The sequence below is a fragment of the uncultured Photobacterium sp. genome (genome assembly GCF_947039875.1).
Lineage (GTDB): Bacteria > Pseudomonadota > Gammaproteobacteria > Enterobacterales > Vibrionaceae > Photobacterium.
The window spans coordinates 1-57671 of the sequence record NZ_CAMRAN010000017.1; the positions used below are offsets into that span (position 1 = coordinate 1).

Annotated in this window: 50 protein-coding genes (1 of these 50 running past the window's edge); 38 read left to right on the forward strand and 12 right to left on the reverse strand. The window is 41.2% G+C overall.

Features of this window, described 5'->3' with window-relative positions; all coding sequences use genetic code 11:
* Positions 1 to 26: 26 nt before the first annotated feature.
* Positions 27 to 3041, reverse strand: coding sequence for a formate dehydrogenase-N subunit alpha (gene fdnG, locus Q0V26_RS07905; protein WP_297480318.1), 3015 nt, complete (start codon positions 3039 to 3041; stop codon positions 27 to 29).
* A gap of 959 nt (positions 3042 to 4000) precedes the next feature.
* On the opposite strand from fdnG, the gene mepA reads away from it, so the two are divergent.
* Complete coding sequence (gene mepA / locus Q0V26_RS07910; protein ID WP_297480321.1) at positions 4001 to 4783, forward strand: penicillin-insensitive murein endopeptidase; 783 nt, start codon at positions 4001 to 4003, stop codon at positions 4781 to 4783.
* A 91-nt stretch (positions 4784 to 4874) separates the two neighbouring features.
* Here the strand turns inward: mepA and Q0V26_RS07915 are convergent, their stop codons facing one another.
* On the reverse strand, positions 4875 to 5129 hold the full coding sequence (locus Q0V26_RS07915; protein WP_045043384.1) for a YfhL family 4Fe-4S dicluster ferredoxin: 255 nt from the start codon (positions 5127 to 5129) through the stop codon (positions 4875 to 4877).
* Between the two features lie 5 nt (positions 5130 to 5134).
* On the reverse strand, positions 5135 to 6523 hold the full coding sequence (gene yegQ, locus Q0V26_RS07920; RefSeq protein WP_080158949.1) for a tRNA 5-hydroxyuridine modification protein YegQ: 1389 nt from the start codon (positions 6521 to 6523) through the stop codon (positions 5135 to 5137).
* Between the two features lie 320 nt (positions 6524 to 6843).
* On the opposite strand from yegQ, the gene Q0V26_RS07925 reads away from it, so the two are divergent.
* Complete coding sequence (locus tag Q0V26_RS07925; RefSeq protein ID WP_297480330.1) at positions 6844 to 8301, forward strand: permease; 1458 nt, start codon at positions 6844 to 6846, stop codon at positions 8299 to 8301.
* A gap of 134 nt (positions 8302 to 8435) precedes the next feature.
* On the opposite strand, the gene rdgC is transcribed toward Q0V26_RS07925, so the two are convergent.
* Together rdgC and Q0V26_RS07935 are read right to left on the reverse strand one after the other, a co-directional pair.
* Positions 8436 to 9347, reverse strand: coding sequence for a recombination-associated protein RdgC (gene rdgC / locus Q0V26_RS07930; protein WP_199190773.1), 912 nt, complete (start codon positions 9345 to 9347; stop codon positions 8436 to 8438).
* Positions 9348 to 9473: 126 nt separating this feature from the next.
* Positions 9474 to 9959: a VOC family protein gene (locus tag Q0V26_RS07935; protein WP_297480333.1), complete on the reverse strand. Its 486-nt coding sequence runs from the start codon at positions 9957 to 9959 to the stop codon at positions 9474 to 9476.
* 208 nt (positions 9960 to 10167) lie between these two features.
* Here Q0V26_RS07935 and Q0V26_RS07940 point away from each other — a divergent pair, with 208 nt between their 5' ends.
* From Q0V26_RS07940 to Q0V26_RS07960, 5 genes are all read left to right on the forward strand, one after another.
* Complete coding sequence (locus Q0V26_RS07940; RefSeq protein WP_297480335.1) at positions 10168 to 11400, forward strand: exonuclease SbcCD subunit D C-terminal domain-containing protein; 1233 nt, start codon at positions 10168 to 10170, stop codon at positions 11398 to 11400.
* A gap of 17 nt (positions 11401 to 11417) precedes the next feature.
* Positions 11418 to 15215 (forward strand): AAA family ATPase, encoded by a 3798-nt coding sequence (locus tag Q0V26_RS07945; RefSeq protein ID WP_297480339.1) that lies wholly within the window; start codon positions 11418 to 11420, stop codon positions 15213 to 15215.
* A gap of 191 nt (positions 15216 to 15406) precedes the next feature.
* Complete coding sequence (phoB, locus tag Q0V26_RS07950; protein ID WP_065192588.1) at positions 15407 to 16096, forward strand: phosphate regulon transcriptional regulator PhoB; 690 nt, start codon at positions 15407 to 15409, stop codon at positions 16094 to 16096.
* A gap of 152 nt (positions 16097 to 16248) precedes the next feature.
* The gene (phoR, locus tag Q0V26_RS07955; protein ID WP_297480345.1) at positions 16249 to 17580 is read left to right on the forward strand and encodes a phosphate regulon sensor histidine kinase PhoR; all 1332 of its coding nucleotides are present in this window, start codon (positions 16249 to 16251) and stop codon (positions 17578 to 17580) included.
* 40 nt (positions 17581 to 17620) lie between these two features.
* The gene (locus tag Q0V26_RS07960; protein WP_297480457.1) at positions 17621 to 18607 is read left to right on the forward strand and encodes a phosphate ABC transporter substrate-binding protein; all 987 of its coding nucleotides are present in this window, start codon (positions 17621 to 17623) and stop codon (positions 18605 to 18607) included.
* Positions 18608 to 18789: 182 nt separating this feature from the next.
* Here Q0V26_RS07960 and Q0V26_RS07965 read toward each other — a convergent pair whose 3' ends face one another.
* The 3 genes from Q0V26_RS07965 to Q0V26_RS07975 all read right to left on the reverse strand — a co-directional run bounded on the left by Q0V26_RS07965 (position 18790) and on the right by Q0V26_RS07975 (position 20468).
* Positions 18790 to 19059 (reverse strand): hypothetical protein, encoded by a 270-nt coding sequence (locus Q0V26_RS07965; protein WP_297480347.1) that lies wholly within the window; start codon positions 19057 to 19059, stop codon positions 18790 to 18792.
* A gap of 62 nt (positions 19060 to 19121) precedes the next feature.
* On the reverse strand, positions 19122 to 19430 hold the full coding sequence (locus Q0V26_RS07970) for a hypothetical protein (RefSeq protein WP_297480349.1): 309 nt from the start codon (positions 19428 to 19430) through the stop codon (positions 19122 to 19124).
* A 531-nt stretch (positions 19431 to 19961) separates the two neighbouring features.
* Positions 19962 to 20468 (reverse strand): ACT domain-containing protein, encoded by a 507-nt coding sequence (locus Q0V26_RS07975; protein WP_080158934.1) that lies wholly within the window; start codon positions 20466 to 20468, stop codon positions 19962 to 19964.
* A gap of 175 nt (positions 20469 to 20643) precedes the next feature.
* Between Q0V26_RS07975 and Q0V26_RS07980 the strand changes: the two genes are divergently transcribed.
* The 4 genes from Q0V26_RS07980 to phoU are packed head-to-tail and all read left to right on the forward strand — an operon-like array spanning position 20644 to position 26109.
* Positions 20644 to 22872, forward strand: a complete 2229-nt coding sequence (locus Q0V26_RS07980) for an ABC transporter permease subunit (protein ID WP_297480351.1) — start codon at positions 20644 to 20646, stop codon at positions 22870 to 22872.
* Between the two features lie 14 nt (positions 22873 to 22886).
* Positions 22887 to 24524, forward strand: coding sequence for a phosphate ABC transporter permease PstA (gene pstA / locus Q0V26_RS07985; RefSeq protein ID WP_297480354.1), 1638 nt, complete (start codon positions 22887 to 22889; stop codon positions 24522 to 24524).
* A gap of 29 nt (positions 24525 to 24553) precedes the next feature.
* A complete protein-coding gene (gene pstB / locus Q0V26_RS07990; RefSeq protein WP_080158931.1) occupies positions 24554 to 25390 on the forward strand; it encodes a phosphate ABC transporter ATP-binding protein PstB in 837 nt (278 codons plus the stop codon).
* An 11-nt stretch (positions 25391 to 25401) separates the two neighbouring features.
* Positions 25402 to 26109, forward strand: coding sequence for a phosphate signaling complex protein PhoU (phoU, locus tag Q0V26_RS07995; protein ID WP_297480357.1), 708 nt, complete (start codon positions 25402 to 25404; stop codon positions 26107 to 26109).
* 121 nt (positions 26110 to 26230) lie between these two features.
* On the opposite strand, the gene Q0V26_RS08000 is transcribed toward phoU, so the two are convergent.
* Together Q0V26_RS08000 and Q0V26_RS08005 are read right to left on the reverse strand one after the other, a co-directional pair.
* Positions 26231 to 26971, reverse strand: coding sequence for a copper homeostasis protein CutC (locus Q0V26_RS08000; RefSeq protein WP_297480361.1), 741 nt, complete (start codon positions 26969 to 26971; stop codon positions 26231 to 26233).
* A gap of 238 nt (positions 26972 to 27209) precedes the next feature.
* Positions 27210 to 27818, reverse strand: a complete 609-nt coding sequence (locus Q0V26_RS08005) for a peroxiredoxin C (protein WP_080175768.1) — start codon at positions 27816 to 27818, stop codon at positions 27210 to 27212.
* 131 nt (positions 27819 to 27949) lie between these two features.
* On the opposite strand from Q0V26_RS08005, the gene Q0V26_RS08010 reads away from it, so the two are divergent.
* From Q0V26_RS08010 to aceA, 3 genes are all read left to right on the forward strand, one after another.
* The gene (locus Q0V26_RS08010) at positions 27950 to 28852 is read left to right on the forward strand and encodes a hydrogen peroxide-inducible genes activator (RefSeq protein ID WP_297480365.1); all 903 of its coding nucleotides are present in this window, start codon (positions 27950 to 27952) and stop codon (positions 28850 to 28852) included.
* A gap of 690 nt (positions 28853 to 29542) precedes the next feature.
* On the forward strand, positions 29543 to 31156 hold the full coding sequence (aceB, locus tag Q0V26_RS08015; protein ID WP_297480367.1) for a malate synthase A: 1614 nt from the start codon (positions 29543 to 29545) through the stop codon (positions 31154 to 31156).
* Between the two features lie 37 nt (positions 31157 to 31193).
* Positions 31194 to 32501, forward strand: coding sequence for an isocitrate lyase (gene aceA / locus Q0V26_RS08020; protein ID WP_080158926.1), 1308 nt, complete (start codon positions 31194 to 31196; stop codon positions 32499 to 32501).
* 69 nt (positions 32502 to 32570) lie between these two features.
* Here aceA and Q0V26_RS08025 read toward each other — a convergent pair whose 3' ends face one another.
* Entirely contained in the window at positions 32571 to 33053 is a 483-nt protein-coding gene (locus Q0V26_RS08025) for a CBS domain-containing protein (protein WP_080158925.1), read from the reverse strand.
* A 273-nt stretch (positions 33054 to 33326) separates the two neighbouring features.
* Between Q0V26_RS08025 and queA the strand changes: the two genes are divergently transcribed.
* From queA to secF, 5 genes are all read left to right on the forward strand, one after another.
* Entirely contained in the window at positions 33327 to 34379 is a 1053-nt protein-coding gene (queA, locus tag Q0V26_RS08030) for a tRNA preQ1(34) S-adenosylmethionine ribosyltransferase-isomerase QueA (protein ID WP_297480371.1), read from the forward strand.
* Positions 34380 to 34675: 296 nt separating this feature from the next.
* Complete coding sequence (gene tgt, locus Q0V26_RS08035; RefSeq protein ID WP_080158923.1) at positions 34676 to 35803, forward strand: tRNA guanosine(34) transglycosylase Tgt; 1128 nt, start codon at positions 34676 to 34678, stop codon at positions 35801 to 35803.
* A gap of 26 nt (positions 35804 to 35829) precedes the next feature.
* Positions 35830 to 36168, forward strand: coding sequence for a preprotein translocase subunit YajC (yajC, locus tag Q0V26_RS08040; RefSeq protein WP_080158922.1), 339 nt, complete (start codon positions 35830 to 35832; stop codon positions 36166 to 36168).
* Between the two features lie 37 nt (positions 36169 to 36205).
* Positions 36206 to 38059, forward strand: a complete 1854-nt coding sequence (gene secD / locus Q0V26_RS08045; RefSeq protein ID WP_297480375.1) for a protein translocase subunit SecD — start codon at positions 36206 to 36208, stop codon at positions 38057 to 38059.
* Between the two features lie 12 nt (positions 38060 to 38071).
* Positions 38072 to 39019: a protein translocase subunit SecF gene (gene secF / locus Q0V26_RS08050; protein ID WP_297480378.1), complete on the forward strand. Its 948-nt coding sequence runs from the start codon at positions 38072 to 38074 to the stop codon at positions 39017 to 39019.
* Positions 39020 to 39377: 358 nt separating this feature from the next.
* Here secF and suhB read toward each other — a convergent pair whose 3' ends face one another.
* Positions 39378 to 40178, reverse strand: a complete 801-nt coding sequence (gene suhB, locus Q0V26_RS08055) for an inositol-1-monophosphatase (protein WP_297480381.1) — start codon at positions 40176 to 40178, stop codon at positions 39378 to 39380.
* A gap of 245 nt (positions 40179 to 40423) precedes the next feature.
* Between suhB and trmJ the strand changes: the two genes are divergently transcribed.
* The 19 genes from trmJ to bamB all read left to right on the forward strand — a co-directional run.
* Complete coding sequence (gene trmJ, locus Q0V26_RS08060) at positions 40424 to 41164, forward strand: tRNA (cytosine(32)/uridine(32)-2'-O)-methyltransferase TrmJ (RefSeq protein ID WP_297480384.1); 741 nt, start codon at positions 40424 to 40426, stop codon at positions 41162 to 41164.
* Between the two features lie 110 nt (positions 41165 to 41274).
* Positions 41275 to 41790 (forward strand): Fe-S cluster assembly transcriptional regulator IscR, encoded by a 516-nt coding sequence (iscR, locus tag Q0V26_RS08065; RefSeq protein ID WP_297480386.1) that lies wholly within the window; start codon positions 41275 to 41277, stop codon positions 41788 to 41790.
* A gap of 31 nt (positions 41791 to 41821) precedes the next feature.
* Positions 41822 to 43036 carry an IscS subfamily cysteine desulfurase gene (locus tag Q0V26_RS08070; protein WP_297480389.1) on the forward strand — a complete coding sequence of 405 codons (1215 nt, stop codon included), beginning with the start codon at positions 41822 to 41824 and terminating at the stop codon, positions 43034 to 43036.
* A gap of 33 nt (positions 43037 to 43069) precedes the next feature.
* On the forward strand, positions 43070 to 43456 hold the full coding sequence (gene iscU / locus Q0V26_RS08075) for a Fe-S cluster assembly scaffold IscU (protein ID WP_045030777.1): 387 nt from the start codon (positions 43070 to 43072) through the stop codon (positions 43454 to 43456).
* A 17-nt stretch (positions 43457 to 43473) separates the two neighbouring features.
* A complete protein-coding gene (gene iscA / locus Q0V26_RS08080; RefSeq protein WP_080158916.1) occupies positions 43474 to 43797 on the forward strand; it encodes an iron-sulfur cluster assembly protein IscA in 324 nt (107 codons plus the stop codon).
* Between the two features lie 88 nt (positions 43798 to 43885).
* Positions 43886 to 44401: a co-chaperone HscB gene (gene hscB, locus Q0V26_RS08085; protein ID WP_297480403.1), complete on the forward strand. Its 516-nt coding sequence runs from the start codon at positions 43886 to 43888 to the stop codon at positions 44399 to 44401.
* A gap of 32 nt (positions 44402 to 44433) precedes the next feature.
* A complete protein-coding gene (hscA, locus tag Q0V26_RS08090) occupies positions 44434 to 46287 on the forward strand; it encodes a Fe-S protein assembly chaperone HscA (RefSeq protein WP_297480406.1) in 1854 nt (617 codons plus the stop codon).
* A gap of 2 nt (positions 46288 to 46289) precedes the next feature.
* Positions 46290 to 46628, forward strand: a complete 339-nt coding sequence (fdx, locus tag Q0V26_RS08095) for an ISC system 2Fe-2S type ferredoxin (protein WP_297480409.1) — start codon at positions 46290 to 46292, stop codon at positions 46626 to 46628.
* 125 nt (positions 46629 to 46753) lie between these two features.
* The gene (gene iscX, locus Q0V26_RS08100) at positions 46754 to 46951 is read left to right on the forward strand and encodes a Fe-S cluster assembly protein IscX (RefSeq protein ID WP_297480412.1); all 198 of its coding nucleotides are present in this window, start codon (positions 46754 to 46756) and stop codon (positions 46949 to 46951) included.
* Between the two features lie 145 nt (positions 46952 to 47096).
* Positions 47097 to 48380, forward strand: a complete 1284-nt coding sequence (gene pepB, locus Q0V26_RS08105) for an aminopeptidase PepB (protein ID WP_297480415.1) — start codon at positions 47097 to 47099, stop codon at positions 48378 to 48380.
* A 130-nt stretch (positions 48381 to 48510) separates the two neighbouring features.
* On the forward strand, positions 48511 to 49788 hold the full coding sequence (gene pepB / locus Q0V26_RS08110) for an aminopeptidase PepB (protein ID WP_297480418.1): 1278 nt from the start codon (positions 48511 to 48513) through the stop codon (positions 49786 to 49788).
* 78 nt (positions 49789 to 49866) lie between these two features.
* The gene (ndk, locus tag Q0V26_RS08115) at positions 49867 to 50298 is read left to right on the forward strand and encodes a nucleoside-diphosphate kinase (RefSeq protein WP_080158910.1); all 432 of its coding nucleotides are present in this window, start codon (positions 49867 to 49869) and stop codon (positions 50296 to 50298) included.
* 245 nt (positions 50299 to 50543) lie between these two features.
* On the forward strand, positions 50544 to 51665 hold the full coding sequence (locus Q0V26_RS08120; protein WP_297480422.1) for a bifunctional tRNA (adenosine(37)-C2)-methyltransferase TrmG/ribosomal RNA large subunit methyltransferase RlmN: 1122 nt from the start codon (positions 50544 to 50546) through the stop codon (positions 51663 to 51665).
* A 58-nt stretch (positions 51666 to 51723) separates the two neighbouring features.
* A complete protein-coding gene (gene pilW, locus Q0V26_RS08125; RefSeq protein WP_297480424.1) occupies positions 51724 to 52482 on the forward strand; it encodes a type IV pilus biogenesis/stability protein PilW in 759 nt (252 codons plus the stop codon).
* A complete protein-coding gene (rodZ, locus tag Q0V26_RS08130) occupies positions 52472 to 53428 on the forward strand; it encodes a cytoskeleton protein RodZ (protein ID WP_297480426.1) in 957 nt (318 codons plus the stop codon). Before pilW ends, rodZ begins: the two co-directional genes overlap by 11 nt.
* A 17-nt stretch (positions 53429 to 53445) precedes the next feature.
* A complete protein-coding gene (gene ispG, locus Q0V26_RS08135) occupies positions 53446 to 54558 on the forward strand; it encodes a flavodoxin-dependent (E)-4-hydroxy-3-methylbut-2-enyl-diphosphate synthase (protein WP_297480430.1) in 1113 nt (370 codons plus the stop codon).
* A 103-nt stretch (positions 54559 to 54661) separates the two neighbouring features.
* A complete protein-coding gene (gene hisS, locus Q0V26_RS08140; RefSeq protein ID WP_297480433.1) occupies positions 54662 to 55930 on the forward strand; it encodes a histidine--tRNA ligase in 1269 nt (422 codons plus the stop codon).
* A gap of 13 nt (positions 55931 to 55943) precedes the next feature.
* Positions 55944 to 56555, forward strand: a complete 612-nt coding sequence (locus Q0V26_RS08145; RefSeq protein WP_297480436.1) for a YfgM family protein — start codon at positions 55944 to 55946, stop codon at positions 56553 to 56555.
* A gap of 10 nt (positions 56556 to 56565) precedes the next feature.
* Positions 56566 to 57671, forward strand: partial view of an outer membrane protein assembly factor BamB gene (gene bamB, locus Q0V26_RS08150; RefSeq protein WP_297480439.1) — the 5' portion only. The gene runs 58 nt beyond the window's last position; the window shows 1106 of its 1164 coding nt (coding positions 1-1106); it begins with the start codon at positions 56566 to 56568; its stop codon lies beyond the right edge, outside the window.

The window sequence follows — 57671 nt, forward strand, 5'->3', positions numbered from 1 at the left end:
ATATTCTGTGATTCCATACCCATGGCTTACTTCACCTTCTCTACGTTAACCAAAAATGCTTTGTATTCCGGTGTTTGTGAGTTAGCGTCACCCACACATGGCGATAACGTATTCGCAAGGTAACCCGGCTTAGTATCGCCTTCGTAGCCCCAGTGAATAGGAATACCGACAGTGTGAACTGCTTGGCCGTTAACATGCAGTGGTGTAATACGCTTAGATACATAAGCTTTAGCAACAATAGCGCCACGCTTAGAGGTTACACGCACCATATCAGCATTGTTAATGCCACGCTCTTTCGCTAAACCTTCACCAATTTCGACAAATTGTTCTGGTTGTAATACCGCGTTGAAATGAGAGTGACTGGTCCAAGTATGGAAGTGTTCAGTCAGGCGATAAGTGGTACCCACAAATGGATAATCCGCTTTAGTACCTAATTGTGCTGCATCATCTTTGAATAAACGTGCCGCTGGGTTTGAAACCACATTTTTATGTAATGGGTTAGTGCCAATCGGTGTTTCAAATGGTTCGTAATGCTCAGGGAACGGACCTTCAGCCATTTTATCAAGTGCAAACAAACGGCCTACGCCTTCAGGTTGCATGATAAATGGACCCGCATTACTTGATGGTGGTAATTTAGCGTTAAAGTCAGGTACATCTGGGCCAACCCATTTGTTACCGTTCCATTCCACTAACATACGCGCTTTATTCCATGGCGTACCGTCAGGACGTGTTGATGCACGGTTGTACAATACACGACGGTTAGCCGGCCAAGACCATGCCCAGTTTGGTGCAATACCTAAGCCTGAAGGATCGCTGTTATCACGACGTGCAGTTTGGTTGCCCGCTTCAGTCCAACTACCGGTGTATAACCAACAAGCTGCATTGGTTGAACCATCCGCTTTTAGTTTACTAAAACTTGATAGTTGCTTACCGTTGGCATCTTTACCGTTAAGTTCTTGTGCTAGCTCTTTGGTATTTGGCGCCGCAGGGATCGCATAATTCCAATCAAGCGATAGGATAGGATCAGGGTATGTACCGCCTTCTTGTTGGTACATATCGCGCATCTTCAAGAAGATACCCGCTAGAATTTCAGCATCACCTTTTGCTTCTCCTGGCATATCAGCAGCTTTCCAGTGCCACTGTAACCAGCGCGCTGAACTTACGATAGTGCCATCTTCTTCAGCGAAACATGCACAAGGTAAACGGAACACTTCAGTGTCAATGCTTGCAGTATCAACTTCATTAACGTTAGGTTTATTTTGCCAGAACGTAGAGGTTTCAGTTGCAAGCGGATCAACAACCACTAAGTATTTCAACTTAGATAAAGCATCCAATGTTTTTTGCTTGTTAGACATTGATGCAACAGGGTTGAAACCTTGACAGATATAGCCATTCATTTCGCCTTTGTTCATCATTTCGAACACGCGCAACATGTCGTAGCCTTGATCCCACTTCGGCATCATATCGTAGCCAAAGTTATTCTCAGTTGTTGCACTTTTGCCGTAGAAAGACTTCAGTAATGACACGAAGAATGCTGGGTAATGCTGCCAGTAGTTGGTTTGATCTGCTTCAAGTGCCACTGGGGTGTGGTGCTTAAGGTGAGCCGCTAGATCAACATCTTTGTCTGAAGGTAGTTTTAAGTAACCCGGTAGGCTTTGTGCTAATAAACCAAGGTCAGTAATACCTTGAATATTAGAGTGACCACGCAAAGCATTAACACCGCCGCCAGCCATGCCCATATTACCTAATAGTAATTGGATCATTGCCATACAACGGATGTTTTCAGCGCCTTTAGAGTGCTGAGTCCAGCCTGTCGCATACAAGATAGTGGCAACGCGGTTATCCGCCGCTGTACTACCTAGTGCTTTACAGACGTGATCAAACATATCAATCGGTGTACCGGTGATATTAGCAACAACATCAGGCGTGTAGCGAGATACGTGATCTTTAAGTAAATTCCATACACAACGAGGATGTTGTAGTGATTCATCCTTTAATGCATAGCCTTGATCGTCAAGTTGGTAGAACCAGCTGCTACGATCATACTGACGTTTCTCAGCATCATAGCCAGAGAATAGACCATCGTGGAATGCATAGTCATCACGCACAATAAAGCTAGCGTTGGTGTATGCTTTAACATACTCATGATTCACTTGACTGCTTGCCATTAGGTAACGAATAGCACCTAAAAGGAAAGCAATATCAGCGCCCGAACGGATCGGTGCATAGTGATCAGCCACTGCTGCTGTACGCGTGAAGCGTGGATCAACCACGATAATTTCAGCGTTATTGGTCTTTTGAGCTTCAATCGCCCAGCGGAAACCTACAGGGTGTGCTTCTGCTGCGTTACCGCCCATAACAAGAATAAGGTCGGCATTTTTAATATCAACCCAGTTGTTGGTCATCGCGCCGCGGCCAAATGTTGGAGCAAGACTTGCTACCGTTGGACCGTGTCAAATACGCGCTTGAGTGTCTACAGGAACCATACCCAAACCACGAGCAAATTTCTGCGTCAACCAACCATTTTCATTACTTTCCGCTGAGGCACAAAGCATGCCTGTTGTTAGCCAGCGGTTAACCGTAGTGCCTTGTTCGTTTTTCTGAATAAGGTTTTCGTCACGGTCTTGTTTCATGAGTTTAGCGATACGGCTAAAGGCTTCGTCCCATGTTAGACGTTGCCATTTATCAGAGCCTGGAGCACGGTATTCTGGGAATTTCAAACGTTGTTCGCTGTTGACAAAACCAGCTAGGCCCGCACCTTTAGGACATAATGCACCACGGCTTACTGGATGATCGGGATCACCTTCAACGTGAAACACTTTTTGTTTAATATTACCGCCAGTAGCACCTGTGCTATACAGTAATGTGCCACAACCCACTGAACAATAAGAACACGTATTACGCGTTTCTTTGGCTGCGGTTAATTTGAATTCACGAGCTTGAGCCCATGCTTTTTGCGGAATTGTGGCAAGCGAAGCTATAGTTGTTGTTGCTACAGCCCCCGCACACAATTTAAATAATTGACGTCTACTTATATTCAATCTCAAAAGACCTTATTAGAAATAAAGAAGAGGGTGAAATCTAAGTGGTTATTATATGGGGCAATATAAAGTCGTCAAATTTTGCTATTAGAAACAAATGGATAAAAAACAAAACAATAAATTAAATAATATAAATAACTATTTAAATATCATTAATAATTAATGAAAGGTAATGATGTAAGGATTGCACTTTAAAATAAATTTATAGCTAATTATATTGTAACAATAATCATTGTCATTTGTACCTATTTTTGTTCTATTATATTTAGTCATGTTTCATTTTTAATAGTAAATATATTGATATAATGTATGACAAATAAATAACTTATTTTTAAAGTGAATTTCAGTTAAAAGAACACATATTTTGAGGCTGTGTTATATTTTTTCTTTTAGCTATATAAAGGTTGTTATAATTTATTTCCTTTAGGTTACTATTTGTTTTTAATTTAAAATCAATTCGTTATGTTTTTTTTGGTCGGTATTTTTTATCTGTTAATTAACCATAAATAACAACGAAGCAATATAAAGTTAATAATATAAAAAAGATATAGGCCGCCAAATACGTTTAATTAAATGCAATCTTAAGTATCATAATTGGAAATGTAAAAGGTTATTAAATGAACAATGTTAGTTTTTTTATATTTAATAACGCAGTTTTATTTTATAAAAAATAGGGTTTGTAGTTGAAATTATGAATGTTTTTTATTTAAAAAAGTCACTAGTATTGGTCTGTTATTTTTGATTATTAAAAATAAAAAGAGAATAGTGCTATGAATATTTGAATAACTATAATTTATCAGAATATTTTAAAACTAAACAATAATAAGCTATTTAATAGATGAATTTTGCATCGCCTGAAGGTTGCGTTATCATTAGGGTAATTGAGGTCAAAAAGGAAGAATAATGTGTTCAGGATGATAATTACAGGGTTGATATTTGTTTGTATAAGTCAGAGCGTAATGGCAACACCATGGGAAAAAGTAAAAAAACCCAGTAAAGGGGATTCAAGATCGATTGGTTCATATGCCAATGGATGTCTTGCTGGTGGTGAGCGCTTACCGCTACAAGGTGATGGTTATCAGGTGATACGTTCTGAGCGTGGCCGTTATTATGGTCATCATGAAATGATTGTTTTTTTGCAGCAATTAATGAAGCAATCACAGCAACTAAAAATTGGCAATGTATTGGTGAGTGATATTGCGATGCCCCGTGGTGGTCGCTTCTCATCTGGGCATGCAAGTCATCAAACAGGCCTTGATGCTGATATTTGGTTGAGAATACCTGATAAACCATTATCACCACAGGCACTAAAAACAGTTTCAGCATTGCCGATGGTCGATGTGAAAAATTACAAGATCATTGACAAGAACTGGAGCTCAAAGCAAGCACAATTAATTCAACTTGTTGCCAGTGATGATCGCGTTGCTCGTATTTTTGTCCATCCAGTGATCAAACAACAACTATGTAAAGCAAAGTGGAAAGACCGTAATTGGCTTAGTAAAGTACGTCCTTGGTTTGGTCATTATTACCATTTCCATGTGCGCTTAAATTGCCCTGCAGGAAGTACGGCTTGTGAAACACAAGCACCACCGCCAGCAGGTGATGGTTGTGGTACTGAACTTGCTTCGTGGTCACCTAATTATAAAGCACCGGTGACGAGTGAATCAGTTAAGGCTGTTAAACCTAAGCCCAAACCTGTGAAAGTATTACCACCTATGTGTGCGATAGTATTAAAAAGTTAGGTTTTTGCTAGAACTAGTAAATGATATGACATAAAAAAGCGCCGCCCAGTTAACTGAGCGGCGCTTTTTTGATACGGTTTATTAGTGATGACTAAGCAAGACCTTGCAAGGTGACAAACTTTTCAAGTAGTTCGTCATCTGATTCGATATGTTCAGGATCAGTAATAATGCAATTGGTGATCGGACAAACTGACTGGCAGGTTGGCTTATCATAGTGCCCTTTACATTCAGTGCAGCGATCAGGATTAATTTCGTAAAATTCATCCCCCATGGTAATGGCCTCATTTGGACATTCAGGATCACACATATCACAGTTAATGCATTTAGTTGTAATGAGCAGTGCCATAATGCTTATTTACCGTCTTTAGGGGCGTGTGGGTTACGGGTATCTTCACCGTTACTTAAATTACGCATTAATAGACCAAAACTTAGGTCCATGTCTGATGGCATTGGAATAAACACAAAGTGACCATTACCTTTGGCATCATCAATCACTTCTGATTTACGGTTTTCCATGGTTTCAAGTTTGAAGACAACGTTACCTTGCGGTGTCATTACTTCAAGGCTGTCACCAACAATGAACTTGTTCTTTACTTCAACTTCAGCAAGGTCGCCACGGCGTTTACCTGTAAACTCACCAACAAATTGTTGAGTTTCTGAAATTGAGTAACCGTAATCATAATTTTGGTAAGCATCATGAGTGTGGCGACGAAGGAAACCTTCAGTGTAACCACGGTGCGCTAGGCTTTCTAATGTACCCAGTAATGAGTCATCAAATGGTTTGCCAGCAACAGCATCATCGATCGCTTTACGGTAAACTTGCGCAGTACGAGCACAGTAGTAGAACGATTTAGTACGGCCTTCAATTTTTAGTGAGTGCACACCCATTTTAGTTAGGCGCTCAACATGTTGTACTGCACGAAGATCTTTAGAGTTCATGATGTAAGTACCATGTTCATCTTCAAATGCCGCCATTTTTTCTTCAGGACGGTGAGATTCACTTAGTAGCACAACATCATCAATTGGCTTACCTAGACCTAATGTATTGTTTGGACGCTCTTCAACTTCTTGAATCTGAATTGCATCTTGAACTTCAACAATTTGACCTGAATCATTCTCAACGGCTTTTTCTACTTTGTATTCCCAACGGCATGAGTTAGTGCATGTACCTTGGTTTGGATCGCGTTTGTTGATGTAGCCAGATAATAAACAACGACCAGAATACGCCATGCAAAGTGCGCCATGAACAAAGATTTCTAGTTCAGTATCAGGGCAATGCTCACGAATTTCTTCGATTTCTTCTAATGATAGTTCACGTGAAAGAATAACACGCTCAACGCCTTGGCTTGCCCAGAATTTTACGGTTGCCCAGTTAACAGCATTTGCTTGTACTGACAGGTGAATAACAACCTCAGGAAACGCTTCACGTACCATCATGATTAGACCTGGATCTGACATGATAAGTGCATCAGGACCCATATCGACAATTGGCTTTAAATCACGAATAAAGGTTTTAAGCTTAGAGTTATGCGGTTGAATATTACAGACCACATACAGCTTTTTACCTTGTGCGTGTGCTTCATCGATACCAATTTTAAGGTTATCGTGGTTGAATTCATTATTACGAACGCGAAGGCTGTAACGTGGTTGACCTGCATAGACAGCATCTGCACCATAGGCAAAGGCATAACGCATGTTTTTAAGGCTACCGGCTGGAGATAATAATTCTGGTTTAAACATTGCTCAATTCTCTTAGATGTCTGATTCCAAATCAGCCTATAACACCTAGTGCTATAGGGAGGAGGCGAGATTCTACTTTTTTCATTCCCACATTGCCAATTTTCTTGAAAATAATGATTCTCTACGGCAATTGATCGCACCATTAACGGAAATTTAGCACTATTCTCAATAGTAATTGTTGGAGTTTAATCTGTTCGTTAATGCACTAAAATACATACTTAGTATGCATTAAATACATTAGATATATTTTAGGGCAACATGTAAGGATTGTTTGCATAATGTTGCTACTAGTTTAATCGCAATATATTAAGAAGGTATATATGATCGGGCAAGATATTGGTGGATTGGTTATCCACTTGTTTTCTACATTTGGGAATATGGTTTGGCAAATCTTTTGGCCATTAGCATTTGGTTTAATGTTGTCGTCATGGATACGTAATTTATTACCTGTTTCAAGTGTGGTTAAGCACTTAGGTAAAACGACCGTAGTGAGTCTTGGCTTTACTACCTTTTTAGGCATGGTGTCATCATCATGTTCATATGCTGCGGCGTCACTGTCTCATACTTTACTGACGAAAAAAGCGACTGTTGCTAACGCAATGGCATTTTTGGTTTCAAGTACCAACTTGATCATAGAAATGTTCATTGTCTTAGTTGCTTTGATGGGCTGGACATTTTTTTGGGGTGAGGTAATCGGTGGTTTGATTTTAATTGTAACCGCTGGGGTTTTATTTAGCCGTTTTTATCCAAAAGATGTTGAACAAGAATTGCGTCAACACCTCTTGGATGCGCAACCCCAAAAAGCAAGCTGTGGTATGGATATGTCAAAGATGAAGGCTAGCGACAGTGACTGCGGCATGGATATGTCGAAGATGAAAGCTGACGACAGTGACTGCGGCATGGACATGTCTAAGATGAAGTCTGACGACAGTAACTGCGGCATGGATATGTCGAAGATGAAAGCTGACGACAGTGACTGCGGCATGGACATGTCTAAGATGAAGTCTGACGACAGTGACTGCGGCATGGACATGTCTAAAATGAAGTCTGATGACAGTGATTGCGGCATGGATATGTCAAACATGAAGTCTGACGACAGTGACTGTGGTATGGATATGTCAAACATGAAGTCTGGCGATCATTCTGCAATGAAGATGGCTGCTGAGCCTCAATCTGCCACCATGGAAAAAATTACCAAGTCAGCGGGTTTCTTCCAAATGGATATTGCCATGATTGGTAAAGAAATCCTGATCGGGGTGGTGGTATCTTCCATTTTAATTGCATTAATGCCTCAAGATGGTTGGCGCGATCTGTTTATTAGTAATGATGCTGGTTTACCTGTGTGGTTACATTCTTTCTTAGATGTGATTATTGGTATTTTTGTGGCAATGATTGCTTATGTTTGTTCTGTGGGTAATCTGATTTTAGCGGCAGCATTGTGGCATGGTGGTATTTCATTTGGTGGCGTGATTGGTTTCATTCTATCGGATGTGTTAACTATTCCAATGATTCGTGTTTACCAAAAATACTACGGTAAACGTCCAACGAAATGGATGGTTGGATTGTTATTCGTGTCTATCTTATTTACTGGTTTGTGTGTTGATGCAATCTTTAATGGTTTTGGTTGGGTTACCGCTGACCAAACAGTACGTGCATTAAATCAATCAGGCTTTGGTTTGAACTTCACCACCGTGATGAACCTTATCTTTATTCCTGTTTCTATTTGGTATTACCGTTTAGGTAAAAAAGCCAATGCAAGCATGGGAATGAGCATGTAACGCGGATAAACGTTTATAACGAACAGTTTATCAGTAAACAGCAAAAGAGCCGTCATGTGCTAACACCTGACGGCTGTTTTTGTTATTCAAGCAATACTTATATAGCTGAAAATTTAATCTCGAAAATATAGAGATTAACCTTTGTTTTCTAAGCCGCCGATAACATCAAATAGGTTGGGTAAAAATGCAGAGAACTCGCCGCCCATTAATGACAGGTCAGCATCAATGCGCTGTGCCATATCTTCACGGTCGATATCTTCGTTTTGATCTTTTAATTCATCAGAGAATTTAAGACGCTTAACGGTTAAGTCATCGGCCAGAATAAAATCAATGCGGTCTTGCCAATTCAGTGCCAGTTTAGTGACTACTTTATTCGCTTCAATGTGCGCTAGAATCTCATCGCAATTTAAATCTTGTTGCTTACAACGGATCACACCACCGTCTTCTTCAACAGCTTTAAATTCAGCTTCTTCACCAATGGTAAAACCTTGTGGTGATTGGTTGCTGCGAACCCATTCTGTCAGGGTTAATGCTAATGGTTTTTCAGGTACAACCGGAACAACCGGTAAGCTACCGATTGATTTACGTAATAATGCTAAAACATCTTCAGCTTTTTTGTAGCTACCCGCATCAACCACAATGTAGCCTAATTTAGGCATGATTAACGCATAAGTTTGATGTTGACGACTGAATGCGCGTGGTAATAAATCCATCACTATTTCGTCTTTGAGGGTATCTTTCTCAGTCTTTTTCAATTTACGACCAAGATCTTTTTCCTGCATTTCAATTTTGTTGTTCAATGATTCTTTGATCACTGACGCTGGCAGCATTTTTTCTTCTTTGCGAGCACAAATTAAAATGTTGTCACCAGAAACATGGGTAAACATATCGCCATGTTTACCTAATGCGTGTGCCCAGCCAAATTTTTGAATGTCTTGGCTACCACAGGGTGTAAAGCGGAATTCTTCCAGCTGTTTTTCTATTTGGTCTGCATTTAAGTCAATCTCACGCGTAAAACGGTAAGTCAGTATATTTTTAAACCACATCATGCTAGTCACACTTCCTAGGGTAAACAGTTGGGAGCTTATCTTAACTCAACCGCTGTAAATTACTAAGTAGCGTTTGTGATTGTTGCAAGGATTGGCGACCACCAATCCTTTAACTCAAAAATATTATTCATACTTTGTGGAGTAAGTCTCTTCATAAGTATGTGAGTACAGCTCAAATAAGTTACCAAAAGGGTCTTCTAAATAAACCATTTGAGAGGTGTTGCTGTCATCCTCTGGGTGGTAACGCATGATATCCATACGTACTTTACCGCCGTATTGTTCAGTTCGAGCAATAACGCCATGAAAGTCATCGGTTTGAAGACAGAAATGGAAAATACCAATGCGAGAGAAATCAACCTCATGACGTTGCTGGCGGTCTTTCATTTCAAACAGTTCAAAGCCGATGCCATCTTTAGTTAATAAATGGGCAATATTAAACCCTTTAAAACCTTCACCAAAAACAGCAATACACATACGACCAATGGCTGTTTCACGCTCTTCGGTTACTTTGGTATTACCCATCACAATATCAAGACCCAATGCTTTGGTATAAAACTCAACCGCGGTATCCATATCGCCAACCATGATGCCAACGTGATTTATTTTCATAATTTACCTCAAATATTGATGATTAATTGGTCATTTTCTGTTGCTGGTAATACTAGGCTAAGTCTTAAATAATATAAAATTATCAATTTTTATTAAAATGATAATGTTTAGTTATGATGACTGTTAGTGAGTAATCAAAATCCTGTGTAGTTGATGGCTCACACGGTACAATCTGATGATTATTTCTGGCTGGTAGTGTTATCCCATTATGAAAATTATCCATACCTCTGATTGGCATCTCGGCCATCAATTACATGGCTATAGTCGCGCAACCGAACATCAAGCATTTTTAGATTGGCTTGCTGATACCCTTGAGCAACAACAAGCGGATGCCTTATTAGTGGCAGGGGATATTTTTGATACTGCTAACCCTGCCGCCAGTGCGTGGGAAATGTTATATCGATTCTTAGCGCGATTAGCTAAAACATTGCCCAAATTAGATGTGGTAATGATCGGTGGCAACCATGATTCACCCAGCAAACTCGATGCGCCCCAAGCGTTATTAAAGGCCTTTGATCTGCATTTAGTCGGTGGTATTCACCGATTAGATAATGGCGAATTAGATTGCGATCGAATGTTAGTACCATTAACCAATGCCGATGGTGAACAAGCGGCGTGGGTGCTCGCGGTGCCATTTTTACGTAGTGCGGATTTACGCACTGAAAATTTAGCTGAAACAGATGATCGACTGATTAAAGGGGTTGAAGTGTTGTATGCCGAAATGACCGCCGCTGCTCGTGAGCGTAAACAGCCTCAGCAAGCGTTAATCGGTATGGGTCATGCGTATATGGCGTCAGGCAAAATATCTGAAATGTCAGAGCGACGGGTATTAGGGGGGAATCAACATGCGTTGCCAGCGACTATTTTTGCCGATGATGTTAGCTACGTTGCCCTTGGTCATTTACACTTGGCTCAGAAAGTCGCTAAGCAAGAACATGTGCGTTATTGCGGCTCACCAATACCATTATCAATGGCTGAGCGTAATTATAGTCACCAAATTGTGATGGTTGAATTAGACGGCACTGACGTTACTAATATTGAGCCAATCACCATTCCTCGTCGTGTTGATATGCTAAAAGTACCAACTAAACCTGCGCCCTTAGATGAAGTATTAGTGGCACTTAAAGCGCTATCTGATGATGAGCTTCCTCGTGAGCAACAACCGTTTTTAGAAGTGCATGTGTTACTTGATAAGCCCCAAGCTTTATTACGTGAAAAAGTGTTACAAGCGTTGGAAGGTAAATCGGTTCGGTTGGCTAAAATTACCCCGCATTATCAACAGATTGAACAGCAACAAGGTTTGCAGCACCAACGTTTATCCGAAGTGTCACCGCAACAAGTATTTTCGCTGAGTTGGAATAAAAAATACGATGGTGAACCTGATGCTGCGATGACTGCCGCTTTTGAAAGCTTATTAGTGCAAGTTGAAGAACAACAATAATAATAGAGAATAATAAAATGAAAATACTTGCACTGCGTGGTGAAAATTTAGCGAGTTTACAAACCAAATTTGAGATTGATTTTGCTGGTGGACGCTTAGGCGAAGCGGGCTTATTTGCGATCACGGGTAAAACAGGCGCGGGTAAATCAACCTTACTCGATGCGATTTGTTTAGCGTTATACGATCGTATTCCTCGCCTGCAATCTAATAAAAAAAATGATGCTGAAATCGGACGTGATGATGACGATAACCGCATTAAAGCCAACGATGTGCGCAGTATTTTATCGCGCGGTAAAGCCGAGGGTTTTGCTGAGGTAGATTTTATTGCTAACGATGGTTCGCATTGGCGTACCCATTGGCAAGTGCGTCGTGCTCGTGGTCGAGCGGAAGGTAAAATGCAAGCCGCTGAACAATGGTTAGAGAATATTGAAACTGGGCAACGTTTTGCGGGTAAAAAACAAGAATTACAAGCTGAAATAGAACGCTTAATTGGGTTGAGTTTTGATCAGTTCCGTCGTGCTGTGATGTTACCTCAAGGGGAATTTGCGGCATTTTTAAAAGCGGGTGCTGATGAACGTGCCACCTTACTTGAACGAATGACGGGCGGTGAAATTTACGGTCGGTTGTCGATGGCGGCTTATAAGCGTTCAGCTGAGGAAAAACAAAAGCTGGTTCAGTTACAAGATAAGCTTGGCGATGTGGCCTTATTAACGGATGAGCAAAAATTGGCATTAAATAGCCAGTTAGAGGTTGTACGTCAGCAAGTTAATACTCAGCAACAACAGCTTGAGCAATTAAAACAGCATCAGGATGTCATGCTAACCGCGGCAAAGTTACAGCTACGGATTACTGACAGTGAGCAACAGTTACAGCAAGCTGAGTGCATTCAACAACAAGCAGCACCACGTTATATTGAGTTACAACAATACGAACAAGCTTTGCCTGCCCGTGGTGACTTTACGTTATTAGCACAAGCTAAACAGCAAGTCAGTAAGTGGACGGTAACAGAGCAACAAAGCAGCGCTACTTTAAAAGATAACCACCAACAGCAAGTGCAATTGCAAGCAAGTACTGAGCAATGCCAACAGTTACTGACTCAAAAACAACAGATGTTTAATGCGCTAGAACCAAAATTAAAGCAAGCAGCCACCATTGAACAACAACATCATGGCTTACAGTTGCAACGTGATGAGTTACAACTGCAAGTTTCACAGTTAACTAACGCGTTAGCACTTAACCGTGAGCAATTATTAAAGCAGCAACAGCAACAACAGGCCTCGCAGCAACAGTGCCAACAGCTGGTGGTTGAGTTAGAGACAACGCAAGCGGTGAAAGCGTTAGCCGAACAGCATAACGCGATCAAAGATAACGTTAACCAATTTCAGCAAGCACAAACCGATATTGCTCACCTGCAAGCGAATATTAAACAACGTCAAATAACATTAACCACAATCACTCAACAACAAGCTGACTTAGAACAACAGCTATCAGGTTTCGCGGCACAACAGCAACAGTTAACGGTACAAGTTGCAGCGCATGATCTTGCTCAATTAGAACAAATACAAGATCAACAGCGTCAGGATTATAGTGCTTATCAGCAGTGTAATAGCCAATTAAAAGACAGTTTATATGGCTTAGATAAGTGGCATGGGCAGCTACAGCAGCGTGATAAATTGCAGTTACAACAGCAAGCATTAGCGGTAACGATCACCAATAATCAACACCGTTTAACCGTATTAGCCCCTGAATTATTACAATTAGACGCGCAACATAAAGAAGTTGATCATCAACTGACTCAAAGTCGTGCGGTGATGAACTTAACTGATTATCGTGATCAATTGATTGAGGGCGAAGCATGTCCGTTATGTGGTGCGCTTGAACATCCATATCAGCAACATAATCCGCAAGTTGCCACCATTATTAGTCAGCAACAGCAGCGATTGCAGCAGCTAGCCCAACAATTGCAAGATGTTCATGCCGAGCAGCGTCAACTGACCCAAACCATCACGCAAGATCAACACACCCAAACCGAATTAGCGCAAGAGATTGATGGGCTTAATGCGAATATTCAAACATTAGTCAGTCAGCAACAATGTCATTGGTCTGATTTAATGGCGCTTGATCTTGATGCGATAACGTTGGCTGAAATTAGCTTATCCGCCGTCAGTGATGTGGCTCAATTGGCACATTATCAAGCCAATTGGTCACAAGCGCAGGATGATGCGATAGCACAAATGCAGACCATTAAAACCCAAGGCGAGCAGCGTAAAAAACTGATCACCGAGGTTAAACAGCAACAGCAACAGTTGCTGCAATTGAGTCATCAACAAGCTGAGCTCAAAGAAACCTACCATCAGTTGTCGCAACAACAAACGCAAGCGCAAGAGCAGCAAAAAGCGTTAGTGTCACAATGTGAAAGCCAACAAAAAGTCTACGAACAAAGACAACAGGCATTAAATACAATTTATGGTGATGATAGGTGGTTAACTGCATTATCTCAGCAAGGTAAAAATAGTTTTATTGCTGAACTTGAGCAACAAATAGCGCAATATCAAACCAATGTTAGCCAACAACAGCAATTAGAAAAACAGTTAGCTGAACGTGCTCCTGTATTGGCTCAGTTAATCAGTGGCGTTGAGCATAACGAGCAGCAGTTACAGACGATGACCAATAAAGATCATCAGTTAATGCAACAACAAACGCTATATTGGCAACAACGGCTTGATCTCATTGGTGAGCAATCGTTAGATGTCATTGAACATAAAGCCAAAGCTGAGCTTGAATACCAGCAACAACAATTACAACAACAGCAAACTCTGCTTAATCAGTTAGCCGAAGCGATGGCGACGAATGAAGCGCACCATCACCATGCTCAACAGCAATTGGTTGAAGCCAATCAAGCTCAGCAACAGTTACAACAAACATGGGGTAATTGGTTAGAAAAATTAGCCCTGACTGAGCCTGAATTGACCGCGTTATTGAGTAAAGATGATGCATGGTTGCAACAACAACGGGCAGAGCTTAAACAGATCGAACAAGCGTTATCTGCTAGCCAAACGGTATTAAAAGAGCGTCAGCAAGCAGATGCTGATCATCAGCCGTTGGTCGAATTAGCGACAGGTTGGTTTACTGCTCATGACATCAGCAATGATGCGAGTTCACAACAGCAAACCATGACGGAATGGCTGGCTAAAAAACAGCATAGTGATGATCAGGTGTTTCAATTACGTCAGCAATTAGTCCATGCTGAGCAAGCAGAACAACAGGCAGGGGATCTACGATCTGCGTTAGCGACACAACAAACCCAAACCGAACTCTGGCTACAAATGAATGAGTTGATCGGCTCTGCTACGGGCAATAAGTTCCGTACCTTGGCACAAGGGTTAACCTTACAACAATTGGTGTTAGTGGCGAACGAACATTTGCAAGATTTAGCCCCGCGTTATGCTTTGCAACCTGTACCTGGTAGCCCGTTAGCGTTACAAGTTATTGACCATGATATGGGCGATGAAGTCCGTAGTGTGGAATCGCTTTCTGGTGGTGAAAGTTTCTTGGTGTCGTTGTCGTTAGCATTAGCGTTAGCCTCACTTGCGGCTGATACGCGCCAGCTCGGTTCACTGTTTATTGATGAAGGTTTTGGTACGCTTGATCCTGATAGTTTAGAGATGGCATTAGCCTGCTTAGATGCTCTGCAAGCAGATGGGCGTCAGATTGGCGTGATCTCGCATGTTGGTACACTTGTTGAACGGATTGGAATCCAAGTAGCCGTCGAAGCTATTGGTGGTGGACGTAGTCAAATTGTTATTAAAGGGTAATAAGATTGCCATTAATTACATGGCTTTTTTTCTTGCAATATCAACTAATAAGCCTATTTTAAACGGTTATTATTAATTATATTAAAACGCGATTTATCTGAAAAAGTCACAAAAGTGTCATAATGAACACACATAATGAACACACATAATGATGCATGTCAGAGAAAACAAACGACTAGGTATATTTTATTATGGCAAGACGGATTCTTGTAGTAGAAGACGAAGCACCGATTCGCGAAATGTTGTGTTTTGTCCTAGAGCAAAATGGATATCAAGCAATAGAAGCTGAAGATTACGATAGTGCATTAGAAAAAATGTGTGAGCCGTATCCTGAGTTGATCTTAATGGATTGGATGTTACCTGGAGGCTCTGGCATTAACTTGATCAAACACTTTAAACGAGACGAATTGACACGCCAAATTCCAGTGGTGATGTTAACTGCCCGTGGTGAAGAAGAAGATAAAGTGCGTGGTCTTGAAGTGGGTGCGGATGATTACATTACCAAACCTTTTTCACCGAAAGAGTTAATGGCACGTTTGAAAGCCGTGATGCGTCGCGCTTCACCAACGGCTTTAGATGATGTGATTGATGTGCAAGGATTGAAGCTAGATCCTGTTTCACATCGCGTAACCTCTGTTGATGAACCATTAGATATGGGCCCGACTGAGTTTAAGATGTTGCACTTTTTTATGACTCACCAAGAACGTGTTTATAGCCGCGAGCAGTTGTTGAACAATGTGTGGGGTACCAATGTTTATGTTGAAGATCGCACCGTTGATGTCCATATTCGCCGCTTACGCAAAGCGCTTGAAAATGGTGGTCACGATAAAATGATCCAAACCGTACGTGGGGCGGGATACCGTTTTTCGACACGCATGTAAATATTCCATTGTGCTTACCCGCTGTAGCAAACTCGTTACCTTCATTATTATCATGCGCCTGTGATAGCAATGAAGGTTGTGTTGGTTTTATCGAATAGAAAAAGAGCGTAACGGAACCACTGTGCTACTCCGTTACAGCTAGGAGTAAACATGTGGAAAGATTGACATGGAAAAAGTTGGTTGGGGAGCTGATATTATTTTATCTTCCTTGGCTTATACTTGGTGTTATTTTTGGCTATCTACCGTGGTTTTTATTGATCGCGAGTTGGATCCAACTTGGATGGCATTTTCATAACCAACTTAAAATGTCGAATTGGTTATGGAAAGATCGTAGCTTAACGCCGCCTTCAGGCTCTGGCAGTTGGGAACCGCTGTTTAACGGTATTTACCGCTTACAACAGCGTAACCGTCGCCGTCGCAAAGAATTGACTACCTTAATTCGTCGTTTCCGTAATGGTGCCGAATCATTGCCCGATGCAGTGGTGGTGTTTCGTAGCGAAGGTAATATTGTCTGGTGCAACAAATTAGCCCAACAATTATTAGGTTTGCGCTGGCCTGATGATAGCGGTCAACCTATCAGTAATTTGTTACGCAGCCCTGATTTTGTACGCTACCTTTCTCGTCAAGCTTTTGATACCCCATTAGAAATAACTTCACCGATGAATTATGACCGTACTCTAGAATTACGGATCATGCGCTACACTGAGGGCGAATATCTGATGGCGGTACGTGATGTGTCACAGTTAAAACAACTGGAAGGCATGCGCCGTAATTTCTTTGCCAATGTGTCCCATGAACTACGCACCCCAATGACTGTCTTGCAAGGGTATCTTGAAATGGTACAAGATCCTGAAATGCTAATGGGACCAATGTGGGATCGTGCTCATGGCGTGATGACTGAACAATTAGCGCGTATGAATGCGTTAGTTGAGCAATTATTAACGTTATCTAAAATTGAAGCGGCACCGACGATTGAACTAGAAGAAATGGTCGATGTGCCTGCAATGCTTGATATTTTAGAAAAAGAAGCCATGTCACTCAGTAGTAATAAAGATCAGTCATTTACCTTTGAGGTTGATAACAGCTTAAAAGTCTTTGGCGATAATGATCAACTCCGCAGTGCTATTTCAAACTTGGTTTATAACGCGGTTAAACATACTCCGAATGATGCTGCTATTCATGTGCGTTGGTATCGCTCACCAACAGGACCTCGATTAGAAGTAACGGACAGTGGTGAGGGTATTGCTGCACAACATATTCATCGATTAACTGAACGTTTCTATCGAGTTGATAAAGCCCGCTCACGTGAAACTGGCGGCAGTGGTTTAGGACTCGCTATTGTTAAGCACGCATTAAGCCATCATGACGCACATCTAGAAATTGAAAGTGAACTTGATAAGGGTAGTACCTTCTCATTTACGCTGCCAAGTCGATTAGTGGCTGACACCAGATTGCCACATGCCATCACCAATGATCATTCTTAAAGGGTAAGGATACCTAATGTTATTGTCGCCACTCACTAAAATGGTTACGACCACACTCAGCGCCGTTACATTGTGGAGCGTAGTAGCATTAGCCCCCGTTATGGCTGCAACGACCTCTACCGTTGAGGTTGATACTCAGTTACAGCCTTATCATAAAGTCAGTGGCATTTCGGGTAATTTATCATCGGTAGGATCAGATACGTTAGCCAATTTAATGACCTATTGGACCGAGGCTTTTAAGCGTCAATATCCGAACGTTAATATTCAAATTCAAACATCAGGTTCATCAACAGCCCCGACTGCGCTGGTGGAAGCAACGGCACAGTTAGGGCCAATGAGCCGTGAAATGAAGACCAAAGAAATTGAAGCGTTTGAAAAAGAATATGGTTATAAACCAACAGCAATTAAAGTAGCAGTAGATGCATTAGCGGTGTTTGTGCATGAAGATAACCCGCTTAAAGGCATTAATTTCGAGCAGTTAGATGCAATATACTCACGAACTTTACGTTGTGGCGCATTAGTACCTATTACTCAATGGGGACAACTAGGCTTACCTAATAGTTGGCAACAACGGGATATTCAATTATTTGGTCGTAATTCTGTATCTGGCACCTATGGTGACTTTAAAAAGCGTGCTTTATGTCGTGGCGATTTTCGTAATAACGTTAATGAACAACCGGGCTCAGCTTCGGTAGTGCAGTCTGTTTCAACCTCGCTTAATGCCATCGGCTATTCAGGCATTGGCTATAAAACTACGGGCATTCGCGCTATTCCAGTTGCTCGTGAAGGCTCTGATTATGTTGAGGCAACAGTAGAGAACTCAATTAACGGTAATTATCCGTTATCACGTTATTTATATTTATATATCAACAAACATCCCAACAAAGCTTTAGCACCGATGGAGCAAGAATTCTTACGGTTTATTTTATCCAGTGATGGTCAGAATATAGTGCAAAAAGATGGTTATATTCCATTACCTGTCGCGATTGTGAATGAAAACATGATGAAGTTGGGGCTGAAAGATTGAAGCAGGAGTTAAGGCTACCGAGGTAGCCTTAACATAAAACTATTTATGCGCACTAACAGATTCGCGGTTACGTCCAGATACAACAAAGGCCGCCTAAGCGACCTCTTAAATTGTTAGCATTTAACATTACAAATTTTATGCACATGAGCAGAAGGTAATAAGGGGATTTATATCCATAAAATCTATCGAATAATAACAGTTCCTTTCCCATGAGCAACACCATAATCAGAACCAAAAACAGTAGTCTCAGCAATACTGTCATATTTTCCAATATGTTTAAAGAACACTACCACTTCTGTTTGTCCATTAATCCTTTTAGTACTATTTCCAGAAACACTAAAATGTAATTGTGAAGCTGCAGAGCTTCCATTGATTCGATTTGAATTTTTAATTCCATAGTTATTAGAACTAGAACTATTGTTTCTTATCGTTGCAGTATGACTACTATACATTGTCTGATGTCCTAACCTATACGTACCATTAGAACCTGTAGCATTAATATGATTAATCACCTTTAATTCTGGTGTTTTTTTTCATCTAAAGAAAGATCGTCAGGCAATATTTCAGTCTCAATTACCCATTGACTTGATGCCGAATCTCCTGAATGAGAAATGATATCTCCATTACAATCAAAAGATTCACCATCATTCAGTACAGGAACATTACATATAACTGTATTCCCAAATTTCACCGAATTAGAAATATCGGCTTGATACGTCGTAGGTGTATCGTTTAAGTTAAAATCATAACTTTCTTCTTCTGCATAACTACTAGCAGAAAAAGACAAAAAGCAGATAGAAACAGCAAGTAATGTTTTATTCATCTAGATACCATGCATGTGATTTGTTGCATAATTGCAGATTAATACTACGCTGTATATAAATACAAATCTATCTAATATTCTTAGCTTCGTTAGCCAATACGCTGATTAAGCCCAAAACTTTTTGATATCTGACGCACCCCAAATACCCGCCTAATAGCCCCTAAAAACGATTTTAAGGCCATAAATACCGATCACTCGACACCTAGTATGACTTTTCGTTAAAAACGGCTGTATTTAACAGTATGCATCTAATCTGCATTACGCTAATGAGCTTCATTTAAAATCGAGGTTATAAGCCTCGTTTTAATATGTTTTCATCCGCTAGAATAGCCAAAATAGAACATGTCTATTTTGTTAAAAGTGTAATGAAATCAGCCAATAGCGCGGTTACTCTTAATTGTTATTAAAACAGCGTAAAACCGACACTGTGTAGCATGGTTAAATGTTCTTATTTATCACAGATGTTTACCATGGCATGTTAATGCAGCATAATCCGCGTTACATTGTTTGAGTTGGTGCCATCTGATTGATTTAGCTAAGTGTTTCAATATCGATAGTTAAATCATCGGCGAGTTGTTCGAGTTGCTGTTGAATCATGGCCGCACTAATTTCATGTGGTGTTTGTAATTGAAATTCAGCAATAAAAATAGGATACCCCCAATTAGGGGCGCTTTGAGTCTCGGTTTTTAATTTGGCAATATTAACGCCAAGTTGAGTTAAATGGCGAGTGACTTGTTTGACGATACCACGACGATCATTGCCCGTTACCGTGAGTTGCTGGGCAACATAAGTGGTCACGGTTTGAGTATGATCTTCTACGATGTGAATGTGTAATGCTTCAATGTCGGCTAATGCTTGACGGAGTGAGAACAGATGTTCATCCGCAACGTCTATTTGTACTATTCCCGCAAACTGCCCGCCAAGTTGGCTAAGTGAACTACTTAACCAATTCGCATGGTTGAAGTAAATGGTATCAGAGAGTTGTTCTACAAGTCCGGGCTTATCTTTACCAATAATGGTCACAATCAGTTGTTTCATTACGTCAGTCCTTGTCGTTATAACATGATGGTGGTGATTATTTGATGGTGGTTTTTTAAGCATGGCTGTAAAACGAGGTTTAGCCAACTCAAATCATCGTTACCAGGGGCGTTGTCATAAATCTGTCATTAAATAGCAATACACTTTTGAGCGTATAAATAGGTTAGAGGTCATAATGGCAAACGCCAGCACATTACTAAGGAAAGAAAATCGTTTTCGTCGAGGTAAAGATAAATTAACTCGCGTTGGCGTTACAGCGGGTGGTATTTTTGTGCTGATCACCTTGATGCTGATTTTCTTTTATTTGTTGTATGTGATTGTGCCTATTTTCTCATCTGTTGCTGTTAATCCTAAACAGCACTTATCATTACCAGTAACCAGCAAAACAGCGTTGTTAGGGGTGGATGATAGTAATAACATTGCTTATCGCTTTAGTCGCGATGGCAAGGTTATTTTTGTTGATCTTCAGTCATCAACGCAACAAGCGCAGGTGCTAAAACAGCAGACTATTATCAATAATCCAACTGCATACGGTCTAAGTTTGCCTCGTGACGGTATGGTGGCTTATGGTACGGCACAAGGGCAGGTTAAGATTGTTAAACCTGAATTTTCGCTTACGTTTGCTGCGGCGAATAAGCACTTACAACCCAGCATTGAATATCCTTTTGGTCAAACGCCATTAGCGCTAGCTCCCGCAGGAGAGGCCATTACTCAATTAGCCATTTCTGGGCGTGATGATCGTACTATCGTAGTCGGAAAAACGGCGACCAACCACCTTTATGGATTGAGTTTATTGCTGCCTGAAAATGTGGTGCAGCGGGCAAATGGATGGCAACAGCAGCGGTTTGAGATCACTAATACTCCCGCTAAAATTGATGATTTTCAATTAACCCCAGATGGTAAAACATTGTATGTGCTGAGTGGGTCAAATTTATATTTATATAAGTTAACCACTAACACGGCTTTTCTGCGTAAAATTGAAAATATTGCTACAGGTAACAGTAAGCCAGTATCGATTACCCTGTTGTCTGGCGCAAATTCATTATTGATCACCAATTCTGATAATACGATTTCGCAATGGTTTGAAGTGGTGAAGCAAGGGCAGCGTCAGTTAATCAGTGTTAGAACTTTTCATTTCTCTGCCAGTCCATTAGTTAAAATAGTGCCGGAATATTACCGTAAAGGCTTTTTTGCGATTCAGAAAGATGGCACGACATCGGCTTATTACACTGCTGAACGCAAAGTCATATACAAAGATAAAGTCTTCACGAAGGTTCCAACAGATATTGCCATTTCTCCCAAAGCGAATTTATTAGTAACACTCGATAATGGGCAATGGCAGAGTTACCAAGTTAAAAATGCACATCCTGATATTGGGTTATCATCGTTATTACAAAAAGTATGGTATGAGGGCTATGCTGAGCCTGATTATGCATGGCAATCCACTTCTGCTAGTGATGAATTTGAGCCGAAATTAAGCTTAGTGCCTATAGTGTTTGGTACGCTGAAAGCGGCGGTTTATTCGATGTTTTTTGCGATTCCATTAGCATTAGCTGGCGCGATTTATACCGCTTACTTTATGTCAAATAAAGTTAGAAGAGTGATTAAACCGACAGTTGAATTGATGGAAGCCTTACCTACCGTTATTTTGGGATTTCTAGCGGGAATATGGTTAGCGCCTATTGTTGAGCAATATTTAGCAGGCATAGCGCTTGGAATTGTGTTGTTACCGTTAGCCATTATTGTGGTTGGTTGGAGTTGGTCAATGCTGCCTGGGCAATGGCGCTCACGTATTCCTAATGGTTTCCATATCGCTTTGTTAATTCCGGTTATTGTGGCGGTAACTTATGGTTGTTTTGGTTTAAGTCCGTGGATTGAAACGCAGTTTTTTAATGGTGATTTACAAGGCTATTTAAATAACCATTTAGGTATCGGTTATGATCAGCGTAATGCGCTTATTGTCGGTATTGCAATGGGATTTGCCGTCATTCCGACGATTTTTACTATTGCTGAAGATGCTATTTTCTCGGTGCCTGCGCATTTAACTAAAGGCTCACTAGCTTTAGGGGCAACCCAATGGCAGACCTTAACCAAAGTGGTGTTACTCACTGCCAGCCCCGGTATTTTTTCTGCGATCATGATGGGACTTGGACGTGCAGTTGGTGAAACCATGATTGTATTAATGGCGACGGGCAACACCCCTGTTATGGATTGGAACTTACTGCAAGGGTTACGTACTTTAGCTGCGACCATCGCTATTGAAATGCCCGAATCAGAAGTGGGTAGCTCGCATTATCGAGTGTTATTCCTTGCCGCCTTTGTGCTGTTTGTATTTACCTTTGTCTTTAATACGATTGCTGAAGTTGTTCGTCAACGACTACGTGCAAAATACAGTTCGTTATAATAAGTGATACAGCAATGATTAAATGGTTTAAATCTGGTTCACCATGGATTTGGTTAACCGCGGGTGCCGTCAGCTTGAGCTTGGTTGCTGTACTTGGTTTATTGTTATTGATTGGCTATAAAGGCTTGAGCTATTTTTGGCCGGCCCCTGTGTATCAGTTTGATGTTAATCTCAATGGTAAACCACAAGTCGTTATTGGTGAACTTTATCAACGTACTATGGTGCCGGTAGATCAACTTGCTGATGCTGGGGTCGACGTTAGTCAATTTACTGAAGACAGTGTGCCACGGTATTTAATTAAAACCGGGAATCGCGGTCAGGGTGCACTTGATTTCTTAACTGTATTAAGCACTCAAATCATTCATCAACAAATCGCCAATAATATTGCGGTGGTTGATCGTGAAAGTAATGGTAAGTTTTATGGTTATCCCGTCAGTGTGATTGAAGGCGGTGAACCTCAACCGTTATCTCAACTTTCGGTAGCGTTAGCACAAGCCAATAAAGTCCGTTCGGAATTACGCTCATTACAAAACAATGAAATTGCCAATATTAACTGGAATTTAGAGCGGTTACGCATTGAAAAACGCCGCTTAGAATTACGCGGTAAACTCACGGTAGCGGATGGGCAGCGAATTGATCGTGAGCAAGCCAATTACAATACGATTTACAAAAATATTGAGAATCGATTATTTGCATTACAGGGGCAATTAGATCATGACGCGTTAGTGTTACGTGATCAAAGTGGCGCTAATGTCACTATTCCGATGATGCAAGTGCTGGATATGTGGCAACCCAATAATTTGTCATGGCTTGAAAAAGTACAGCATTGGGGCCATCACGTTTATAAGTTTTTAGCCGAAGCACCACGAGAGGCCAATACTGAAGGTGGTGTTTTCCCTGCCATTTTTGGTACGGTGTTTATGGTGTTATTAATGAGTATCATGGTGACACCATTAGGCGTGCTTGCGGCAGTATATTTACATGAATATGCCAGTAATAATCGGTTTACTAATTTAATTCGCATTGCGGTGATCAATCTCGCGGGCGTACCCTCAATTGTGTATGGTGTGTTTGGATTAGGTTTCTTTGTGTATATGGTTGGTGGCACTATTGATGATGTGTTCTTCTCTGCGCAATTGCCGACCCCGACTTTTGGCACGCCGGGTATTTTATGGTCAGCATTAACACTTGCTATCATGACCTTACCAGTAGTGATTGTGTCAACTGAAGAAGGGTTAGCCCGTATTCCAAGCTCGGTACGTAATGGCTCATTGGCGCTAGGGGCAACACAGGCTGAAACCTTATGGCGCATTGTATTGCCAATGGCGAGCCCTGCAATCATGACTGGATTGATTCTTGCTGTTGCTCGGGCGGCAGGAGAAGTTGCACCATTAATGCTGGTGGGGGTGGTGAAAATGGCACCGACATTGCCGCTAGATATACATTTTCCATATGTTCACTTAGATAGAAAATTCATGCACTTAGGTTATCATGTGTATGATGTTGCTTTTCAAAGCCCTAATGTTGAAGCTGCGCGCCCATTAGTGTACGCAACCTCGTTTCTATTAGTCACCGTTATTATCAGTTTAAACTTAACGGCTATTGCGATTCGTAATCACCTTCGGGAAAAATTCCGCGCTTTAGAGCAATAACCCTAAGTATCAATAAGATGAGAACAACTATGTATAACGATCGTTCGCTCTTTACTGACCACCCGCCACTGGGGTTATTTGAGCCATTAGATTTATCGCTATTAGCCGAAGATAAAACGGCCTTATCCATTGAAGGTTTGAATCTGCACTATGGTCAAACGCAAGCATTGTTTGATATAAATATGCGAATTGCTAAAGGTCAGGTGACAGCATTTATCGGACCTTCAGGTTGTGGTAAATCGACATTACTTAGCTGTATTAATCGCATGAATGATTTGATTGATGGCTGTCATATTGACGGTAAAGTCATGCTTCATGGTCAGAATGTGTATGATAAAAATGTTGATGTTGCAGCGCTGCGGCGTCAAGTCGGAATGGTATTTCAACGCCCCAATCCTTTTCCTAAATCTATTTATGAAAATGTTGTTTACGGACTGCGATTGCAAGGGATCAACGATCGCCGCGTGCTTGATGATGCGGTTGAAAGCTCATTGCGCTCAGCGGCATTGTGGGATGAAGTAAAAGGGCGGTTGCATGAGAATGCATTTGGTTTGTCAGGCGGTCAGCAACAACGATTAGTCATTGCTAGAGCAATAGCCATCGAACCTGAAATTTTATTATTAGATGAGCCGACATCAGCCTTGGATCCGATATCAACCTTGACCATTGAAGAGTTGATTAATGAGCTTAAAGCAAAATATACCGTTATCATCGTCACTCATAATATGCAGCAAGCGGCGCGAGTTTCCGATCAAACTGCTTTTATGCATATGGGTGAGCTAGTGGAATATACCAGTACCAATGATATATTTACCACTCCCAAAGAAAAACGCACTGAGGATTACATTACCGGGCGTTATGGTTAAGGACCGACAGCATGTTAAATACAATTAGCCTTGGCCGTCATATTTCTGGTCAGTTTAACCATGAATTAGAAAGCATTCGGACCCATGTGTTAGCCATGGGCGGCTTGGTTGAACAGCAGTTAGCAGATAGTTTAAAAGCATTACATAAACAAAATGAGGAATTAGCCAAACGGGTGATTAGAGACGATCATAAAGTCAATGCGATGGAAGTGGCTATTGATGAAGCTTGCACCCGTATCATTGCTAAACGTCAGCCGACAGCCAGTGATTTACGATTAGTGATTGCGATTATTAAAACCATTACTGATTTAGAGCGGATTGGTGATGTTGCTGAAAGTATTGCTAAAGTGGCGTTAGAAAATTTCACCAATAAGCAATATAACTTATTAGTTTCACTGGAATCGTTAGGTCAGCACGCGGTGCGAATGTTGCATGAAACCTTAGATGCATTTGCACGAATGGATGTAAAAGCGGCGATTGAAGTGTATCAAGAAGATGATCGTATTGATCGTGAATATGAAGCGATCATACGGCAATTAATGACTTATATGATGGAAGATCCTAATTCAATACCAAATGTGATGAAGGTAATGTGGGCTGCGCGTTCGATTGAACGGGTAGGGGATCGCTGCCAAAATATTTGTGAATATATTATCTATTTTGTACAAGGCAAAGATATTCGCCACACAAATCCTGAAGATATTAAAAATATGCTTTAGCAACGAACATTGCTGATGTTGTAGCGACACTAAAATTAAGCGATATCGTAAAAATAAAAGGGACGTGATGATCTTAAATTAAGATGATACGTCCCGTTTTTGTTGGTGGTGGTAATGATTATCACAGCTTAAGTTGAGCCACCACTGCCGCTATATTTTCGACACTTGTGATTGGAATCGCGAAATCGTCAATGTCTGCGCTACCCATATGTGCTTGTTTCGCTACTGTAATCATATGACTTGGGCGGGTGGTTTTACCCGAAAGGTGGATCTCGTTGATGCCTGTTCGAGCAATGATGTCACGGACGTTATGACTATTGACGCCCGCACCTGCCATAATTTTTAAGCGATTACCGCAGTATTGATGCATTTGGTTAATCATACCAATACCGTCATAAGCATTGGCTTGTAAACCTGAAGTGAGAATGCGTTCACAGCCAGCCGCCATAATCGTATCAAGTGCAGCCATTGGCTCAACACATTGATCGATGGCGCGATGAAAGGTGATCCCCATTCCCTGAGCTTGTTTAACGAGACTCGTAAGAATAGTGTTATCCACTAAGCCCTGTGCGGTTAATACACCGACAACCACACCTTGTAATCCTGCTTGTTTAGCCGCAAAAATATCTGCCAGCATGACTTCAACATCTTCACAGCTGAATAAAAAATCACCTTGGCGCGGGCGAATCATCGCATAAACAGGAATGGTGGCATATTTAGCTGCGGCAGACATAAACCCAGCGCTAGGTGTGAGTCCACCCAATGCTAACGATGAGCACAGTTCGATACGGGTTGCGCCTGCTTGTTGCGCATTATGAAGCGATTCAAGATTATCGATACAAACTTCAAGTTGAATAGTCATTGATTATTAACAGTATGGTATTTAAGAGGGTATTCAGTGTAGAAGATTATTGCAGAGGGGGCGAATAGCGGTGATTGATAATGTGCGGTTGGTTGAAAATGAAATAACGTGGTAAACGCGAGATAAAAAAGGGCCCGGTATATTCCGGGCCTCATTCTATTTTTATTTGAGCTGACTTTGGCTCTATGTAGCACTAATGCGATTTATAACACCGTGAGCGTGGTGTTTTAGCAGGTAATTACTTACCTAGATCTGCAGTGTGCTCAGATAGGTAGTCCGCTACACCTTTTGGTGATGCGTCCATACCTGCTTTACCTTCTTCCCACTGAGCTGGACATACTTCGCCATGCTTCTGGTGGAAGTTCAATGCATCAACCATACGTAGCATTTCATCGATGTTACGACCTAGTGGTAGATCGTTAATTACTTGGTGACGAACCATGCCGTCTTCATCGATAAGGAAAGAACCACGGAAAGCAACACCAGCTTCTGGATGCTCAACATCGTAAGCTTTACAGATTTCGTGCTTAATATCAGCAACTAGCGGGTATTTAACTTGACCGATACCGCCATCTTCAATAGCAGTGTTACGCCATGCGTTGTGTGAGAACTGTGAATCAATTGAAACACCAATAACTTCTACGCCTTTCGCTTGGAAATCTTCAAAGCGTTTATCAAAAGCAATAAGCTCTGATGGGCATACGAAAGTAAAGTCTAGTGGGTAAAAGAAAACTACTGCTTTTTTACCTTTAGTAAATTCTGCAAAGTTGAAAGTATCAACGATTTCGCCGTTACCTAGAACCGCTGCAGCAGTAAAATCTGGTGCTTGACGACCTACTAGTACCATTTTGGTGCTCCTTAAATATTGGGGGTTGCCAACCTTTTTAGGCGGGCTCCATACTTGGACGAGACAAACTATAGCTAAACTGTTAAATTGAAAAAAGCGGAATAAACAGATTAAAGTAATCGAAAAATACGATGAATAAATTTCCATCACTTAAACAGCTACATTATTTAGTTACTCTATCGGAAACATATCATTTTGGCGAAGCAGCTAAACGGTGTTTTGTGAGCCAGTCGACATTAAGTTCTGGTATTCAAAATCTTGAAGAGTTACTCGACTGTCACCTTGTTGAGCGTGATACCAAAGCGAAAACCTTGGTTTTTACGTCTATGGGTGAGCAGGTGGTTGATAGAGCACGTGAATTATTGGCGTGCAGTCGCGACTTGGTTGAGCTCTCTCGTTGTTGTGGTGATGGTATGGAAGGCCCATTACGGGTTGGCTGTATTCCTACTATTGCCCCATTTTTGCTGTGTGGCTTAGTGCAACAGGTGAATGCGTTATACCCTAAATTGAATTTATTATTACGAGAAGATACCACCACTAATTTATTAGAAGCGCTGCACCATGGTGAAATGGATGTGTTAATTTTAGCATTACCGGTCGATATTCAGGGAATGTCGAGTAAAGTGGTTGGCCGAGATGCATTTAAAATGGTGATCAGTAAGCACCAAGCGGATTCTGTGACGATGCCATTGCATTATGCTGATTTACCCGATAAATCCGTGTTCTTATTAGAAAAAGAACATTGCTTAACTGAACATGCCGTATCTGCATGTCAATTGACGGCGAAAGAGAAAATTAATCCCTTTACGGCAACGAGTTTACATACTGTGGTACAAATGGTTGCCAATGGCTTGGGAACGACGTTTATTCCACAAATGGCAATAAATCATGGAATTTTAGAAAATCAAAATTTAGTGGTTATTGAACCGCCCGGTCAAGATGCTTACCGTGAAATTGGCTTAGTATGGCGACCAACATCAAGCCGTATAGCAACGTTTGATAAGTTAGGCGATATCGTTAAAAATTTATTGTAAGCCTTCTTTATTATGATAATGACATAAATGCCTGAAGTAATGATGAATGACGCGCACTATTATTTGTGGCGTTATTATCGTTGTTCAGGCTTTTTTATTGGGGTTGCATTCTACTATAGCTATTTGGGGCTGTTTTTAGTTGAAAATAGCAACTTTCTAATAATAATTAAAATATTATATTATCGAGTGAGTTATCTATAACTTACTGTTTTGTTGGTTAAATTTATTTCTCTCTACAAACTAAGTAAATGTTTATTTTAGTTATTATGACCTCCGCTTATTTTATTTTTGGCTTTTATTAAAACTAATAATTATATTAATCATACGGTTATATTTAATCTATATTTAGTTATTTGTTTAAAACACTTTTTTAAATAATTGCTATTGCGCCATGCTTTGTAATTAAATTACGTAACTAGCTACAAAAAAGCATTGTTTACGCAAAAAGCTAAATTCCGAGTTAATTGCTAAGATTTTTATGAATTAAGTATATTACACAGGCATGCTTTATTTATAACTTATTGAATATCTTTGTTTTTGTTTTTTTCTTTAGGCTGGGTAAAATCGGTGTTATTTGCATTCCGACGCAGGTTACGGCAACGTAAATAAGTGCTTAGAATAATTCAACAGGGAGTCATTGCTTTTGTTATTGATAAAAGTAGTGATTAAGTTACATGCTGGAGGTGCAATATGACAGACACAGCCATTCAAGCCAATGCTCATTCTCAGTTATTACTGCAGCAACCTCTGACGGAACAGCAACAACAGATTTTAACTGCAGATGCATTATCCTTTATTGCACGGTTAGTTGAACGATTTGCTGAGCGAGTACCGTTATTGTTAGAGGCCCGTGAATTGCAGCAATTAGCGATTGATCGTGGTCAACTCCCCGATTTTTTACCTGAGACTCACGCTATTAGAGAATCAGAGTGGAAAATACAAAATATTCCCCATGATTTACAAGATCGTCGTGTCGAAATTACCGGCCCCGTTGATCGTAAAATGGTTATCAATGCATTAAATGCTAACGTAAAAGTATTTATGGCAGATTTTGAAGATTCTTTTTCGCCATCATGGAATGCGATTCTTGATGGGCATCAAAATTTGCGTGATGCAGTTAATGGCACTATCAGTTATACCCATCCTCAAACGGGCAAGCAGTATCAACTTAATGATGATCCGGCGGTATTGATTTGTCGCGTCCGTGGTCTGCATTTATTAGAAAAAAATATACTCTGGAATGGACTGCCAATCCCCGGTGCATTACTTGATTTTGCATTGTATTTTTATTTGAACCACCAAGCATTATTAGCCAAAGGCAGTAGCCCTTATTTCTATTTACCTAAACTGCAAAGTTTTAGGGAAGCGGCGTGGTGGAGTGATGTGTTTAGTTTCACTGAAGATGAATTTGGTTTAACACGCGGCACCATTAAAGCAACGGTATTGATTGAAACCTTACCCGCTGCGTTTGAGATGGATGAGATATTATTTAATCTTAAAGAGCATATCGTTGGTCTTAATTGTGGCCGTTGGGATTATATCTTTAGTTATATAAAAACCTTACGTAATTTCCCTGAGCGTATTTTGCCTGATCGCCAAGTGGTGACCATGGAAAAACCATTTCTTAACGCATATTCACGGTTATTAGTCCGTACTTGTCATCGTCGTGGTGCATTAGCGATGGGGGGGATGGCTGCCTTTATTCCAGCGAAAGATCCCAAGCAACAAGCATGGGTATTAAATAAAATTCAAACGGATAAAGCGCTGGAAGCGAATAATGGCCACGATGGTACTTGGGTTGCTCATCCAGGGCTTGCGGATACTGCGCGCGCTATTTTTGATGAAGTGCTCGATCAGCGTATCAATCAATTAAATGTCAGCCGTGAAGAGGACGCGCCAATTACTGCGGCTGAATTATTAGCCCCTTGTGATGGCGAACGAACCGAAGCGGGGATGCGGCATAATATTCGCGTGGCTGTGCAATACATTGAAGCGTGGATCTCAGGTAATGGTTGTGTGCCTATTTATGGCTTGATGGAAGATGCGGCAACGGCAGAAATTGCACGTGCCTCAATTTGGCAATGGATAAAACATGGAAAAACTTTATCCAATGGTCAAGTGGTGACTAAAGCCTTATTTGCGCAAATGTTGACTGAAGAAATGCAAGTCTTACAGCAAGAGTTAGGCCAAGAGCGCATTGAAGCGGGGCGTTTTGATGAAGCCACTTATTTAATGTCGCACTTAGCAACCAGTGATGAGTTAGACAACTTTTTAACCTTAAAAGGTTATGACTACTTAGTGTAATAACGGATTACCGCCAATTGACTAGAGGGATATTATTATGACATTAACTCGCCAACAACAAATTGCTGCCCTAGAACAAGATTGGGCTGAAAATCCACGCTGGAAACACGTTAAGCGTACTTACACCGCAGAAGAAGTCGTTAATCTTCGTGGTTCATTTATTCCTGAGCATACTATTGCTCAACGTGGTGCTGATAAATTATGGGAATTGGTTAATGGTAGTGCTAAAAAAGGCTATGTTAATTGTTTAGGTGCTTTAACGGGTGGGCAAGCAGTACAACAGGCAAAAGCCGGTATTGAGGCGATTTATTTATCAGGTTGGCAAGTGGCCGCTGATAATAATACCGCATCAGCAATGTACCCTGATCAGTCACTATATCCAGTAGATTCTGTGCCTGCGGTGGTGAAGCGGATCAATAATTCTTTTCGACGGGCGGATCAAATTCAATGGTCTAACGGTGGTTCACCTGCTGATGGTGTTGATTATTTCTTGCCGATTGTTGCCGATGCAGAGGCTGGATTTGGCGGCGTGCTAAATGCTTATGAATTAATGCGTAACATGATCGAAGCGGGGGCTGCTGGGGTTCACTTTGAAGACCAATTAGCGTCAGTGAAAAAATGTGGTCATATGGGCGGCAAGGTGTTAGTTCCCACTCAAGAAGCGGTACAAAAATTAGTGGCGGCACGTTTAGCGGCTGACGTTGCTGGAACGACAACCTTGGTTATTGCTCGTACTGATGCTAATGCGGCGGATCTGTTGACGTCAGATTGTGATTCATACGATAAAGATTTTATTATCGGTGATCGCTCTGCCGAAGGCTTTTATCGTGTTCGTGCGGGGATTGATCAGGCTATTTCACGTGGTCTTGCGTATGCACCTTATGCGGATTTAATTTGGTGTGAAACTGCTAAGCCATGTTTAGAAGAAGCGCGTAAATTTGCCGAAGCCATTCATGAGCAATATCCTGATCAGTTATTAGCCTACAATTGTTCACCGTCGTTTAATTGGGAAAAGAACCTTGATGCTGAAACCATTGCTAAATTCCAACAAGAATTAGCGAACATGGGTTATAAGTACCAGTTTATTACGCTCGCGGGTATTCATAATATGTGGTTCAACATGTTTGAATTAGCACATGCTTACGCGCAAGGCGAAGGTATGCGTCATTATGTTGAAAAAGTACAACGTCCGGAGTTTGAAGCAGCGAATAAAGGCTATACCTTTGTTGCCCATCAACAAGAAGTGGGTACGGGCTACTTTGATACTATGACTAATACCATTCAAGGTGGTAATTCGTCAGTGACGGCATTGACGGGGTCAACTGAAGAAGAACAGTTTAAATAAGCACTATTTATATCGGCATTAAACTATCGAGGGGAGCGTGACGCTCCCTTTTTTTATTGCTATTGAGTATTACAATTGATTCAGTAGATCGTCATCCTCAAGGTTGTCTTGTTCCTGTTCAACAGGATCCACTTCGTCTTGCATTTCTAATAATGTTACCGCAATCGCAACAAAATCACTGTTGGTAATAATCCCCACCAGTTGTTTATTCTCAAGCACAGGTAAGCAGCCAATTTGATGTTTTTGCATATACAGTGCGGCTTCTTTAAGTCCTGCGTGGCTATCAACACTAAAAATATTACGGTTCATGCAATGTTCAAGTAAAGCTTCTAATGGTGAGTGTGAATGACTAGTGATAATAGATTTTAAATTAGAGTCTTGAGCGGCAAGAACATCACGTTGCGAAATGAGTCCCAGTAAATGGTGATTATGATCAGTAATCGGTATATGGCGAATAGACTGGGTTTGCATCATCTCTTTGGCATCAAATAGGGTGTCATTACGTGATAATGTGTGCGGTTTTAGTGTCATCATATCGGCAACAGTAAACATAGAAACCTCCCGTCTGTTATCTACTAGCTAAGATATTATTTCGAAATCTACTCTTTTGAATGTAGCGAATTATGGAAGATTATCCCATGACAGTGGTCATAAATTTCAAATGTCACCAATGATTAAACTTTTTCTTTTATTGCTAAATCAAGGAAAATTAATAAGGACAGCGGCTATTTCGTTATGGAATCTGCGCTTTAATTGCTTCGGAGTTTCGCATCTTTGGTGGAGTTAAGTATAATGCTCGCTTGCTGTTATTTAAGGCGTATTACGATGCAAGTTTCTGATTTTGATTTTGAGTTACCAGATGAGCTAATTGCTCGCTACCCACAACCTGAACGTACCGCGAGTCGTTTGCTACATATGACAGGCAACACTGGTGAATTAACACATAAAGGTTTTAAAGATGTGTTAGATCTGGTCGAGGCTGGGGATTTATTAGTGTTTAATAATACCCGTGTTATTCCTGCGCGTATGTATGGTCATAAAGCGTCTGGTGGTAAAATTGAAGTGTTAGTTGAGCGCATGTTGGATGATAAATCCATTCTTGCCCATGTGCGCGCATCTAAACCACCAAAGCCTGGTAACGAGTTGTTATTAGGTGAAAATGGTGAGTTTTCTGCTGAAATGGTTGCTCGTCATGATGCGCTATTTGAAATTCGTTTTAACAGCGATAAAACTGTATTAGAGATTTTAGATGCGGTGGGGCATATGCCATTACCACCGTATATTGATCGTCCAGATGAAGATGCAGATAAAGAGCGTTACCAAACAGTTTATAACGCTAAGCCGGGTGCGGTTGCAGCGCCTACTGCGGGTTTACACTTTGACGATAAGCTGATGGCTGATCTAAAAACGAAAGGTGTTAATTTTGCCTTTGTGACCTTACATGTTGGTGCTGGAACATTCCAACCAGTACGTGTTGATGATATTAACGATCACCACATGCACTCTGAATATGTTGAAGTGCCACAAGAAGTGGTTACTGCGGTTAATGAAACCCGCGCTAATGGTGGTCGTGTTATTGCCGTTGGTACAACATCGGTACGCTCACTAGAAAGTGCTGCACAAGATGCGATCAAAAATGGCACAGAGCTAAAACCTTTCTTTGGTGATACTGAAATCTTTATTTTCCCAGGGTATCAGTTCCAGCTAGTGGATGTATTAATTACTAATTTCCATTTGCCTGAATCAACATTGATTATGCTTGTGAGTGCATTTGCTAGTTATGAGTACACCATGAATGCTTATCATCAAGCAGTGGCTAATCAATATCGTTTCTTTAGTTATGGCGACTCGATGTTTATTACCCGTAAAAATGTGTGATATTGATTACGTTAACACTTATTAAAAATTAAGTATTTAGGCTGCTTTTTGTTACAATTGCAGCCTTTGTTGTCTCTGCTATATGATATAAATTTATTTCTATAGAATTTACAACATAATAAATACTTTTGGGCTCCACTTTGCCGTTATGCTTACTTACGATAACACCAATGTTGAGAGCGACAATGGCCGTTATAAACGACCATTATTTTTGTGGCTGATCAGGCAATAGCCTGTGGGGCTTAATCCCATAATGGGAATATTGTCAGATTGTTTCTCTGGCTTTTGGAGGTCTTGTGAAATTTGAATTAGATAAAACGCAAGGTCGCGCACGTCGCGGTCGCTTGCAGTTTGAACGTGGTACGGTTGAAACCCCTGCATTTATGCCTGTAGGTACTTACGGTACTGTTAAAGGTATGACACCTGAAGAAGTTGAAGAGACAGGTGCACAAATCATTCTAGGTAATACGTTCCACTTGTGGCTACGTCCTGGACAAGAAGTGATGAAGATGCACGGTGATTTGCATGACTTTATGCAATGGAAAGGTCCAATCTTAACCGATTCAGGCGGTTTCCAAGTATTTAGTCTTGGTGCACTGCGTAAAATCACTGAAGAGGGTGTACATTTCCGTAACCCTGTAAACGGTGACAAAATTTTCATGGACGCAGAAAAGTCGATGGAAATTCAGTATGACTTAGGCTCTGATATCGTAATGATTTTCGACGAGTGTACGCCATACCCAGCAACCCACGATGAAGCTAAAAAGTCGATGGAAATGTCACTTCGTTGGGCTCAACGTAGTCGTAACCATTTCGATAAGCTAGAAAATCCAAATGCGCTATTTGGTATCGTACAAGGTGGCGTATATGAAGATTTGCGTGATGTTTCTGTTGAAGGCCTAACGAATATTGGTTTTGACGGCTATGCTGTAGGCGGTTTGGCTGTTGGTGAGCCAAAAGAAGATATGCACCGTATTCTTGAACATACTTGTCCAAAATTACCACAAGACAAGCCACGTTACCTTATGGGTGTAGGCAAGCCTGAAGATCTTGTTGAAGGCGTACGTCGCGGTATCGACATGTTTGACTGTGTAATGCCAACGCGAAATGCACGAAATGCACACTTGTTTGTGACTGGCGGTGTGATCAAGATCCGTAATGCGAAACATAAAACAGATACAACACCACTAGATCCTGAGTGTGACTGTTACACTTGTCGTCATTACTCAAAAGCGTATCTATATCACCTAGACAAATGTAATGAAATTCTAGGTGCGCGCTTAAATACAATTCACAACCTACGCTACTACCAACGTTTGATGGCAAGTATTCGTAAGTCGATTGAAGAAGATCGTTTCGATGCATTTGTAGAAGAATTCTACGCGCGTCGTGACCGTGAAGTTCCACCATTACAAATTGTATAAATCATAATAAACCGAGGACGTTATAAATGAGCTTTTTTATCTCTCAAGCACATGCCGCAACTGAAGGTGCTGCTCAAGGTGGTTCACCGTACCAGTTATTCATTATGCTGGGTCTGTTTGCTGTCATTTTTTACTTCATGATTTACCGTCCACAAGCTAAGCGTGTTAAAGAACACAAAACGCTAATGAGCTCGATGAGTAAAGGCGACGAAGTAATGACAAACGGTGGTCTTTTAGGTCGCATTACTAAGTCTTCATCTGAAAGTGATTACATTGTTATTGCGCTAAACGACAACACTGAAGTTACTATCAAAAAAGACTTCATCACCGCCGTTTTGCCAAAAGGCACAATGAAGTCTTTATAAGACTATAAAAAAACATTCGCTTTGAAGGATCATAGCAGTGCTTAACCGATACCCTCTGTGGAAGAACTTATTAGTGTTGTTCGCACTAATTATAGGTTTGCTTTATGCACTTCCCAACGTATACGGTGAAGATCCAGCGATTCAAATAACTGGGGCGCGTGGCGCCTCAGTTACTATGAACGCTCTGGATACTGTCACCGAAGATTTAAAAAAGAACAATATCCCCTATAAGTCAGTTGTATTTGAAAAAGGCTCTGTATTGGTCCGTTTTCAAGATACTGATACTCAAATTAGTGCCCGCGATATTCTTAATAGTGAGTTAGGCGACAACTATATTGTTGCTCTTAACCTCGCGCCATCAACCCCCTCTTGGTTAGAAGCTATTGGTGCGACACCGATGAAGCTTGGCTTAGACCTACGTGGTGGTGTTCATTTCCTTATGGAAGTGGATATGGATGCGGCGATGGAAAAGCTATTAGGTCAGCAAGAAGAAACATTCAGAACTGAACTACGCCAAGATAAAATTCGTTATCGTGCCATTGATAAAAGTAAAGAAACGGTTTCTGTACGTTTACGCGATGCCGCTCAACTTGAGCAGGCAAAAGCGGTATTAGAGCCTCTTCATCCCGATATGATCTTTACTGAAAGTGAAGCGAAAGGACGTTTTGTATTAATCGCTAGTTTCTCTGAAGCGCGTCTTCAAGAAATCCGTAATTATGCTGTTGATCAAAATATTACGATTTTACGTAACCGTGTTAATGAATTAGGCGTAGCTGAACCATTAGTACAGCGTCAAGGTGCTAACCGCATTGTGGTTGAGTTACCAGGCGTTCAAGATACTGCACGCGCAAAAGAAATCTTAGGCGCAACTGCAACACTTGAGTTCCGTGAGGTTGATAGTAGTGCCGATCTTGCGGCTGCCGCGGCAGGACGAGTTCCTGCGGGTAGTGAAGTGAAGATGACTCGTGATGGTCGTCCTACGGTATTGAAAAAGCGCGTTATTCTAGAGGGTTCTCATATTACAGATGCGACATCAAGTGCTGATGAATATGGACGTCCTCAAGTGAATATTTCACTTGATACCGAAGGCGGTAGCAAAATGACGGCGTTCTCACGTAATAATGTCGGCAAATTAATGGCGACCGTATTTACTGAGTACAAAGACAGCGGTAATCGTACTTCTGAAGATAAAGTCATTCTTGAAAAGCACGAAGAAGTGATCAACCAAGCGACCATTCAAACGGCACTTGGACGTAACTTCCGTATTACAGGCATTGATTCACAGCCAGAAGCGCACAACCTAGCATTGTTATTACGTGCAGGTGCGTTGATTGCACCGATTTCAATTGTTGAAGAGCGCACCATTGGTCCATCTATGGGTCAACAGAATATTGATATGGGTATTCAGGCGTGTATCTGGGGCATGGTCGCTGTAATGCTATTTACCTTATTGTATTACCGTGGTTTTGGTTTGATTGCTAACCTCGCATTGATGATGAACTTGGTGTTAATTATTGGCGTAATGTCGATGATTCCAGGGGCAACCATGACCTTGCCTGGTATTGCAGGTATTGTATTAACTGTCGGTATGGCGGTTGATGCTAACGTGCTTATTTTTGAACGTATTCGTGAAGAGTTACGTGATGGACGCAGCCCGCAACAAGCGATTCAACAAGGTTACGGTAATGCGTTTAGTACCATTGCCGATGCCAATATCACCACCTTAATGACAGCGATTATTTTGTTTGCTGTTGGAACGGGGGCAATTAAAGGCTTTGCTGTGACACTATCGATCGGTATTTTAACCTCGATGTTTACGGCAATTATCGGCACTCGTGCTGTGGTTAACTTAATCTATGGCGGCAAACGCGTAGATAAGTTGTCAATTTAGGGGGACGCATAAATGAAACAATTATTGAATACAGATAAAGTTACTGACTTTATGCGTTGGTCAAAATTAGCGTTTATTTTCTCGTTAATGATGATTATTGCTTCTATTGCGACAATATCAACCAAAGGTTTAAATTGGGGCTTAGACTTTACTGGCGGTACGCTAATTGAAGTTAGCTTTCAAAAACCTGCGGATTTACCATTAATTCGTGATTCATTAGCAAAGTCAGGTTTTGGCGATGCAATTGTGCAGAATTTTGGTACTGCGCGTGATGTGATGGTGCGATTACAACCACGTGAAGGTATTAAAGGTGAGATTCTGGGGAACCAGATCATTGATGCTTTAAAAACCGGTACTGGTCAGCAAGTTGAAATGCGCCGTGTAGAATTTGTCGGCCCTAATGTGGGTGATGAATTAGCTGAAGCGGGTGGCTTGGCGATTCTTATCGCATTGCTGTGTATTCTGCTTTATGTCTCTGTGCGTTTTGAATGGCGTTTAGCTGCTGGTGCAGTATTGTCGCTAGCACACGATATTATTATTACGGTTGGTATTTTTTCGATACTACAAATCGAAGTCGATTTAACGATTGTGGCAGCATTGCTAACAGTAGTGGGTTACTCACTTAACGATACTATCGTGGTGTTTGACCGTATTCGAGAAAACTTCCGTAAGATGCGTAAGCAAACCGCTGAAGAAATTATGAACTGTTCACTTTCTCAAACATTAAGTCGAACATTAATTACGTCCAGTACTACTTTGTTTGTTGTTATTGCCTTGTTCTTAAAAGGTGGCGCAATGATTCAAGGTTTTGCCTTAGCTTTATTAATTGGCATCACTGTTGGTACTTATTCTTCAATTTATGTGGCATCTGCGTTAGCGCTTAAATTGGGTATTACCCGTGAGCATTTAATGCCGACACCGATAGATAAAGAAGGTGAAGAACTGGATGCGATGCCTTAACGGTAACGCATAAATAGATGTTGTAATAAATATCTATCTAGACGGAGTCTTCGGGCTCCGTTTTTTTATGCGTCCAATAAAGCTGACAGTCATGACGATATAATTTTATTGTCTATTTTTAATAGATTTTTCGCGTAAAGCTATGGGTGAAAAAAGCTTTAATAAACAAACTTAGTGGAAAAAGTCAGTCGTAATAACGTGTGAGTATTACAAGCATGAGTAAAAAGGAGTCAATAAAGCAGAGGTGGGTGATGTTAAATGTAAGCAGTCAGTAATAGAAATAAAAGCAATAGATACAAAAACGCCCCGCTGGTGGATATCAGCGGAGCGTTTTTAATAAGCGGGTTGTAATCAAAGATTACTTAGCCAGAGCATCGCTACCGAATTCACGGATTTTAGCAAGCATTGGCTTAACTACACGTGCGTTACCAGCAACAATATTGCCAGATACTAGGTAGTTAGTGTTACCCGTAAAGTCAGCACAGATAGCACCAGCTTCACGCGCGATTAATTCACCAGCAGCAAGTTCCCAAGGCTTTTGGCCTAGTTTGAATACGCCATCAACACGGCCAGCAGCTAGGTAACAAAGATCCAATGCAGTACAACCTGATTGACGCATGTCATCACATTCTACAAATAAAGCATTTTGGATTTTTAGGTAGCTTTCAGCGTGTTGTTTCGCGGCAAAAGGAAGACCTGTAGCTAACACAGTACCCGTTAGATCTCGAGGTTGTGATGCACGTAGACGTAGGCTATTAAGTTGCGCGCCTGAACCACGAGTAGCTGTGAATAGTTCGTTACGAGCAGGGTCGTAAACGGCTGCAACTTCTGTACGGCCACGCATGCGTAGAGCGATAGAAACAGCATAGTGAGGGTAACCACGAACGAAGTTCTTGGTGCCATCCACTGGGTCAATAATCCACTGACACTCTTTGTCACGTCCTTCTTTCGTACCAGATTCTGCTGCAATGATGCAGTGATCAGGGTAAGATTTACGGATTGTCTCGATGATGATAGCTTCTGCTTCAAGATCGATATTGGTAACAACATCATTACCTTTATTAGCAACCTCAATAGATTGAGGTTTTTCTAGAGATTTAATGACATGGTCACCAGCCTTTCGCACAGCGCGAATGGCAATATTAAGCATCGGATGCATAGGATTTTCCCAACGGATGTTAAAGAACATAAAAAGCGGCGGCGAGTATAACAGAGCTATAAAAAAAAGGAAGTGGTTATTTTTTCGACGTTAGTCGATGCAGACCAAAATGAAAATGGCAGTATTTTATTTATTGATGGAAGTAATAGGTAATAACGTTCATCAAATAGACATGTTTTCTTCATTTTTATGATGGCTGTGCTACTATCTCCGAGCGTTAAATTAGACTGGAATATAGCGACATCATGTTAGATAAAATTCGCGTTGTCCTTATCGGCACGTCACATCCTGGAAATATCGGTTCTGCAGCTCGTGCAATGAAAGTAATGGGATTAACTAATCTTGTTCTTGTTGATCCTGCGTGCGAAATTGATAGTCATACAATTGCTTTAGCGGCTGGTGCTGCAGATGTAGTTGAGAACGCTAAGATTGTAAAAACATTAGATGAAGCCGTTGCTGATTGCGGTTTAGTTGTTGGTTCAAGTGCACGTTCTCGTACTTTAGAATGGCCACAATTAGATCCACGTGAAAATGGCATCAAAGTGGTCGCTGAATCAGAGCAGCATCCGGTAGCTATTTTATTTGGTCGTGAGCGTATCGGCTTGACCAATGAAGAATTACAAAAATGTCATTGCCATGTTTATATTCCTGCTAACCCTGAATATAGCTCATTAAACCTAGCAATGGCTGTACAAACAATAGCTTATGAAGTTCGCATGGCATATCTGGATGCGACTAAACATCAATCTACTCAAGTTATTGATGAATATCCGCGCGCTGAAGAATTAGAGCGTTTTTACCAGCATCTTGAAAAAGTAACCAGCCAAACGCGTTTTATTAATAAAAACCACCCAGGCATGGTAATGGTAAAATTACGCCGTATGTTTACTCGTGCTCGCCCTGAGCAACAAGAGTTGAACATTTTACGTGGTATTTTATCGTCAGTAGAAAAAACGATTGAAACCTTAGAGAAGAACACCAAGTAATCATGGTCGCAAGTTAGTGAAAGACCAATTGTTTTAGTAGGTTAAATACTTGACTAAAATGGTCGGGTATGGGAGACTGATCCTATACATTAAACGTAGGTAGCCATGATATGAAACTGACCTCAAAAGGAAGATATGCGGTGACTGCAATGTTAGATGTCGCATTGCACTCACATAATGGACCAGTACCGTTGGCTGATATTTCAGAACGTCAAGGGATCTCACTGTCCTACCTAGAACAATTATTTTCGCGTCTTCGAAAAGCGGGCTTGGTAACAAGTGTTCGTGGGCCTGGCGGTGGTTATCGCTTGGGTGAAGATGCTAGTAATATCGCTGTTGGTATGGTTATCGCTGCGGTTGATGAATCAGTTGATGCCACTAAGTGCCAAGGGAAAGGCGGATGTCAAGGCGGAGTGCGTTGTTTAACCCACACTCTATGGCATGATTTAAGTGATCGTATCAGCGGATTTTTGAATAACATCACTCTTGGTGAGTTGATGAAGGATAATGATGTACAAGTTATTGCTGATCGTCAGGATGTGATCCTACGCAGTAATAACCAATCATCATTTGCAAATAAAAAATCACACGACAGTGCCCCTATCGGTGTCGATGTCCGCTCCTAGAGACCAGACGTTCGTGTTTTCGGAGAAGAAAATGAAACTGCCAATATATTTTGATTACTCTGCAACTTGCCCGGTAGATCCTCGTGTTGCTGATAAAATGGTTCAGTGTTTAACTATGGATGGTACGTTTGGTAATCCAGCGTCACGTTCACACCGTTATGGCTGGCAAGCGGAAGAAGCGGTTGATGCTGCTCGTGAGTATATTGCTGAGTTAGTTAATGCTGATCCACGTGAAATTGTATTTACATCAGGTGCTACAGAATCTGATAACCTTGCAATTAAAGGTGCTGCGCATTTCTATAACAAGAAAGGCAAGCACGTTATTACATGTAAAACTGAGCACAAAGCGGTTCTTGACCCATGTCGTCAATTAGAGCGTGAAGGTTATGAGGTAACATACCTTGAGCCAGAGTCAAATGGCCTTATTGATTTGGCAAAACTACGCGACGCAATGCGTGAAGATACTGTGCTGGTTTCTATTATGCATGTGAATAATGAAATTGGTGTTATTCAAGATATTGCAGCAATTGGCGAAATCTGTCGTGAAAACAAAACTATTTTCCATGTTGATGCAGCACAATCAGCAGGAAAACTGCCGATTGATGTGCAAACGACGAAAGTTGATCTGATTTCATTCTCAGCGCACAAAATTTACGGTCCTAAAGGTATTGGTGCACTATATGTGCGTCGTAAGCCTCGTATTCGTCTTGAAGCGCAAATGCACGGTGGCGGCCATGAACGTGGTTTCCGTTCTGGTACTTTACCAACTCACCAAATTGTGGGTATGGGTGAAGCCTTCCGTATCGCTAAACTTGAGATGGCACAAGATTACCAACACGCTGTTGAGATGCGTGAGCGTCTACTAAAAGGCCTTGAAGGCATCGAAGAGATGTCAATTAATGGTGATGTAGAACACCGTATTCCCAACAACCTTAATATTAGTTTTGCGTTTGTTGAAGGCGAGTCATTGCTAATGGCATTGAAAGATCTTGCTGTATCATCAGGTTCTGCATGTACTTCTGCAAGCTTAGAGCCATCATATGTATTACGTGCATTAGGCCTTAATGATGAATTAGCACATAGCTCAATCCGTTTCTCTTTTGGTCGTTTTACTACTGCTGAAGAAATTGATTATGCTGTTATTCAAATTAAACAAGCAGTAGATAAGCTACGTGCAATGTCACCTCTTTGGGATATGTTCAAAGATGGCATTGATTTAAATACAGTTGAGTGGGCACACCACTAATCTGCGGTTAGACATTATTCGAGGAAATTTATCATGGCATATAGTGAAAAAGTCATCGATCATTATGAAAATCCGCGTAACGTGGGTTCATTTGACAACGACGATAAAAGCATTGGTAGCGGTATGGTGGGTGCACCAGCCTGTGGTGATGTAATGAAACTTCAGATCAAAGTAACTGAAGATGGCATCATTGAAGATGCAAAGTTTAAAACTTATGGTTGTGGTTCAGCTATCGCATCAAGTTCACTGATCACTGAATGGGTGAAAGGTAAGACGTTAGACGAAGCTGCATCAATCAAGAACTCTGCAATTGCAGAAGAGCTTGAGCTACCACCGGTTAAGGTTCACTGTTCAATTCTTGCAGAAGATGCAATTAAAGCAGCAGTTAGCGATTATAAAAAGAAACACGAACAAAAATAATTTCTGAGGTTTGAAGTATGGCCATTACTATCACTGAAGCGGCAGCTAGTCGCGTATCGACTTTTTTAGCTAACCGAGGCAAAGGCATTGGTTTACGCCTCGGTGTTCGCACTTCAGGGTGTTCGGGTATGGCGTATATCCTTGAGTTCGTCGATGAACTTGACGAAGGGGATCAGGTCTTTGAAGAGCAAGGTGTAAAAATTATCGTTGATGCAAAAAGCATGGTTTATCTTGATGGTACTGAGCTTGATTTCGCCAAAGAAGGCCTAAATGAAGGTTTTCAATTTAACAACCCTAACGTGTCAAGCGAATGTGGTTGTGGTGAAAGCTTCAACGTGTAATTGCTCATAGTGTTTTATTAAACCTGGCTGCTGGCCGCCATTATGGTGAGTGAGTTGTCAGGTTTATTTTTTATATATGGCTGCGATTATGAATCATTTCGAATTATTTGGATTACCGTTTCAATTTGATGTTGACGGTGGTTTACTGGCAACACAATTCCGCGAATTACAACGTCGATTCCATCCTGACAACTTTGCTACTGCATCTGAACGTGATCGATTACTATCGGTACAAAAAGCGTCTCAGATTAACGATGCTTTTCAAACGCTAAAGAATCCTGTCTCCCGTGCTGAATATATGCTTGCTGAACGCGATGAAGATATTCGTGGTGAGCAAAAGACGTTGCAAGATATGGATTTCTTGATGCAGCAAATGGAGCTACGTGAAGCGTTGGAAGTTATTTCTGATTCAACTGATCCTGAAGCCGCTTTGTTTGATTTTGAACAACAGGCAACAGCTATGTATAAGGCACAGTTGGATAAATTGACGTGTTTATTAAGCCAAGAGAATTGGTTTGAAGCTGCAGATGCAGTACGTAAGTTAAAGTTTATTGTTAAGTTGCGTGATGAAGTCGAACGTCTTGAAGAATCATTATTCGACTAATCAGCACTTGCGTTATTTAGACAGGAACGATAATGGCATTTTTACAGATTTCTGAACCCGGTCAAAGTGCAGCACCGCATCAACAAAAATTAGCGGTTGGTATTGATTTAGGGACGACAAACTCATTAGTCGCAGCCGTTCGTAGCGGCGTTGCTGAGACATTAAAAGATGCTGAAGGGCGTTCAATTTTACCCTCTGTGGTGCATTATACTGAAAAGCATGTCATTACGGGTGATGCCGCGCGCGCTTACGCACAACGAGATCCAGTTAATACTATCCTATCGGTAAAACGTCTGATGGGACGCTCATTGGCTGATATCGAGCAGCGTTATCCACAATTGCCTTATCAATTTACGGCATCAGAAAACGGTTTACCGCAGCTAGTGACTCGTCAAGGAACGATGAACCCAGTTCAGGTATCCGCTGAAATTTTAAAATCATTAAGTCAGCGTGCAGTCGAAAGTTTAGGTGGCGATCTTGAAGGGGTGGTGATCACTGTTCCTGCTTATTTTGATGATGCGCAGCGTGCCGGCACCAAAGATGCCGCTAAGTTAGCTAATCTCAATGTTTTGCGCTTACTTAATGAACCAACAGCAGCAGCGATTGCGTATGGCCTCGATTCTGGTCAAGAAGGTGTGATTGCGGTGTATGATCTTGGTGGTGGCACATTTGATATTTCAATTTTACGCTTATCAAAAGGCGTTTTTGAAGTGCTCGCAACGGGTGGCGATTCAGCATTAGGCGGTGATGATTTTGATCAACTGCTTGCTGATTGGATTTTACTTCAAGCGCAATTAACCGAGACACTCACGCCGCAACAACGTCGTGAACTGCAAGATGCGGCTCAACAAGCAAAAGTAGCGTTAAGTGATACTAACAGCGTGACTATTAATGTCTTAGGTTGGCAGGGTGATATCACTCGTGAACAATTTGATGACTTAATTACGCCATTGGTAAAGAAAACCTTACTTGCCTGTCGTCGCGCATTAAAAGATGCTGATATCACCATTGACAATGTGATTGAAACCGTCATGGTTGGTGGCTCAACTCGAGTGCCATTAGTACGTGAACTCGTGGGTAACTTTTTTGGTAAAATACCATTAACCTCGATTGACCCTGATCAAGTGGTTGCTATTGGTGCAGCGATTCAAGCTGATATTCTGGTGGGTAATAAACCCGATGCAGATATGCTGCTATTAGACGTGATTCCATTGTCGTTAGGCATTGAAACCATGGGTGGCATGATCGAAAAAATTATTCCGCGTAATACCACATTGCCAGTTGCTCGCGCTCAAGAATTTACCACCTTTAAAGATGGCCAAACAGCAATGTCGGTTCATATCGTTCAAGGTGAGCGTGAGATGGTGAGCGATTGTCGTTCATTAGCTCGATTTACTTTACGCGGTATTCCACCAATGGCCGCTGGAGCTGCACATATTCGTGTGACTTATCAGGTTGATGCTGATGGCTTATTGTCGGTAACGGCAATGGAAAAAAGCAGCGGTGTGCAATCTTCTATTCAAGTGAAGCCATCTTACGGCTTATCGGATGATGAAATTGCTACCATGTTACGAGATTCAATGACATTTGCTCAAGATGACAAGGATGCACGTGCATTAGCGGAACAACAGGTAGAAGCCGATCGCGTCCTTGAAGGACTGATTGCCGCTCTGGCAACAGACGGCAACACGTTATTAAGTGCTCAAGAACGCGAAGAATTAGAAACTGTAATGATGGAACTGGTTCAATTACGTCAGAGTGGCGACGCTCGTACTATTGAAGCAGGAATTAAGAAAACTGATAAGGCCAGCCAAGAGTTTGCGTCACGTCGAATGGATCAATCTATTCGTCAAGCGCTCGCTGGTCAGTCTATTGATGAGGTTTAGGCATGCCTAAGATTATAATTTTACCCAATGAAGAACATTGCCCTGAAGGCGCAATTTTAGAAGCGCAATCAGGCGAAACTATCCTAGATGTTGCACTGCGTAATGGCATTGAAATTGAGCATGCGTGTGAAAAGTCTTGTGCATGTACCACGTGTCATGTTGTTGTTCGAGAAGGCTTTGACTCGCTAAATGAGAGCGATGAACTTGAAGATGATATGCTCGATAAAGCATGGGGACTTGAGCCAGAATCTCGATTGAGTTGTCAGGCACGGGTTGCTGATGATGACTTAGTGGTCGATATTCCTCGTTATACAGTGAATCTCGCTTCTGAAGCACATTAATAGAAACAGATAAATAGGTCGCCATTATAGCGGCCTATTTTTTTAGCTATTGATTAGGATTGTGGTTATTTATCAGAGTCATGTTACGTTAATTTGTTATTTTATTAAGAAAATGAGGATTTATTATGAGTCTACAATGGATTGATTCACGTGATATTGCTATTGAACTGATTGAGTTATACCCAGACGTTGATCCAACCCAAGTACGGTTTACTGATTTAAGGGATTGGATCGTGGCACTGGATGAATTTGATGATGATGTTGACCATTGTAATGAGAAAATTTTAGAAGCCGTACAGATGTGCTGGATTGACGAACAATAATTGGAACCACGAAAAGCCTGTTTTATTGTTGCCTCTAAAAGGGGATGGGCATAGTCTTATTGGTTATAAAAATAGTATAACAATGACGCAGTAATCAACTTTATTTAATTGCTTGGCTGTGTGGTATTTATCAAGGAGCTTATCAATGTCTACCATAATGTCTGTGAGTCTTTCTCATCAAGCGGCAGGGTCGCAATGGGGAACAAATGCATTAATTAGTTTTGGTGCAGAAGGCAGTGTGATTCATGTGTCGACCCATGATCTTTTGGGCGATATTCAACGTGCTGGCCGTCGGTTTGATGCGCAAGGCATTAAAGCGGTTAACTTAATCGGCATGGCATGGGGCTTAGACGCAATTTGGGCATTTCTGCAGGGGTATCGTAATCCAAAGACCGATAATTTGGTGACTTGGGAGCCATTAAATAAAGCGGATGAAGCCGAATTACAGGCACGAATTAAAACGATTAACTGGGTGTGCGATATTATCAATCAACCCGCTGATGTAGTTGCGCCATCACAATTAGCTGCGCGTGCTGGCGAGTTTATTAAGTCATTAGCGCCTGAACATGTGACTTACAAAATTGTGAAAGGTAACGACTTATTAGATGAAGGCTGGAATGGTATTCATGTTGTCGGTCGTGGTTCTGATCACCGTCCAGCGATGCTACGTTTAGATTATAATCCAACGGGTGATGCTGATGCACCCGTATTTGCTTGTGTCGTTGGTAAAGGCATTACCTTTGACTCCGGTGGCTATAGCATTAAGCCATCAGCAGGTATGGCATCAATGAAAGCCGATATGGGTGGTGCAGCATTAGCAACCGGTGGTCTAGCATTAGCAATGGCACGTGGGCTTAATAAGCGAATTAAATTAGTTTTATGTTGTGCTGAAAACATGATTTCAGGCCGTGCACTAAAATTAGGCGATATCATTAAATATAAAAATGGTAAAACCGTTGAAGTGTTAAATACTGATGCCGAAGGACGATTAGTACTGGCTGATGGTTTGATGTATGCTAATAGCCAACACCCTGAATTAATTATTGATTGCGCGACATTAACGGGCTCTGCAAAAATGGCATTAGGTAATGATTACCATGCGCTATTAAGTTTTGATCTGGCTTTATCTCGTCAAGCATTAGCGGCGGCAGAGCTAGAAGGTGAAGGTATGTGGCCATTACCTTTAGCGGAAATTCACCGTAAAATGTTGCCATCAAACTTTGCTGATCTAGCTAATATTTCTAGTGGTGATTTTATGCCAGGCGCTAGTACAGCTGCGGCATTTTTATCTTATTTTGTTGATGATTATCAGCAAGGCTGGATGCACATTGATGCTAGCGGTACTTACCGTAAGAGCGGTAATGATCAATGGGCAGCAGGTGCGACGGGTATGGGAGTAAAAACCTTGGCACGTATTCTCGCTCAATAATATAAATTATACAGTAGTAAGCCTTCTTAATGATTTTTTCTCGTTAAAATCGTCTAAGAGGGCTTTTTTTATATTTAAATTGCGCTAAATAAAAAATACAGACTATAAATAAAACAAGAGGTTATCAATAATGTTGACAGTAAATTTATCAAAAGAGCCCGCACGTGCTCCTTGGGGTATTAATGCCTTAATCAGTTACCAAACTGACAGTGTCACTGTGCATTATGGTGATGCATTTGGTTTGCGTCGTATTCAACAAGCGGGCCGACAAATTCAAACACAAGGGGTTGAAGCGGTAAGTTTGAGTGGTGACGGTTGGAATTATGAGTGTCAATGGGCTTTTTATTGTGGTTTTGCCGCTACCATGGATACGGTTGCCATTAAATGGGCATCGATTGATGAAGATGAGCTTGAATTGTTAAATGCACGTCGACATAGCCATGATTGGGCGCGGAAAATCATTAATACAGGCCCTGATACAATCTATCCGCAACAATTAGCTAAAGCTGCGGTGAGTTTTTTGACTGAAATTGGGGGTGAACATATTCATGCCCAAATGATTGTTGGTGATGAGCTTTTGGCTGATGGTTGGATTGGTATTCACAGTGTTGGTCGAGGTAGTCAGCACCCGCCAGTATTATTAACTGTTGATTATAACCCTACTACCGATCCTGATGCGCCTATCAGTGCTTGTTTAGTAGGAAAAGGGATCACCTTTGATTCAGGTGGTTACAGTTTAAAACCCAGTGCTGGCATGGTCAGTATGAAGTGCGATATGGGGGGCGCGGCAACAGTTACTGCTGCATTAGGGTATGCCATTGCACAAGGTTTAACGAAGCGGGTCAAACTTATTCTTTGTTGTGCTGAAAATATGGTGTCAGGCGATGCTTATAAACTTGGCGATGTGTTAACGTATAGCAATGGGGTATCGGTTGAAATTGTAAATACCGATGCTGAAGGGCGGTTGGTACTTGCTGATGGCTTATTAATGGCGTCTGCAACTAAAGCGCCGTTAATTATTGATGCTGCAACATTAACTGGTGCCGCTATGATGGCTGTTGGTAGTGATTACAATGCCATTTTTGGGTTTGATAAAACATTATTAAGCCGTGCTCAACAATTATCAGAGCTAGTGAATGAACCTGCATGGCCATTGCCTCTTGAAAAATGGCATCAAGGCTACTGTCCTTCTGCATTTGCAGATACCGCTAATAGCCGCGTTCAAAAAGGTGGCGGTATGGGTGGTGCATCAAATGCAGCTGGATTTTTATCACGCTTTGTTGATACGGATAATTGCAGTTGGATTCATTTTGATTTAGCTGCATGTTATCGTGATAGTGCCGATCCACGTTGGGCAGTCGGTGCGACGGGCTTAGGTATTGCAAATATTGCAGGATTGCTATTGTAAGTTAACAATAGTTATTCGTGGCGATGAAGTGCGACTAAGTAAATGGACGGCAACTAGACTCAAAAGGAAATTATAATAATGACAATAGAAAAAACGTTTTCAATCGTAAAGCCGGATGCTGTTAAACGAAATTTAATTGGCGCTATTTATCAACGTTTCGAAAATGCAGGCTTAAAAATTGTTGCTGCTAAAATGTTACAGCTAACTAAAACTCAAGCTCAAGGGTTTTATGCTGAACATGAAGGCAAACCTTTCTATGATGAATTAGTTGATTTTATGACTTCAGGCCCGGTGATGGTACAAGTGCTTGAAGGGGAAAATGCGATTGTTCGTTATCGAGAATTGATGGGTAAAACGAATCCACAAGAAGCTGCATGTGGCACTATTCGTGCTGATTTTGCACTTAGCTTACGTTATAACTCGGTTCATGGTTCAGATAGCCCACTATCAGCCGAACGTGAGATCAGCTACTTCTTTGCCGCTGATGAGCTATGTCCACGTAGCGAGTAATGATTCGTCGCTGAAAAAATAAGCGAAACCAAACACTAAAGGGAGGCTAAGGCTTCCCTTTATTATTTTAAACATCAAGATTGTTATCACCACTAAAATAACCATACATTGCATGGGTGGAAACTCGCGCCTAAAGGCTGTACAATTTCGCGCCTTAAACCCTGATAACTACGATGAGACTGCCATTTGCAGATCTCCGAGTTATAAAGGCGCAGCAATAGTCATTTTTAGTGAGGCACCAACCGATGACAACTGTCAAAATTAATCTGCTGGATTTCGATCGCAAAGGTCTGCGTAAATACTTTGCCGAAGAGCTAAATGAAAAGCCATTCCGAGCAGATCAGATAATGAAATGGATTTATCATTTCGGTTGTGATGACTTTGATAAAATGAACAATATTAACAAAAAACTGCGTGAAAAATTGCAGCGCGTTGCTGAAATTCGTGCTCCTGAAGTCTCTAACGCACAATACTCAAATGATGGCACTATCAAATGGGCGATGCGTGTTGGCGATCAAGACGTAGAGACGGTTTATATTCCAGATGAAGATCGCGCAACTTTATGTGTGTCTTCTCAAGTAGGCTGTGCGCTAGAGTGTAAATTTTGTTCAACTGGCCAACAAGGTTTTAACCGTAATTTACGTGTTTCTGAAATTATTGGTCAAGTATGGCGTGCAGCGAAAGAAATTGGTATTCAAAAAGAAACTGGTCGCCGTCCTATTACTAATATCGTAATGATGGGTATGGGTGAGCCACTGCTGAATATGAAAAACTTAATTCCAGCATTAGAAATTATGCTCGATGATTTAGGTTTTGGTTTATCTAAGCGTCGCGTTACGGTATCAACATCTGGTGTTGTTTCAGGTTTAGAGCAAATGATCGGTACTATCGATGTGGCTCTTGCTATTTCACTGCATGCGCCGACGGATGAATTACGTTCACAAATCATGCCGATTAACGATCGCTGGAATATTGAAATCTTCTTAGACACAGTTCGTCGTTATGTTGATTCAACCAATGCGAACCGTGGCCGTGTAACAATTGAATACGTGCTACTTGATCATGTTAATGATGATATGGAACATGCACGTCAGCTTGGCCGTCTATTAAAAGATACACCAGCTAAAATTAACTTAATTCCATTTAACCCATATCCAGGTTCTCCTTACAAAAAACCTAGTAATTCACGTATAGATCGCTTTATGAAAACTCTAATGGAGTATGATTACACCGTAACTGTACGTAAAACTCGTGGTGATGATATTGATGCTGCTTGTGGCCAATTAGTGGGTGATGTAATTGACCGCACTAAACGTACTCAAGCAAAGCAATCAATGGGGGAGTCTATTGCAGTTAAAACCCTTTAAATTAGCTTAGCTATTATAACCACTTCGCGGTTTAACACGGATGTTAAGGTGAGTAAAAATGATACAATGGATGAAGTATCCATTATTTTCTTGTTTGCTGTTGGCCGGATGTGCCACTGTGACAGTAGAAGATAGCGCAGAACGATTTAATGCCATTGATGCTGCTGAAGCTCGAATGACATTAGGGTTAAACTATTTAAAAGTAGGCCAATGGCAACGCGCTCGTGAAAATTTGGAGCAAGCTTTAAGCTATGCGCCTGATTATTATCGTGTTCAAAATGCTATGGCCTATTATTATCAAAAGGTTGATGAAAAAGAATCTGCAGAAAAAATGTATAAGCAAGCGTTAAGGGATTCGCCTCGAAACGGTGATGTACTTAATAATTATGGGGCCTTTTTGTGTAGCGAAGGGCGCTATGATGAAGCGATTGATACGTTTGTTAAAGCCATTAATCAACCTTATTATTATCTTATTTCAGCAAGTTATGAAAACGCAGGTTTATGTAGCCGCAAACAAGGCGATGACTTACAGGCGATAGATTATTTTGAAAAAGCACTTTCACATGATCCATATCGCCCAAAATCAATGTTGCAACTGGCGCAGTTAGAATTAGAGGCTAATAATTATAAAGACGCTCGCGTACGGTTGCTTAAATTTAATAAGCGATATGGATATACAGCAAATAGTTTGTTGTTGCTCATTCAATTAGAAAACCAAAATGGACGGTTAACTTTGGTCAATAAATACGCTAACCTATTAAAAGAACAATTTCCTAATTCTCAGCAATATCAGAATTATCTAGCCAATGAATATTGAAAATAACGACTCACCACAGCCAGACAATATTGTACGTCCGGGCGATATGCTTCGCCAAGCGCGTGAACAACAGGGTTACTCGCAACTAGATATAGCTAATCGATTACGGTTACGTTTGTCTGTGATTAACGATATTGAAAGTAACTGTTTCGACAGTGAACAAATATCAACATTTACTCGAGGGTATGTTAGATCGTATGCAAAGTATGTAGGGTTAGATGACGTTGCTGTTGTCGCTTTACTGGATGATTATGGTCACTCCAAACCTAAAGCCCAAGAAATGCAAAGTTTCTCACGCCGCACTAACCGTGAAGCGCATGACAATCGTATAATGGGGCTAACATGGATCCTTGCGGTTATTTTTGTTGGTGTAACTGCTGTGTGGTGGTGGCAAAATAGCCATTTAGATCGAGATACAACGCCAGTCGTTGATGCTGCTAAGGTAACCCCAGCAACAGAAACAACCTCTACGGCTGCGGTAGTTACGTCTCCAGCAATTGAGACTCCCACAGCAGTGGTAACTGATGGTACACCATCAACGGCTTCTGCTGCAGTTACTACGTCTGTTAATCCTGTTGATGTGCCAACGCCAGCAGTGATAACTGATGCGACTACAACGATAGCTGACCCTGTAGCAGCAACAACAGTCGCTGAAATGAAAGAGCCAGTAGTAGCAACGCCAGCGGCAATAACCGAGGTTGAAGCTGCCCCAGCATTACAATTGGCCTTTACTGCTGATTGCTGGGTTGATATTCGTGATGCCAATGGTAAACGTCTCGAAAGTGGTATTAAGACTGCAGGTCAAACAGTTGATATTAATGGTAAGGCACCATTTCGCGTTCGACTTGGTGCGCCGAGTGCCGTTAAAATAGAACTTAAAGGGCAACCTTTCGATCTTAGTCGTTATCCGGCAGGTCGACCTATAACGTTAACATTGCCGCAGTAATTAGAGAATGATAAGACATGCATAACGAATCACCCATTATACGTCGCCAATCAAGCCGAATTTATGTCGGTAATGTGCCTATTGGTGATGGCGCTCCAATTGCCGTTCAATCAATGACTAACACGCTTACTACTGATGTTGATGCAACGGTAGCTCAAATTCGTGCATTGGAAAAAGTAGGAGCTGATATTGTACGTGTTTCTGTACCGACAATGGATGCTGCTGAGGCGTTTAAACTGATCAAACAGCAAGTTAATGTACCATTAGTTGCTGATATTCATTTTGATTACCGCATCGCATTAAAAGTTGCTGAATATGGCGTGGATTGTTTACGTATTAACCCAGGCAATATTGGTCGTGAAGATCGTATTCGTGCTGTGGTTGAATGTGCGCGTGATAAAAACATTCCGATTCGAATCGGGGTTAACGGCGGTTCGTTAGAAAAAGAAATTCAACAAAAATACGGTGAGCCAACACCCGCAGCATTGGTTGAATCAGCGCTGCGCCATGTTGAAATTTTAGACCGCCTGAATTTTGATCAATTCAAAGTCAGTGTTAAAGCTTCGGATGTGTTTTTAGCGGTTGAGTCTTACCGTCAGTTAGCAAAACAAATTGTACAGCCGCTGCATTTAGGTATCACAGAGGCGGGCGGTGCGCGCGCTGGATCCGTGAAATCTGCGGTTGGTTTAGGAATGTTGCTTGCAGAAGGCATTGGCGATACCTTACGTATCTCATTAGCAGCAGATCCTGTTGAAGAGATCAAAGTGGGTTTTGATATTTTAAAATCATTACGCATTCGTTCGCGCGGCATTAATTTTATCGCGTGTCCAACGTGTTCTCGTCAAGAATTTGATGTCATTGCGACTGTTAATGCATTAGAGCAGCGTTTAGAAGACATTATCACACCGATGGATGTTTCTATTATTGGTTGTGTAGTGAATGGCCCTGGTGAAGCAGAGGCTTCTCACTTAGGTATTGCTGGCGGTAATCGTAAGAGTGCTTTCTATGAAGATGGTATTCGTCAAAAAGAGCGTTTTGATAATGATAACGTTATTGATCTGCTTGAGGCGAAAATCCGCGCAAAAGCCTCAATGTTAAACCTAAACAATCGCATTGATATTACGCAATAGGATAAAATAGTAAAAACCATACTGTTATTGTGACAGTGTGGTTCACTATTTCTGCAATAAATTATATATTCGATCTAAATCCCCATCGAAACTGAGAATAATCGTGGCGAAACAAATTCAAGCAATTCGAGGCATGAACGATTGCCTTCCAACACAAACTCCACTTTGGCAAAAAGTCGAAGGCACAGTTAAACAAGTGATCAGTGCATATGGTTACAATGAAATACGTATGCCAATTGTTGAGTCGACACATTTGTTTAAACGTGCGATCGGTGAAGTTACTGATGTTGTTGAAAAAGAAATGTACACTTTTGAGGATCGTAATGGCGATAGTTTAACATTACGTCCAGAAGGTACAGCTAGCTGTGTGCGTGCGGGTGTTGAAAATGGTCTGCTATACAATCAAGAACAGCGCCTATGGTACATGGGTCCAATGTTCCGCCATGAGCGTCCACAAAAAGGCCGTTACCGTCAATTCCATCAAGTTGGTGTAGAAGTATTTGGTATTGATGGTCCTGATGTTGATGCTGAACTTATCATGATGACAGCACGTTTATGGCGTGAGCTTGGTATTAATGACCATGTTCGTCTAGAGTTAAACTCTATTGGTTCACTGCAAGCACGTGCAAATTACCGTGTTGCACTGATTGCGTTCCTTGAACAGCATATGGACGTGTTAGACGAAGATGCTAAGCGCCGCATGTACACCAACCCATTGCGTGTTTTAGATACTAAGAACCCTGCGATTCAAGAAATTCTTGTTGATGCGCCAATGCTTTCTGCGTACCTAGATCCAGAATCACAACAACATTTTACTGGATTATGTGAACTATTAGACGCTGCGGGCATCAAATATCAAGTAAATGAACGCCTTGTGCGTGGTTTAGATTATTATAACCGTACTGTATTTGAGTGGATCACTGATAGCTTAGGTGCACAAGGTACAGTATGTGGTGGTGGTCGTTATGACGGTCTAGTTGAACAACTAGGTGGTAAAGCAACCTCATCAGTTGGTTTTGCTATGGGACTTGAACGCTTAGTATTATTAATGGAAGCATTAGAGCAAGACGATGTTCGTCGTTCGGTTGATGTGTACATGGTAACAGCTGGAGAAGGAACTTTAGCAGCAGGTATGATGCTTGCAGAAAAATTACGTGATCAATTACCTCAGTTACGCGTTATGTCTAACTTTGGTGGTGGTAATTTTAAAAAGCAATTTAAACGCGCTGATAACGTAGGTGCAGCAATTGCATTGGTTCTTGGTGAAAATGAAATGGTAGAAAACACCGTCGTAGTTAAAGATTTACATGGCGGTGAACAAATTACTATGGCACAGGATGAGGTTGCAGCGAAGCTGGCAGCACTGATTTAAGAGAGGACAGGAAGTGAACGACTACGCCACAGAAGAACAACAGGTTGAAGCGATAAAATCGTGGTGGCAAGAGAACGGCAAAGCCGTTGTTCTAGGCGCCGTGATTGGTTTAGGTGGTCTATTAGGTTGGCGTTACTACCAGTCTGAAGTCCATGCTGCGAAACATTTAGCATCTGACTCCTATACTCAAGTAGTTACAGCTCTCGACAATAATAGTAAAACTGCAGTTACTGAAGCGCAAACGTTCATCAAAGCTAACAAAGACAGTCAATATGCAGTTCTTGCTGCGTTACAATTAGCAAAAGTTCAAGTTGAAAATAATCATCTTGACGGTGCGATTGAACAACTTAATTGGGTGATCAGTAACACTAAAGATAACGCTATTTTACCGTTAGCAGTAACACGTCTAGCACGTATTTACGCAGAACAGCAGAAATTCACTGAAGCGTTAGCTGAACTGAAAAAAGTAACGATTCCAAGCTGGAATGAAAATATTGCAGAATTACGCGGTGATATCTTACTGCAAAAAGGCGATATTCAAGCAGCTCGTGATGCATATATAGAAGCTCAGCAAGATGGTTCATCACCAGCATTGCAAATGAAGCTTAATGACTTAGCTCAATAAGGCGAACATAATGCATAAGGTGTTAAAACGCGCTTTAGCCGTAACAATTGCTGTGAGCGTATTATCTGGTTGTGCGAGCGAAGTTGATTCTATTCATATGGCACCATTGCCTAAAGTAGACAATACTTTTACGCCCAAAACAGATTGGAGTCGTAGTGTTGGTGACGGTGTTTCTGGTTACTATTCAAAGCTAACGCCTGCTGTTGGTCTGAATAAAGTCTTTGTTGCTGATCGTACTGGTTTAGTTGAAGCTTTAGATTCTAGTAACGGTAAAGTGTTATGGAAAAATGATTTAGAGAAAAAGACCAGCGTTAAAATTTCTGGAGGCTTAGTTTTAGCTGAAGGAAAAATCTTTATCGGTACTGAAAATGCTGACGTAATAGCATTAGATGCTGCAACTGGTAAAGAAGTTTGGCGTGCTAAAGTGGCTGGTGAAGTATTATCACAACCTTTAGTTGATAGCGGTATTGTTGTTGTGAATACTAGTAATGGTGTGCTTGAAGCACTTAATGCTGATACAGGTAAGAGCAAATGGCAAATCAGCAATGAGATACCAACGTTAACATTACGTGGTACAAGCTCTCCCGTTGCGATTTCTGGTGGTGTTTTTTGGGGGCTATCAAATGGCCGTTTAGAAGGCGCGATCTTAAATGATGGTCGTGTGCTATGGCAGCAAACCATTTCAACACCTAAAGGTTCCACTGAAATTGATCGTTTAGTGGATGTTGATGCCGCTCCTGTAATTTCTGGCGATCGTTTATATGCTATCGGCTATAATGGTTCATTAGTATCGATTGATCTTCGCAGTGGTCAAATTGCGTGGAAACGTAATTATTCATCAGCAACTAATTTTGTTGTGGATGGTAACGAGTTGTTCTTAGTAACAGCTAAAGATCACATCGTCGCGGTTGATGGACGTAGTGGTACTGAGCTATGGCAAAATAAAGATCTTCAATACCGTCAACTAAGTGCACCTGCAGTTATTGATGGCTATTTAGTGGTAGGTGATGCTGAAGGTTATCTACATTGGTTAGATACTCAATCTGGTGAATTTGTTTCACAAGAATCAATTGACGGTAGTGGTATTGCGGTTCCACCCGTTGCACTTGATGACAA

Excerpts from the sequence above, each read along its gene's own strand:
- Q0V26_RS07970 (WP_297480349.1), bottom strand. The coding sequence starts at position 19,430 with ATGAATAAAACATTACTTGCTGTTTCTATCTGCTTTTTGTCTTTTTCT.
- pepB (WP_297480415.1), top strand. The coding sequence starts at position 47,097 with ATGTCTACCATAATGTCTGTGAGTCTTTCTCATCAAGCGGCAGGGTCG.
- mepA (WP_297480321.1), top strand. The coding sequence starts at position 4,001 with ATGGCAACACCATGGGAAAAAGTAAAAAAACCCAGTAAAGGGGATTCA.
- rodZ (WP_297480426.1), top strand. The coding sequence starts at position 52,472 with ATGAATATTGAAAATAACGACTCACCACAGCCAGACAATATTGTACGT.
- pstA (WP_297480354.1), top strand. The coding sequence starts at position 22,887 with ATGATTAAATGGTTTAAATCTGGTTCACCATGGATTTGGTTAACCGCG.
- iscA (WP_080158916.1), top strand. The coding sequence starts at position 43,474 with ATGGCCATTACTATCACTGAAGCGGCAGCTAGTCGCGTATCGACTTTT.
- pstB (WP_080158931.1), top strand. The coding sequence starts at position 24,554 with ATGTATAACGATCGTTCGCTCTTTACTGACCACCCGCCACTGGGGTTA.
- ndk (WP_080158910.1), top strand. The coding sequence starts at position 49,867 with ATGACAATAGAAAAAACGTTTTCAATCGTAAAGCCGGATGCTGTTAAA.
- pilW (WP_297480424.1), top strand. The coding sequence starts at position 51,724 with ATGATACAATGGATGAAGTATCCATTATTTTCTTGTTTGCTGTTGGCC.
- Q0V26_RS07940 (WP_297480335.1), top strand. The coding sequence starts at position 10,168 with ATGAAAATTATCCATACCTCTGATTGGCATCTCGGCCATCAATTACAT.
- hscA (WP_297480406.1), top strand. The coding sequence starts at position 44,434 with ATGGCATTTTTACAGATTTCTGAACCCGGTCAAAGTGCAGCACCGCAT.
- Q0V26_RS07925 (WP_297480330.1), top strand. The coding sequence starts at position 6,844 with ATGATCGGGCAAGATATTGGTGGATTGGTTATCCACTTGTTTTCTACA.
- suhB (WP_297480381.1), bottom strand. The coding sequence starts at position 40,178 with ATGCATCCGATGCTTAATATTGCCATTCGCGCTGTGCGAAAGGCTGGT.
- phoU (WP_297480357.1), top strand. The coding sequence starts at position 25,402 with ATGTTAAATACAATTAGCCTTGGCCGTCATATTTCTGGTCAGTTTAAC.
- Q0V26_RS07945 (WP_297480339.1), top strand. The coding sequence starts at position 11,418 with ATGAAAATACTTGCACTGCGTGGTGAAAATTTAGCGAGTTTACAAACC.
- Q0V26_RS07975 (WP_080158934.1), bottom strand. The coding sequence starts at position 20,468 with ATGAAACAACTGATTGTGACCATTATTGGTAAAGATAAGCCCGGACTT.
- Q0V26_RS07915 (WP_045043384.1), bottom strand. The coding sequence starts at position 5,129 with ATGGCACTGCTCATTACAACTAAATGCATTAACTGTGATATGTGTGAT.
- fdx (WP_297480409.1), top strand. The coding sequence starts at position 46,290 with ATGCCTAAGATTATAATTTTACCCAATGAAGAACATTGCCCTGAAGGC.
- Q0V26_RS08000 (WP_297480361.1), bottom strand. The coding sequence starts at position 26,971 with ATGACTATTCAACTTGAAGTTTGTATCGATAATCTTGAATCGCTTCAT.
- Q0V26_RS07935 (WP_297480333.1), bottom strand. The coding sequence starts at position 9,959 with ATGAAAATAAATCACGTTGGCATCATGGTTGGCGATATGGATACCGCG.
- yegQ (WP_080158949.1), bottom strand. The coding sequence starts at position 6,523 with ATGTTTAAACCAGAATTATTATCTCCAGCCGGTAGCCTTAAAAACATG.
- Q0V26_RS08025 (WP_080158925.1), bottom strand. The coding sequence starts at position 33,053 with ATGTTTACTGTTGCCGATATGATGACACTAAAACCGCACACATTATCA.
- aceA (WP_080158926.1), top strand. The coding sequence starts at position 31,194 with ATGACATTAACTCGCCAACAACAAATTGCTGCCCTAGAACAAGATTGG.
- secF (WP_297480378.1), top strand. The coding sequence starts at position 38,072 with ATGAAACAATTATTGAATACAGATAAAGTTACTGACTTTATGCGTTGG.
- queA (WP_297480371.1), top strand. The coding sequence starts at position 33,327 with ATGCAAGTTTCTGATTTTGATTTTGAGTTACCAGATGAGCTAATTGCT.
- iscX (WP_297480412.1), top strand. The coding sequence starts at position 46,754 with ATGAGTCTACAATGGATTGATTCACGTGATATTGCTATTGAACTGATT.
- rdgC (WP_199190773.1), bottom strand. The coding sequence starts at position 9,347 with ATGTGGTTTAAAAATATACTGACTTACCGTTTTACGCGTGAGATTGAC.
- phoB (WP_065192588.1), top strand. The coding sequence starts at position 15,407 with ATGGCAAGACGGATTCTTGTAGTAGAAGACGAAGCACCGATTCGCGAA.
- Q0V26_RS08070 (WP_297480389.1), top strand. The coding sequence starts at position 41,822 with ATGAAACTGCCAATATATTTTGATTACTCTGCAACTTGCCCGGTAGAT.
- pepB (WP_297480418.1), top strand. The coding sequence starts at position 48,511 with ATGTTGACAGTAAATTTATCAAAAGAGCCCGCACGTGCTCCTTGGGGT.
- Q0V26_RS08120 (WP_297480422.1), top strand. The coding sequence starts at position 50,544 with ATGACAACTGTCAAAATTAATCTGCTGGATTTCGATCGCAAAGGTCTG.
- Q0V26_RS08010 (WP_297480365.1), top strand. The coding sequence starts at position 27,950 with ATGAATAAATTTCCATCACTTAAACAGCTACATTATTTAGTTACTCTA.
- trmJ (WP_297480384.1), top strand. The coding sequence starts at position 40,424 with ATGTTAGATAAAATTCGCGTTGTCCTTATCGGCACGTCACATCCTGGA.
- yajC (WP_080158922.1), top strand. The coding sequence starts at position 35,830 with ATGAGCTTTTTTATCTCTCAAGCACATGCCGCAACTGAAGGTGCTGCT.
- aceB (WP_297480367.1), top strand. The coding sequence starts at position 29,543 with ATGACAGACACAGCCATTCAAGCCAATGCTCATTCTCAGTTATTACTG.
- Q0V26_RS07980 (WP_297480351.1), top strand. The coding sequence starts at position 20,644 with ATGGCAAACGCCAGCACATTACTAAGGAAAGAAAATCGTTTTCGTCGA.
- Q0V26_RS07960 (WP_297480457.1), top strand. The coding sequence starts at position 17,621 with ATGGTTACGACCACACTCAGCGCCGTTACATTGTGGAGCGTAGTAGCA.
- Q0V26_RS08005 (WP_080175768.1), bottom strand. The coding sequence starts at position 27,818 with ATGGTACTAGTAGGTCGTCAAGCACCAGATTTTACTGCTGCAGCGGTT.
- hscB (WP_297480403.1), top strand. The coding sequence starts at position 43,886 with ATGAATCATTTCGAATTATTTGGATTACCGTTTCAATTTGATGTTGAC.
- iscR (WP_297480386.1), top strand. The coding sequence starts at position 41,275 with ATGAAACTGACCTCAAAAGGAAGATATGCGGTGACTGCAATGTTAGAT.
- Q0V26_RS07965 (WP_297480347.1), bottom strand. The coding sequence starts at position 19,059 with ATGTATAGTAGTCATACTGCAACGATAAGAAACAATAGTTCTAGTTCT.
- ispG (WP_297480430.1), top strand. The coding sequence starts at position 53,446 with ATGCATAACGAATCACCCATTATACGTCGCCAATCAAGCCGAATTTAT.
- iscU (WP_045030777.1), top strand. The coding sequence starts at position 43,070 with ATGGCATATAGTGAAAAAGTCATCGATCATTATGAAAATCCGCGTAAC.